General features: G+C 64.8%; 50 protein-coding genes and 1 tRNA gene (2 of these 51 only partly in view). 17 read left to right on the top strand and 34 right to left on the bottom strand.

Annotated features, from left to right (window positions below; genetic code table 11):
* Positions 1-842: the 5' portion of a tRNA (N6-isopentenyl adenosine(37)-C2)-methylthiotransferase MiaB gene (gene miaB / locus Q8J98_RS01380; RefSeq protein ID WP_305292773.1), read on the bottom strand. It extends 505 nt beyond the left edge of the window; the window shows 842 of its 1,347 coding nt (coding positions 1-842); the start codon lies at positions 840-842; the stop codon falls past the left edge of the window.
* Between the two features lie 128 nt (positions 843-970).
* On the opposite strand from miaB, the gene Q8J98_RS01375 reads away from it, so the two are divergent.
* Positions 971-1,837, top strand: a complete 867-nt coding sequence (locus tag Q8J98_RS01375; RefSeq protein ID WP_305292771.1) for a hypothetical protein — start codon at positions 971-973, stop codon at positions 1,835-1,837.
* A 72-nt stretch (positions 1,838-1,909) separates the two neighbouring features.
* On the opposite strand, the gene Q8J98_RS01370 is transcribed toward Q8J98_RS01375, so the two are convergent.
* Entirely contained in the window at positions 1,910-5,494 is a 3,585-nt protein-coding gene (locus tag Q8J98_RS01370) for a hydantoinase B/oxoprolinase family protein (RefSeq protein ID WP_305292769.1), read from the bottom strand.
* A 184-nt stretch (positions 5,495-5,678) separates the two neighbouring features.
* Here Q8J98_RS01370 and Q8J98_RS01365 point away from each other — a divergent pair, with 184 nt between their 5' ends.
* A complete protein-coding gene (locus Q8J98_RS01365; protein WP_305185621.1) occupies positions 5,679-5,813 on the top strand; it encodes a hypothetical protein in 135 nt (44 codons plus the stop codon).
* A gap of 212 nt (positions 5,814-6,025) precedes the next feature.
* Here the strand turns inward: Q8J98_RS01365 and Q8J98_RS01360 are convergent.
* From Q8J98_RS01360 to Q8J98_RS01350, 3 genes are all read right to left on the bottom strand, one after another.
* Positions 6,026-6,099, bottom strand: a tRNA-Gly gene (locus Q8J98_RS01360).
* Between the two features lie 72 nt (positions 6,100-6,171).
* Positions 6,172-6,852, bottom strand: a complete 681-nt coding sequence (locus tag Q8J98_RS01355) for an SOS response-associated peptidase (RefSeq protein WP_305292811.1) — start codon at positions 6,850-6,852, stop codon at positions 6,172-6,174.
* A gap of 97 nt (positions 6,853-6,949) precedes the next feature.
* The gene (locus Q8J98_RS01350) at positions 6,950-8,461 is read right to left on the bottom strand and encodes a bifunctional UDP-sugar hydrolase/5'-nucleotidase (protein WP_305292767.1); all 1,512 of its coding nucleotides are present in this window, start codon (positions 8,459-8,461) and stop codon (positions 6,950-6,952) included.
* A 152-nt stretch (positions 8,462-8,613) separates the two neighbouring features.
* Between Q8J98_RS01350 and Q8J98_RS01345 the strand changes: the two genes are divergently transcribed.
* A complete protein-coding gene (locus Q8J98_RS01345; RefSeq protein ID WP_305183624.1) occupies positions 8,614-8,952 on the top strand; it encodes a DUF952 domain-containing protein in 339 nt (112 codons plus the stop codon).
* A complete protein-coding gene (locus tag Q8J98_RS01340; RefSeq protein ID WP_305292764.1) occupies positions 8,949-10,007 on the top strand; it encodes a quinone-dependent dihydroorotate dehydrogenase in 1,059 nt (352 codons plus the stop codon). Before Q8J98_RS01345 ends, Q8J98_RS01340 begins: the two co-directional genes overlap by 4 nt.
* 61 nt (positions 10,008-10,068) lie before the next feature.
* Here Q8J98_RS01340 and Q8J98_RS01335 read toward each other — a convergent pair whose 3' ends face one another.
* From Q8J98_RS01335 to acs, 8 genes are all read right to left on the bottom strand, one after another.
* Complete coding sequence (locus Q8J98_RS01335) at positions 10,069-12,165, bottom strand: exonuclease domain-containing protein (RefSeq protein ID WP_305292762.1); 2,097 nt, start codon at positions 12,163-12,165, stop codon at positions 10,069-10,071.
* Positions 12,162-12,557, bottom strand: coding sequence for a response regulator transcription factor (locus Q8J98_RS01330; protein WP_305183484.1), 396 nt, complete (start codon positions 12,555-12,557; stop codon positions 12,162-12,164). The genes Q8J98_RS01335 and Q8J98_RS01330 overlap by 4 nt, the downstream gene beginning before the upstream one ends.
* 3 nt (positions 12,558-12,560) lie before the next feature.
* Positions 12,561-13,082 carry a hypothetical protein gene (locus tag Q8J98_RS01325; protein WP_305292760.1) on the bottom strand — a complete coding sequence of 174 codons (522 nt, stop codon included), beginning with the start codon at positions 13,080-13,082 and terminating at the stop codon, positions 12,561-12,563.
* A gap of 16 nt (positions 13,083-13,098) precedes the next feature.
* Positions 13,099-14,922: a putative nucleotidyltransferase substrate binding domain-containing protein gene (locus Q8J98_RS01320; RefSeq protein WP_305292758.1), complete on the bottom strand. Its 1,824-nt coding sequence runs from the start codon at positions 14,920-14,922 to the stop codon at positions 13,099-13,101.
* A gap of 98 nt (positions 14,923-15,020) precedes the next feature.
* Positions 15,021-16,832: a sodium:solute symporter family protein gene (locus Q8J98_RS01315; RefSeq protein ID WP_305292756.1), complete on the bottom strand. Its 1,812-nt coding sequence runs from the start codon at positions 16,830-16,832 to the stop codon at positions 15,021-15,023.
* Between the two features lie 15 nt (positions 16,833-16,847).
* Complete coding sequence (locus tag Q8J98_RS01310) at positions 16,848-17,105, bottom strand: DUF4212 domain-containing protein (RefSeq protein WP_305183488.1); 258 nt, start codon at positions 17,103-17,105, stop codon at positions 16,848-16,850.
* 61 nt (positions 17,106-17,166) lie between these two features.
* Complete coding sequence (locus Q8J98_RS01305; RefSeq protein WP_305292754.1) at positions 17,167-17,853, bottom strand: adenylate kinase; 687 nt, start codon at positions 17,851-17,853, stop codon at positions 17,167-17,169.
* A 4-nt stretch (positions 17,854-17,857) separates the two neighbouring features.
* Positions 17,858-19,792 (bottom strand): acetate--CoA ligase, encoded by a 1,935-nt coding sequence (acs, locus tag Q8J98_RS01300; protein ID WP_305292809.1) that lies wholly within the window; start codon positions 19,790-19,792, stop codon positions 17,858-17,860.
* A gap of 441 nt (positions 19,793-20,233) precedes the next feature.
* On the opposite strand from acs, the gene Q8J98_RS01295 reads away from it, so the two are divergent.
* A complete protein-coding gene (locus Q8J98_RS01295; protein WP_305292752.1) occupies positions 20,234-20,725 on the top strand; it encodes a pyridoxamine 5-phosphate oxidase in 492 nt (163 codons plus the stop codon).
* A 52-nt stretch (positions 20,726-20,777) separates the two neighbouring features.
* Here the strand turns inward: Q8J98_RS01295 and Q8J98_RS01290 are convergent, their stop codons facing one another.
* Positions 20,778-23,069 carry a glycosyl hydrolase family 28-related protein gene (locus tag Q8J98_RS01290; protein WP_305292750.1) on the bottom strand — a complete coding sequence of 764 codons (2,292 nt, stop codon included), beginning with the start codon at positions 23,067-23,069 and terminating at the stop codon, positions 20,778-20,780.
* 212 nt (positions 23,070-23,281) lie between these two features.
* Between Q8J98_RS01290 and Q8J98_RS01285 the strand changes: the two genes are divergently transcribed.
* Entirely contained in the window at positions 23,282-24,142 is an 861-nt protein-coding gene (locus Q8J98_RS01285; RefSeq protein WP_305292748.1) for a CHAD domain-containing protein, read from the top strand.
* Positions 24,143-24,151: 9 nt separating this feature from the next.
* Here Q8J98_RS01285 and Q8J98_RS01280 read toward each other — a convergent pair whose 3' ends face one another.
* A complete protein-coding gene (locus tag Q8J98_RS01280; protein WP_305292746.1) occupies positions 24,152-25,729 on the bottom strand; it encodes a lysine--tRNA ligase in 1,578 nt (525 codons plus the stop codon).
* A gap of 101 nt (positions 25,730-25,830) precedes the next feature.
* Here Q8J98_RS01280 and Q8J98_RS01275 point away from each other — a divergent pair, with 101 nt between their 5' ends.
* Positions 25,831-26,253 (top strand): tellurite resistance TerB family protein, encoded by a 423-nt coding sequence (locus Q8J98_RS01275; RefSeq protein WP_305292744.1) that lies wholly within the window; start codon positions 25,831-25,833, stop codon positions 26,251-26,253.
* A 34-nt stretch (positions 26,254-26,287) separates the two neighbouring features.
* On the opposite strand, the gene Q8J98_RS01270 is transcribed toward Q8J98_RS01275, so the two are convergent.
* Positions 26,288-28,816, bottom strand: coding sequence for an ABC transporter permease (locus Q8J98_RS01270; protein ID WP_305292743.1), 2,529 nt, complete (start codon positions 28,814-28,816; stop codon positions 26,288-26,290).
* Positions 28,813-29,481, bottom strand: a complete 669-nt coding sequence (locus Q8J98_RS01265; protein WP_305292741.1) for an ABC transporter ATP-binding protein — start codon at positions 29,479-29,481, stop codon at positions 28,813-28,815. The genes Q8J98_RS01270 and Q8J98_RS01265 overlap by 4 nt, the downstream gene beginning before the upstream one ends.
* A gap of 52 nt (positions 29,482-29,533) precedes the next feature.
* On the opposite strand from Q8J98_RS01265, the gene Q8J98_RS01260 reads away from it, so the two are divergent.
* Positions 29,534-30,169, top strand: a complete 636-nt coding sequence (locus Q8J98_RS01260) for an arylesterase (protein ID WP_305292739.1) — start codon at positions 29,534-29,536, stop codon at positions 30,167-30,169.
* Positions 30,170-30,264: 95 nt separating this feature from the next.
* A complete protein-coding gene (locus tag Q8J98_RS01255) occupies positions 30,265-30,702 on the top strand; it encodes a hypothetical protein (RefSeq protein ID WP_305292737.1) in 438 nt (145 codons plus the stop codon).
* Here Q8J98_RS01255 and Q8J98_RS01250 read toward each other — a convergent pair.
* On the bottom strand, positions 30,699-32,732 hold the full coding sequence (locus Q8J98_RS01250) for an NADH:flavin oxidoreductase (protein ID WP_305292735.1): 2,034 nt from the start codon (positions 32,730-32,732) through the stop codon (positions 30,699-30,701). The two genes, Q8J98_RS01255 and Q8J98_RS01250, sit on opposite strands and share 4 nt — an antisense overlap.
* Before the next feature lie 232 nt (positions 32,733-32,964).
* On the opposite strand from Q8J98_RS01250, the gene Q8J98_RS01245 reads away from it, so the two are divergent.
* Positions 32,965-34,368, top strand: a complete 1,404-nt coding sequence (locus Q8J98_RS01245) for an FAD-binding oxidoreductase (RefSeq protein ID WP_305292733.1) — start codon at positions 32,965-32,967, stop codon at positions 34,366-34,368.
* Between the two features lies 1 nt (position 34,369).
* Positions 34,370-35,569 (top strand): hypothetical protein, encoded by a 1,200-nt coding sequence (locus Q8J98_RS01240; RefSeq protein WP_305292731.1) that lies wholly within the window; start codon positions 34,370-34,372, stop codon positions 35,567-35,569.
* 40 nt (positions 35,570-35,609) lie between these two features.
* Here Q8J98_RS01240 and hemC read toward each other — a convergent pair whose 3' ends face one another.
* The gene (gene hemC, locus Q8J98_RS01235; RefSeq protein WP_305292729.1) at positions 35,610-36,542 is read right to left on the bottom strand and encodes a hydroxymethylbilane synthase; all 933 of its coding nucleotides are present in this window, start codon (positions 36,540-36,542) and stop codon (positions 35,610-35,612) included.
* A gap of 101 nt (positions 36,543-36,643) precedes the next feature.
* Between hemC and hemE the strand changes: the two genes are divergently transcribed.
* A complete protein-coding gene (gene hemE / locus Q8J98_RS01230; RefSeq protein WP_305292727.1) occupies positions 36,644-37,678 on the top strand; it encodes a uroporphyrinogen decarboxylase in 1,035 nt (344 codons plus the stop codon).
* A gap of 12 nt (positions 37,679-37,690) precedes the next feature.
* On the opposite strand, the gene Q8J98_RS01225 is transcribed toward hemE, so the two are convergent.
* On the bottom strand, positions 37,691-39,733 hold the full coding sequence (locus Q8J98_RS01225; protein ID WP_305292725.1) for a DEAD/DEAH box helicase: 2,043 nt from the start codon (positions 39,731-39,733) through the stop codon (positions 37,691-37,693).
* Between the two features lie 77 nt (positions 39,734-39,810).
* On the bottom strand, positions 39,811-40,413 hold the full coding sequence (locus tag Q8J98_RS01220) for a LysE family translocator (protein WP_305292724.1): 603 nt from the start codon (positions 40,411-40,413) through the stop codon (positions 39,811-39,813).
* Between the two features lie 72 nt (positions 40,414-40,485).
* Here Q8J98_RS01220 and Q8J98_RS01215 point away from each other — a divergent pair, with 72 nt between their 5' ends.
* A complete protein-coding gene (locus Q8J98_RS01215; protein WP_305292722.1) occupies positions 40,486-40,938 on the top strand; it encodes an Lrp/AsnC family transcriptional regulator in 453 nt (150 codons plus the stop codon).
* Between the two features lie 76 nt (positions 40,939-41,014).
* On the opposite strand, the gene hemF is transcribed toward Q8J98_RS01215, so the two are convergent.
* Positions 41,015-41,890, bottom strand: a complete 876-nt coding sequence (hemF, locus tag Q8J98_RS01210; protein ID WP_305292720.1) for an oxygen-dependent coproporphyrinogen oxidase — start codon at positions 41,888-41,890, stop codon at positions 41,015-41,017.
* 112 nt (positions 41,891-42,002) lie between these two features.
* Between hemF and Q8J98_RS01205 the strand changes: the two genes are divergently transcribed.
* Positions 42,003-42,419, top strand: a complete 417-nt coding sequence (locus Q8J98_RS01205; RefSeq protein WP_305292718.1) for a hypothetical protein — start codon at positions 42,003-42,005, stop codon at positions 42,417-42,419.
* A gap of 3 nt (positions 42,420-42,422) precedes the next feature.
* Here the strand turns inward: Q8J98_RS01205 and Q8J98_RS01200 are convergent, their stop codons facing one another.
* Genes Q8J98_RS01200 through clpS form a run of 3 tightly spaced genes read right to left on the bottom strand, consistent with a single transcriptional unit; the run spans position 42,423 to position 44,625 of the window.
* Complete coding sequence (locus Q8J98_RS01200) at positions 42,423-43,226, bottom strand: SDR family NAD(P)-dependent oxidoreductase (protein WP_305292716.1); 804 nt, start codon at positions 43,224-43,226, stop codon at positions 42,423-42,425.
* 43 nt (positions 43,227-43,269) lie between these two features.
* Positions 43,270-44,298 (bottom strand): class I SAM-dependent methyltransferase, encoded by a 1,029-nt coding sequence (locus tag Q8J98_RS01195; protein WP_305292714.1) that lies wholly within the window; start codon positions 44,296-44,298, stop codon positions 43,270-43,272.
* Positions 44,299-44,304: 6 nt separating this feature from the next.
* On the bottom strand, positions 44,305-44,625 hold the full coding sequence (gene clpS / locus Q8J98_RS01190) for an ATP-dependent Clp protease adapter ClpS (protein WP_305292807.1): 321 nt from the start codon (positions 44,623-44,625) through the stop codon (positions 44,305-44,307).
* Between the two features lie 414 nt (positions 44,626-45,039).
* Between clpS and Q8J98_RS01185 the strand changes: the two genes are divergently transcribed.
* Positions 45,040-47,058: a serine hydrolase gene (locus Q8J98_RS01185; RefSeq protein ID WP_370868040.1), complete on the top strand. Its 2,019-nt coding sequence runs from the start codon at positions 45,040-45,042 to the stop codon at positions 47,056-47,058.
* A gap of 10 nt (positions 47,059-47,068) precedes the next feature.
* Here Q8J98_RS01185 and ccoS read toward each other — a convergent pair whose 3' ends face one another.
* From ccoS to ccoN, 8 genes are all read right to left on the bottom strand, one after another.
* Positions 47,069-47,227 carry a cbb3-type cytochrome oxidase assembly protein CcoS gene (gene ccoS / locus Q8J98_RS01180; RefSeq protein WP_305183511.1) on the bottom strand — a complete coding sequence of 53 codons (159 nt, stop codon included), beginning with the start codon at positions 47,225-47,227 and terminating at the stop codon, positions 47,069-47,071.
* Between the two features lie 7 nt (positions 47,228-47,234).
* Positions 47,235-49,439 carry a heavy metal translocating P-type ATPase gene (locus Q8J98_RS01175; RefSeq protein ID WP_305292712.1) on the bottom strand — a complete coding sequence of 735 codons (2,205 nt, stop codon included), beginning with the start codon at positions 49,437-49,439 and terminating at the stop codon, positions 47,235-47,237.
* A gap of 4 nt (positions 49,440-49,443) precedes the next feature.
* Positions 49,444-49,899, bottom strand: coding sequence for a FixH family protein (locus Q8J98_RS01170; RefSeq protein WP_305292710.1), 456 nt, complete (start codon positions 49,897-49,899; stop codon positions 49,444-49,446).
* Positions 49,900-49,901: 2 nt separating this feature from the next.
* The gene (ccoG, locus tag Q8J98_RS01165) at positions 49,902-51,359 is read right to left on the bottom strand and encodes a cytochrome c oxidase accessory protein CcoG (RefSeq protein WP_305292709.1); all 1,458 of its coding nucleotides are present in this window, start codon (positions 51,357-51,359) and stop codon (positions 49,902-49,904) included.
* 259 nt (positions 51,360-51,618) lie between these two features.
* A complete protein-coding gene (gene ccoP / locus Q8J98_RS01160; protein WP_305292707.1) occupies positions 51,619-52,494 on the bottom strand; it encodes a cytochrome-c oxidase, cbb3-type subunit III in 876 nt (291 codons plus the stop codon).
* Positions 52,491-52,718, bottom strand: a complete 228-nt coding sequence (locus tag Q8J98_RS01155) for a cbb3-type cytochrome c oxidase subunit 3 (RefSeq protein ID WP_305183516.1) — start codon at positions 52,716-52,718, stop codon at positions 52,491-52,493. Before Q8J98_RS01155 ends, ccoP begins: the two co-directional genes overlap by 4 nt.
* An 11-nt stretch (positions 52,719-52,729) precedes the next feature.
* Positions 52,730-53,455: a cytochrome-c oxidase, cbb3-type subunit II gene (gene ccoO / locus Q8J98_RS01150; protein ID WP_305292705.1), complete on the bottom strand. Its 726-nt coding sequence runs from the start codon at positions 53,453-53,455 to the stop codon at positions 52,730-52,732.
* Positions 53,456-53,468: 13 nt separating this feature from the next.
* The gene (gene ccoN / locus Q8J98_RS01145; RefSeq protein WP_305292703.1) at positions 53,469-55,070 is read right to left on the bottom strand and encodes a cytochrome-c oxidase, cbb3-type subunit I; all 1,602 of its coding nucleotides are present in this window, start codon (positions 55,068-55,070) and stop codon (positions 53,469-53,471) included.
* A 251-nt stretch (positions 55,071-55,321) separates the two neighbouring features.
* Between ccoN and Q8J98_RS01140 the strand changes: the two genes are divergently transcribed.
* The gene (locus tag Q8J98_RS01140) at positions 55,322-56,161 is read left to right on the top strand and encodes a universal stress protein (protein WP_305183519.1); all 840 of its coding nucleotides are present in this window, start codon (positions 55,322-55,324) and stop codon (positions 56,159-56,161) included.
* Between the two features lie 77 nt (positions 56,162-56,238).
* Positions 56,239-56,631: a GFA family protein gene (locus tag Q8J98_RS01135; protein WP_305292701.1), complete on the top strand. Its 393-nt coding sequence runs from the start codon at positions 56,239-56,241 to the stop codon at positions 56,629-56,631.
* A 57-nt stretch (positions 56,632-56,688) separates the two neighbouring features.
* Here Q8J98_RS01135 and fnrL read toward each other — a convergent pair whose 3' ends face one another.
* Positions 56,689-56,734, bottom strand: partial view of a transcriptional regulator FnrL gene (gene fnrL, locus Q8J98_RS01130; RefSeq protein ID WP_305183521.1) — the 3' portion only. It continues 701 nt past the right edge of the window; 46 of the gene's 747 nt are visible here — the last part of the coding sequence; its start codon lies beyond the right edge, outside the window; the stop codon is at positions 56,689-56,691.

Genomic DNA, 56,734 nt, shown 5'->3' with positions numbered 1-56,734 from the left:
CGGTCAGACCCCGACTGCACCGGCAAATGCAGATAGGGCATCAGCTTCGGTTCATCGCGATGCAAGGCGATAAGGTCTGCCGTCATGTCGTTCGGGTGCGAGGTGGTGTAGCGGATGCGTTCCAGCCCGTCGATCATCGCCAAGGCCCGCACCAGCCGCGCCAAGCCCCAGTCGGCGCCGTCCTCGACCCCGTGATAGGCGTTGACGTTCTGTCCGAGCAGAGTGATCTCGCGCGCGCCGCGTGCTACCAGCCCCCGCGCCTCGGCCAATATCCGCGCTGCCGGGCGGCTGACTTCGCTGCCTCGCGTATAGGGCACCACGCAAAAGGCGCAGAACTTGTCGCACCCCTCCTGCACGGTCAGAAACGCCGCCGGGCGGCTTTGCAGGGGCCGCGCGGGCAGATGCTCGAACTTGTCCTCGGCAGGAAACTCGGTATCGAGACTGGCTTGCCCCGCATCAGCCGCGCGCACCATTGCGGGCAACCGGTGATAGGCCTGCGAACCCACGACGATATCGACTATCGGCATCCGGCGTTGAATCTCGGCACCCTCTGCCTGCGCCACGCACCCCGCCACGCCGATCTTCAGGCCCGGATTGGCCAGCTTCAGCGGCTTCAGCCGCCCAAGGTCGGAATAGAGCTTTTCGCTGGCTTTCTCGCGGATGTGGCAGGTGTTGAGCAGCACCATGTCGGCACCCTCGGCAGTATCGGTCAGCACATACCCTTCCGCACCCATCGCCTCGGCCATGCGCTCGCTGTCATAGACGTTCATCTGGCAGCCATAGGTCTTGAGATGGAGCTTTTTCGGCCCCGCCCCCGGCTTTGGCGTTTCGGTCTCGGACATCATGGCCCCTTTCACGTCGCGCCTGATACTGCGAAAGCGCGCGGCGGGGCAAGCCTTGGCACCCGCGCCCGCTTGCATTCCCGCCACGCTTGCCCGATCTTGGGGCGCGCATTCAACGGCGGAATGATATGGACCACGCTTCGCTTGAGGCATTCTTGCAAACCGCCGGGCCGGTTCTGGCGCGCGGCCCGATCGGCGTGGTGCTGATCGAGGATCTGGTCGAGGTCGAAGGCACCATCCGCCATCAGCTTGCGGCAGGCTTTCGCGCGGTTCTGGCCTTCTCTCCTCCGGTCTGGCAGGTGCCCGCGGAACTGGCCGGACAGGTCCACCGCATCCCCTTCGACATGCGCGCGCCCGAGGCACTGACGCGGGCGATGAACCCGCTGATCGCCGCCTGCCCGGAAACCACCTGGCTGCATTACTGCTACAACGCCGAATACCTGTTCCACCCCTTCAGCGAAACGCGCAATGTGCGCGAATTGCTCGCCTTTCACACCGAAGAACGGCGCGATGCGATGCTGACCTTCGTTGTCGATCTCTACGCGCCCGACCTTGGCCGCAACCCTGACGCGGTCAACCTTGCCGAGGCAATGCTCGACCGCGCGGGCTATTTCGCGCTGGCGCGCAAGAACGCTGCTGGGCAGGTGCTGGACCGGCAATACGATTTCTTCGGCGGTCTGCGCTGGCGGTTCGAGGAGCATGTGCCAGAAAATCGCCGCAAGATCGACCGCGTCGGACTGTTTCGCGCGCAAAAGGGGCTCATGCTGCGCCCCAACCACAGCTTCAACATCGAGGAATACAACACCTTCGCCTGCCCCTGGCACCACAACCTGACCGCCGCGATCGTATCGTTCCGGGCCGCCAAGGCGCTCAAGACAAATGCCGGTTCAACCTTCGATATCCCAAGCTTTCGGTGGTACAACTCGGTGCCGTTTGCATGGAACGCGCAACAACTCATGGAACTCGGGCTGATGGAACCGGGGCAGTGGTTCTGACCGGGTCCTGACTGCCTTGGCCAAACTCCGGGGGGAGCGGCCGCAAGGCCAGCGGGGGCAGCGTCCCCACCCTTATTCCTGCGTGCCCCAGCCGCCACCACCGGGCGTGCGCATCTCGAACACCGCCCCCGCTGGCAGATCGCGCTCGTCGTTGCCCGCAAGCCTCTCGCGCCGCCCGTCTGGCCAGATCACGGTGTTTTCGCCAACTGCCCCGGCACCGCCGCCGGCCACGCCGAAGGGTGGCACGCGGCGCGACGAGGAAAGCACGGTAACCGTGACCGCTTGCAGAAACCGCAAGCACCGCACCGCACCATTCCCGCCCCGCCAGCGCCCCGCGCCGCCGGAACCGTGGCGGATGGAAAGGCTTTCAAGCCGCACCGGAAAGCGGCGCTCCAGCACTTCTGGATCGGTCATTCGGGTATTGGTCATGTGGCTTTGAACGGCGTCACACCCTGAAAACCCCGGCCCGGCCCCTGCACCGCCCGCGATTGTCTCATAGTTCTGAAACGCCGCATTGCCCCAGGTGAAGTTGTTCATCGTGCCCTGGCTGGCGGCGAGCACGCCAAGCGCGCCATAAAGCGCATTGGTCGCCGCCTGGCTCACTTCGGTATTGCCTGCGATGACGGCGGCAGGCGGGCGCGGGTTCAGCATTGAGCCCACGGGCAGGATGATGTCGATCGGTCGCAGGCAGCCTTCGTTCAGCGGAATGTCCTTGCCTACCAGCGTGCGGAAGACATAAAGCACCACCGCCCGCGCAATTGCGGCAGGGGCGTTGTAGTTGCCGCTGTCCTGCGGCGAGGTTCCGGTGAAATCGACCGTGGCGCGGCCTGCGGCGCGGTTTACCCGCAGCGCCACCTTGATGGTTGCGCCACTGTCGAGCGGGTAGGCAAAGCTGCCATCGGTCAATGTGCCGATCACGTTTTTCACCAGCGCCTCGGCGTTGTCCTGCACATGGCCCGCATAGGCCCCCAGCACCTCCGCCCCCCAGACCTCGGCGGCGCGGACCAGTTCGCGCCGGCCGGTCTCGTTTGCGGCAAGCTGCGCCTTGAGGTCGGCGAGGTTCTGGTCGGGGGCGCGGGCCGGGTAGCGGCCCGAGGCGAGCAGCCTGCGCACCGCGGCCTCGTGCATGACGCCGCCGGAGACCAGCCGGAAAGTGTCGATCAGCACCCCTTCCTCGGAAATCTCGCGACTGTCTGGCGGGCAAGACCCCGGGGTGCGCCCACCGATATCGGCGTGGTGCCCACGCGAGCCAAGCCAAAAAAGCACCCGCCCGCCAATGAAAACCGGGCTGACCACGGTGACATCGGGCAAATGCGTGCCCCCGGCATAGGGCGAGTTCAGCATGTAGGCGTCGCCCTCGGCCACCCGCTCGCCCACCACCCGCATCACCGTTCGGATCGAATCCGACATCGAGCCAAGATGCACCGGCACATGCGGCGCGTTGGCAACAAGGTTGCCGCCCGGATCGAAAATCGCACAGGAAAAATCGAGCCGTTCCTTGATGTTGACCGACCAGGCGGTATTGGCAAGCGTGGCCCCCATCTGCTCGGCAATGGACATGAAAAGGTTCGACATCACCTCCAGCCGCACCGGATCGGCCTCGGTGCCTGCGGCGCGGCTGTGGGATGCCGCTTTCTCGCGCTCCAGAATGAGGTTGCCGGTGCCATCGACACGGGCAGACCAACCGGGTTCGAGCACGGTCGTGCCGGTTTCCTCGAGCAAGACCGCTGGCCCGGCAATCCGTGCCCCGGCACCAAGCTGGGCGCGGTCATGGAATGGCGTCTCGACCCAGGCACCGGCGAAATAGACGGGGTGACGTGCAACCGGCCCTGCCGACCCCGGCGGCCGGGCCTTTTCGGCCAGCGCTGCGGCACCGCCTGCCGCCTCAACCGCAAGCATCTCGAAGCGGATGGCGCGGGCGGGGTCGGTGTAACCAAACCGCGCGTGGTGCGCCGCCTCGAAAGCAGCCTGCATGGCGGAGGGTTCTGCAAAATCCACTTCCAGCGCCTGATGCGACCCTTCGTAGCGCAAATGCGCCCGCGCGGCGGTGGCGATGTCAGCATCGGCCACGCCCTGCGCCAGCAGATCGGCCCGGGCTTCGGCCAGCAAAGCCTCGATGCGCGCCCGCATCGCGGGCGCTGCATCCAACCCCGCATCGGCCTGCTCCTCGCGCAGGCTGCGCAATTCGGCCAGCCCCATGCCATAGGCAGAAAGCACCCCCGCGAAAGGGTGCAACAGCACCCGCCGCATGCCCAGTGCATCGGCCACGGCACAGGCATGCTGGCCGCCCGCGCCGCCAAAACACTGCAACGTGTAGGCGGTCACATCATGCCCGCGCTGCACCGATATCTTCTTGATCGCATTGGCCATATTGGCAACGGCTATGGCAAGAAAGCCCTCGGCCACCGCCTCGGCCGCAGGTACATCCCCGGTGGTCGCGCCAATTTCGGCGGCAAGCCGCGCGAAGCCGTTGCGCACCGCCTGCGCATCAAGCGGCGCATCGCCACCGGGGCCGAAGAGCGCGGGGAAATGGCCGGGGTTGAGCCGCCCGAGCATGACGTTGGCATCGGTCACGGTCAGCGGCCCGCCGCGCCGGTAAGCGCTTGGGCCGGGGTTTGCGCCCGCGCTTTCCGGCCCGACCTGATAGCGCCCGTCGGCGAAACGCAGGATCGAGCCGCCACCGGCCGCGACGGTGTGAATATCCATCATCGGCGCGCGCATCCGCACCCCGGCAACCTCGGTCTCGAAACTGCGTTCATAGCTGCCGGCATAATGGCTGACATCGGTCGAGGTGCCGCCCATATCAAAGCCGATAAGCCTGCCGAACCCCGCCGCGAGCCCGGTTTTCACCATGCCGACAATGCCCCCCGCAGGGCCTGACAGGATTGCATCGCGGCCCTGAAAGCGCGCCGCATCGGTCAAACCGCCCGACGACTGCATGAAGAAAAGCCGCCCGGTGCCGCGCCCCAGATCAAGCGCCGCAGCAAGCTGAACGACATAGCGCCGCAGGATCGGCGAAAGATAGGCATCGGCCACTGCGGTATCGCCGCGCCCCACAAGCCGGATCAACCGCGAGCATTCGTGGCTCAGCGATACCTGGGTGAACCCCGCCGCCTGCGCCAGCGCCCCCACCCGGACCTCGTGCGCGGGGTTGAGGTAGCTGTGCATCAAGACCACCGCCACCGCGCGAATACCCGCCGAATGGGCATCGGCCAGCGCCGCAACCACCGCGCCCTCGTTCAGCGGCGCAATTTCTTCCCCCTCGGCATCGAGCCGCCCCGGCACCTCAGCGACGCGTTCGTAGATCAGATCGGGGCGGCGGATGTCGAGATCGAAAAGTCGTGGCCGGGTCTGGTTGCCGATCCGCAGCAAATCCACAAATCCCTGCGTCACCAGCAAAAGCACCCGTTCGCCCTTGCGCTCGAGAAGGGCGTTGGTGGCCACGGTCGTGCCCATCTTGACCGCGCCAATCGCGCCCGCTGGGATTGGTGCGCCTGCCGTCAGGCCAAGCGCCGCGCGGATGCCCTCGACCGCCGCATCCTGGTAAAGCTCGGGGTTCTCCGAAAGCAGCTTGAGCACCCGCAAATTGCCGTCAAGGGCGCGCGCCACGATATCGGTAAAGGTACCGCCACGGTCGATCCAGAATTCCCAAGCCATGTTGCCCCCGGCACATCCCGGCCCCTTGTCGGGCCCGCAGGGCGGCAATGTCAACCAAAGGCCTCCGCGCGGCACCACGGTCGCGCCATCATTCAAAGCTCTTGCGGAGCAGGGGCGAATGGGAGCCAAATAGCATCGGCACGGGGGCGAGTCTCGCCCGCCGTCGGCACAATGGGAGCATGTCATGGCCAAAAGCCAATTGCGCAGCAACAAGGAAGCGAAGAAACCGAAGAAGGACAAGAAGGTAGCCCCAGCCGCCACCGCGACCTTTGAAAAAGGCCTTTCGCCAAACGCCGCCAAGCCGCCGAAAAAGGGCTGACCGCCGAGATCGTGACACCATGTGACAGGGCGCGCCGCAGGGTCCGCGCGCCCGGTCTGTCTGCGCCGCGCATTTTGCCCTGCGCCAGTCCTGCCAACGTTTGCCCAATGGGGATGACGCGCGCCAGAACCCCGCTGCGCTTGCCATCGCAAAGGCAGGAAAGGTGCTGCAACGCGGCGCACCAGAGCAGCCATTTGGCCAAAGGGAGAAGATGGAGCGGGTGATGGGAATCGAACCCACGTATTCAGCTTGGAAGGCAGCTGCTCTACCATTGAGCTACACCCGCGCCCGCCCCCTATAAGCCGAGGCCCCGGCGGCGCGCAAGTGCTGCGGCATCATTGGCGCGAAACCCGGGCCTTCACGCCCCCGGCGTGCCGGTTGCCAGCGGGGCGCAAAGCTCTGCTCCCGTCGCGCGGTTCGAGTTCACCCCGACCCCCACCCGCCAGGCACGAAGCGCCGCCTCCGGGTGCCCCCGCATCAGGCGCGCGGCACCATGGCCGCTTTCGCCCAGCCAGAGCGGCCAATCGGCGGGGTCCACCAGCACCGGCTCGCGGTGATGAATGGGTGCCATGTCCGGCCCCGCCGCGCAGGTGACGATGGCGCAACCTGTCAACCGCTGGCCCGCACGCTCCCAGTCTTGCCAGATGCCCGCCATCGCCATCGGCCTGCCATCGGCGCGGGTCACGAACCACGGCAGCCGCGCCCCGTTCCCGCCCACGTTCCATTCGTAAAACCCATCGGCAGCGATCAGGCACCGCCGCGCCCTGACCGCCGCGCGAAACGCGGGCTTTTCGGCTATGGTTTCGGCCCTTGCATTGATCAGCAAAGGCCCATCGGTCGGAGTTTCATACCACGCGGGCACAAAGCCCCAGCGCAGCCCGCGCAGGTGCCGCACCCCTTCAAGCGAGGTCACGGCGGCCACCATCTGGGTCGGGCAGACGTTGTAGCGGGCACCCTGTGGCACATCATTGCCCGGCACCGCATCGAACATCCGCACCATCGCTTCGGGCGGCAGGGTGATGGCAAAGCGTCCGCACATGCGCCCAAGCATAACGCCCTCGGGGGGCGGCGCGAAGGGGGCGCGAATGCAAAGGCGCGCCCGGTCCGGGCGCGCCTCACGCTGCATTGGTCGGGCGTTACTTGCCGAGGATCTTGATCCGGCCTTCGACCGTGTTGGTCACCTTGCCGTTCTTTTCGACAAAGGCCATCACGTCATTGGCAACCAGATTTCCGCCGCCGATGTTGGTCAGCACCCGACCACCGCTAAGCGCGGTGTAGCCGTCGCCACCATCAAGCAGGAAGTCATTGGTCGCCAGTCGATAGACCTTGTTGAGATCGAGCGGCGCGCCGCCGACCATAACTTCGGACACGCGCGACCCTGCCGGGGCGGCCGGGTCCAGCGTGAAGGTAAGCCCCGAAACCTGCGGGAAGCGGCCAGCGCCGTTTTCCACCTGACTGACACCGTTTTCCAGCGCCGCCAGAATCTGCGACCCCGGAAGCTCCGTCGCAACCGTCAGGTTGCCAAACGGCAGTTCGGTCAGCATGTCGCGCCGGGTGAGCACGGTGCCTGCGTCATAGGTGCGGTCGGCGCGGATGCCGCCGCCGTTCATGATCGCGATATCGGCATTCACCGCCGCACGCATGGCATCGGCGATCAGGTTGCCCATCGCCGATTCCTCCTTGCGCACCACATTGCGCCGCGAATCAAGCGGCCCTTCGGTGCTGCCGATCGCCGCGCTGAGCGTGTCGTCAAGCATCTGCTTGAAGCCATCCGCCAGCGCCTGGCTTTCCGGGTCGGGCGTTACGGTTGCGCTGTCGATGAAACGGAACACCGGCATCCATTTGATCGTGCGCTTGCCGTCTTTCTCGGTCACATCCACCATCAGATCGAGCGGCGCAATGTGGCGCCCGTCAACCGAGGTTTCGACATAGGCGGTGAAGCCGTCATAGGCGGTGGCATAGGAATGGTCGTCGCCCGACAGGATCACGTCGAAAGCGTGGCTTGCGATCAGCGCACGGTCGTTTTCCATGTTGGTCTGCACCACGCCGATCACGATTTCGGCACCATCGGCGCGCGCCGCCTTGGCGGCGGCGATGCCGGTTTCCACCGTGGGCAAAAACACCAGATCACCCGAACTCGACACTTCGGGTGTGGTGTCCTGCGCGATCGGAATCAGCGCAACCTTGATCCCGCCCACCTCTTTCACCATCACCCCGCCAAGCCCGGGTATCGCCGAGCCATCGGCGTTGGTAATGTTGATCGCGGCCCAAGGATAGTTGGAACCGGCCATCTTCTCGAAGAAATTCTCGGGCCCGAAGTCAAACTCGTGGTTCCCCGGCACCGCGATGTCGAAGGGAACGAGATTGGTCAGGTCGATGGTATTCTGCCCGAGGTCAAAGCCCGAAAGCAACGACGGCGAAAGCATGTCGCCGTCAAAGGCGTAGATCATGTTCGGGTTGGCGGCGCGTTCGGCCTTTACCACGGCATTGAGGCGCGCAAAACCGCCGCGCGTGCCGTCGCCGTCGTAGCTGTAGATATCGCCGATGCCGAGAATGGTCAGCTTGACCGTCTCCGCTAGTGCTGGCGCAGCCACGAGGCAGGACGCCCCGAGCAACGCCGCAACCAGATTGCGTGAAAAAGCAGACATGCGAGAACTCCCCTTGGTGATGATCGCCACACTGTGCGACCTTCGCGGCAATCTGTCAAAGCTCCACTGCGGTGCTGGTAGTCGCTCAGTGCAACGGCATCATGACCGCGGCAGGCATTGACCGCGCACCCGCCTTGGCGCATGTGGGGCACATGCTGATCTACAAGATATTCCGCCGCCCCGAATGGGATGCGTTCCGCGCCGCGGGGCAAACCTTCGGTGCCCCGGTCGATCTCGCGGATGGCTTCATCCACTTTTCCACCGCCGCGCAGGTGACCGAAACCGCCGCCCGACATTTCGCCGGCGAAAGCGATCTGGTGCTTGTCTCGCTCGACGCCACCCGCCTTGGCGCGGCGCTGAAATGGGAACCGGCGCGCGGCGGGGCGCTGTTCCCGCATCTCTACCGGCCGCTGCTGATAGCCGAAGTAGTGCGCGACACCTCTCTGCCGCTCGGTGCCAGCGGCCACATTTTTCCAGAGGGCATGCCGTGAACCTGATCGAACGCGCCGGGCTTGCGGTGCTTTTGCGGCTCGACCCGGAACTCTCGCATGGCCTCTCGATCCGCGCGCTCGCCGCGGGCCTGGTGCCGCTGTCGGGGGTGGTCTCGACGCCGCGCCTGCAAACCCGGCTCGCGGGGCTGGCGCTGCCCAACCCGATCGGCCTTGCCGCAGGCTTCGACAAGAACGCGGTGGCGGTCGCACCGCTGATGCGCGCGGGCTTCGGCTTTCTCGAACTCGGGGCCGCCACGCCGCGCGCGCAGCCCGGCAACCCGAAGCCGAGGCTGTTCAGGCTGACCGCAGACCGCGCCGCGATCAACCGCTTTGGCTTCAACAACGAAGGCGCGGAGGTCATCGCCAAGCGCCTCTCGCGCCGCCCTCCGGGGATTCCGGTGGGGCTGAACCTTGGTGCCAACAAGGACAGCCCCGACCGTGCCGCCGACTTTGCCGAGGTGCTGCGCATCGCCGGACCGCATATCGACTTTGCCACCATCAACGTCTCGTCGCCCAACACCGAGCGATTGCGCGACCTGCAAGGCCCGGCGGCACTTGCCGCCCTGCTCGAAGCCGTGCTCGCGGCACGCACCGAGCTCGCCCGGCCGTTGCCGCTGTTTCTCAAGATTGCGCCCGACCTGGCAGAAGCTGCGCTGGAGGATATCGCCGAGGTGGCGCTTGCCTCCGGCATCGACGGGATCATCGCCACCAACACCACGATTGCGCGCGACGGCCTGAAATCTGCTGATCGGAACGAGAAAGGCGGCCTCTCGGGCGCGCCGCTGTTCGAAATCTCCACGCGCCTGCTTGCCCGCCTCGCGCAACTGACCGCTGGCCGGTTGGTGCTGATCGGGGTTGGCGGGGTTGGCTCCGCCGATCAGGCCTACCAGAAAATTCGCGCCGGGGCCTCGGCGGTGCAGCTTTACACGGCGCTGGTGTTTGGCGGCCTCTCGCTTGGCGCAGAGATTGCGCGCGGCCTTGATCTGCTGCTTGCGCGTGACGGGTTTGCCACTGTCGCCGATGCTGTCGGCAGCGGCATCGGCGACTGGACCTGACCCCCCGCCGCTTCTTCATCGTCCAAATACCCCGGGGGTCCGGGGGCAGCGCCCCCGGCCTTCAGCCGTTCAGATCTTTCAGCAGCCGCCCGTGCTTGCGCACCTCGCGCAGCACATCGCCAAAGGTCTCAAGCCCGCGCGCCTTGAGCGAGGGCAGAAGCTTCAGGAAGGCCTCGGCGGTCGCCACGGTATCGCCAATCGCCGTATGGCGCGCCTCCTCGGGAATGGTGATCCCGAGCCGATGCGTCAGCGCATCGAGGCTGTGGCTCTCGCCCTGCCCGAACACCACCGCCGACAAGAGCACCGTATCCAGCGTGGGATGGTCGAACACCGCGCCGATCCGGGCCTGCTTGCGGCGCAGGAATTCGACATCGAAGGGCGCGTTATGCGCCACCAGCACCGCGCCCTTGGCGAAAGCGTGGAAACGGCGCCCGACATCGGCAATGTCGGGCGCATCGGCTACCATTGCATCGGTGATGCCATGCACCTCGGTCGATGCCGATGGGATCGGGCGACCCGGGTTCACCAGCGCATCGAACACTTCCTTTTCCAGCCGCCGCCCGTTGACGATCCGCACCCCGGCAATCTGCACGATCTCGTCGCCCTGCGCGGGCAGAAGACCTGTCGTCTCGGTGTCGAACACGACATAGGTCAGATCATCAAGGCGCGCCGCCATCAGGCTTGCCGGGCGGTCCTTGAGCAGCAGGTCAAAGTCATAGACCACGGCGCGCAGCACCGGTGCCGGTCGCTTGTGGGCGCGGCGCACTTCGCGCAGCGGCAGGCAGATGCGCGCTTCGCCTGCGGCCAGCGGTTCGGGCCAGATTTCGGTAGCATGCGTTGCCAGCACCCGCCGCCCGGTCAGGTCGGGCATGCCGACCTCAAGCGGCGCATCAAGCCAGCGGTCAAGCTCGCTGACCGAAACCGCGGGCCCCTGCCAGGCAAGCGCGATCAGCGCCCCCGGCCCATCCTCGCCGATCTCCACGCGCAGGCCTTGCCGACCGGATGCCAGCCGCGCCGCCAGCGACGCCATCAGCGCCGCAAGCTCGAACCCGTCGCAACGCAGGATCAGCTCTTGCGCCGCGACATCGAGCACCACGCCCTCTGCCCCTGCCCGCGCCCGGATCGCCTCGGTCAGATCGGAGGCGCGGACCAGGCTGAGCGGCCGCCATTCTGCCCGCGCCGCATCGTGGCGCGCGGCCAGCTCGGTGACCGCCTGCGCCAGAGCCGTTACCTCGGCCAACATCGCGCCGCCAAGTTTCTCCGGCAGCGCACCGCCCGCTTCGGTCACCACCCCAATCACCGAAAGCAGGTTTGCCGCCGGGCGCCGCACCCTGTCGAACATCTCGTCGATCAGTGCCTCGCGCTCGGCTTGCGACGCCAGATCGCTGCTCACATCGCGCAGCGTCAGCACATAGCCGGGTCTTGGCCGGGTGCCGTCGCTGCCAACCGGCTCTGCCAGAAGCCGCATCCGCGCCGCCAGCACCTTGCCCGAGCCGGTGGTTGCGCAGAGCAGATCCGAAGCGGCATCGTGATCGTCGGTTTCGCGCAGCCGTGCCCAGGCTTGCTCGATCGGCGCGTGGTGCAGGTATTCAAAGAGGCCGCGGTCAAGCCCCGGTCCCTGCGATGTGTCGGCACGACCCAGCAGATCAACTGCTTGCCCGTTGTAGAACACCAACTGATGGTCAGCTGTGCACAGGAGAACCCCGACCGGCACATCGGACAAGAGCGTTTCCAGCCGCCCCTTTTCGGTCTCCAGCCGCGCCGTCTCGCGTTCCACCGCCCCGGAAAGCGCGTCGCGCGTCTCGGCCAGATACTGGGTTACCGCAAGCGCGGCAGGTGCCAGATCGCCGAGATACTTGCCAGAGGTGTGGTCAAGCTCTGCCGAAACCTCGGCATGGGTGCGGGCGCGAATGCCGCCCGCCAATCGCTCGATCGGTCGCGCCACATTCTTGTCGAACAGGAACCAGACCCAGGTGATCAGACCCAGGATGGTGAAGCCGGTGATGATGCCGCCCTGAATGAAGGCGTTGAATACCGCAGGGTCTTCAATGCGATGGTAGCCAGCATAGATGCCCGCAATGATCGCGCCCAGATTGCCTGCTGCCAGCGCCACGAAGAACAGGAAAACCCGGATCCGCAGGCTGAGCCGTTCGATCATGACCCCGGCTCCGCAGCAAGCAGGCGCTGCACTTCGGCGCGCAGTTCCTTCAACTCGAATGGCTTGGCAATGAAGCCGTCGGCACCCAGCGCCAGCCCCTTGCGCCGCTCCATCGCTGAACCGCGCGCCGTCATCATCAGTATCTTCACGCCAATGAGCGCGGGGTCGGCGCGCACAGTCTGGCAGATCTCGTACCCCGATACCTCGGGCAGCATCACGTCAAGCAGCACAAGGTCGGGCAGCGTCGCGCGGATGCGCGCCATTGCCTCGGCCCCATTGGCGATGCGGTCGTGGTCATAGCCTTCGCGGGTCAGCAGATAATCGAGCGCGATGGCAATATTGTCCTCGTCCTCGACCACCAGAACCCGGTGTTTTCTTCCACCGTCGGCCATTGCTCATCCTCCGTTGCAGGCGGCCTTCAGCATCTCGTCATCCAACCCCACCGCCACCCAGGTGGCACCGCGCAGGGTTCCGTCGGGCACCAGTTCGGCACCTTCCACCAGATCGGCACGCGCGCCGGCCTTGCAATCGAAGGCGACCGGTACCCGCACCGTTTGGCCCCAGCGTGTCACCAGCAGAACGTCGGTAGCTACCAGATCGGGCGAGGCGGCAGAGCGCAGCACCGCCGCCCTGTCGAGCGCAATGAACCGCGAGGTCACCGGGAAGGCGTAAGACCAGGGCCGCCACGGCGCGCCGCCCTGCACCTCGGCCAAAATCACCACGCTGGCGGGAAGATCGGCGCGCACACGGTCGAACCAGGAATATTCGTTCCAGACCGAATAGGCGATCATCGAGCCGCCGATGGCGGCGGGCATCAGCCATTTCGGCAGCCGTCGCTTGCTCAGGTGGTTGGCCGCAAAGACAATGCAGAAGGCCAGAATGCCCACCGCCGCCATCGTGATCCAGTCGATTGCCATTGGCCGATTGTCCTTGTTAGCCCGGTGCGCCTTTGCCGTGTGCAAGCGCCGATTGCATTGTGCGCACCACCACGAACGCATCGCGAAGGTGGCTGCGCTCGAAATCCGAAAGGTCGGTCGGTGAAAGGAAATTGTCGGGCTTGCGCCCCGAGCGCACCAGAAGCGCCTGGTTTTCCAGCCGCATCGAGGCGATCAGGTCGTAGGCCTCGATCAGGTCGCGCGCGCCCGAGGTGGAGATGATCCCCGCCGCTTCCGCACCTTGCAGTCGGGCGCGGGTATTGGCTGCGGTGAGACGGCCTTGCAGCGCATAGACGCGCGCGAGGTCAGCCACCGGCACCACTCCGTTGTGCTTCATGTCGATGTGGTTGCGGTGTTCGCCCGAGCGGATCGTGGCGAAGCCACGAATGAGGCCCAGAGGCGGCGTGTGCTTGAGCGAGTTTGCGATCATATGCGCCACAAAGATCGAGTTCTTGGCGGCCATATCCAACGTTTCTTGCTGCAATTCCTGATAGAGGCTGACCGTTCCGCCGATCGGGCGCAGATCGAACATCACCGAGGCGAGCATCTGCGCCTCGTTCGATGGCACGGCGATCCAGCGCTGGAAATAGTCGCGCCAGAGCTTTTGGCGCACGCGCCAGCGGTCGGCGGTGGCCATCATGTCACCGGGGCAATAGACGTAGCCGCATTCATTCAGCCCGTCGCTGACGATCTTCGCCATCTTGGCAAAATAGACCATGTCATCCGGCGTGGCATTATTGTGGATGATCATGCAGTTGTCCTGATCGGAGATGCCGGTCTGTTCCTGCCGCCCCTGGCTGCCGCAGGCGAGCCAGAGATAGGGCACCGGTGCCGCGCCAAGCTCCGCCTCGGCCAGTGCCAGCAGGCGGCGGGTCACGGTATCGGCAATGTCGGTAATCAGCCGCGTCACCACCTCATGCGCGTGGTTGCCGCCCACAAGTTGCACCAGAAGCCTTGGAATGCGCGCGGTGACCGCGGCCATCTCTGCAACCTTTGTCGCCCCTGCCAGATCTCGTACCAGCACCGCCGAGCTGACCGCCTGAAACCGGGTGAGATCGGTCTGGGTGATCATGCCGACAAAGCGGCCATCTTCAACAATCGGCAAATGCCCGATCTTGCGTTCCAGCATGATGTGCAAAATGTCTGTCCCGAGCGCCGTAGGGGGCAGCGAGATCGGCTTGGCGGTCATCACCTTGGCAACCGGTGTGGTGGCGCTGCGACCTTCGGCCAGCACCTTGTTTGCCAGATCGCGCACCGTAAGAATGCCCACGAGCTTTTCGCCATCGGTGACGCCGAGGCTCGAGATTTGGGCATCGCGCATCATCCTTGCGGCTTCGGCAACAGGCGTGTCGGGCGCGCAGGACAGCGGTTTGCGGGCAATCAGGTCGGCCACCTTCAGCGTCGAAATGTCGCTGGTGTGATGGTCCTGACCGCGACCGCGATTGAAAAACCGCTCGAACGAGGGAAAGCGCGCGATCAGCTCGCGAAACTCGATCGCGGGCAGCATCAGAATTGTGCTGTCCTCGCGGGTGTGGGCGGTGGTGGCGGCCAGGCCATCACGCATCAGCCCGCGCTCGCCAAAGGTGTTGCGCGCAGCCAGCAATGAAACCAGCCCGCCATTGCGGTCAAGCACCTCGACCCCGCCGCGCTTGATCAGGAATATCCCGGCCAATGGCTCGCCGATCTGGTAAACCAGCGTATCGGCCGCAAACTCATTGCGCACGAAGCAACCGGCGACCCGCGCCAGTTCGTCCTTGGGCAAGGTATCGTAGGGGTGCACGGTTTCGAGAAACGCGATGGTCGCCTTGAGATCGTCGTTCATCGTTACCCCCCTTCCGGTTGGCAGGCGCGCCGGTTCTCGGCGCGCCGCCGGTCTTGCAGTCCGGGCGCTGGGGCAAGCCCTGCGCCCGGAAATCGCGTTTAGTGAGCGGTCGCCGCGCCTGCGCCTTTCGGCACGCGGATCGACTCGATCAACTCCTGCACTTCCTGCGGCGGCTCTTCGGTAGCGAGCGACACGATATAGGCCGCCGCGAAGTTTACCAGCGCGCCGACGGTACCGATCGAGAGCGGCGAGATGCCGAACACCCAGTTATCGACGTTGTCAGGCAGTTGGTTGGTGCCGGGGAAGAAGAACCAGCCCTTGTAGATGAAGATGTAGACGAGCGTGAAGATCAGGCCCGAAAGCATCCCCGCGACCGCGCCCTTGTTGTTGATGCGCTTCGAGAAGATGCCCATCATCAGTGCCGGGAAGATCGAGGCGGCGGCAATACCGAAGGCAAGCGCCACGGTCTGCGCCGCAAAGCCCGGCGGGTTGAGGCCAAGGTAGGTTGCCACAATAATCGCCGCACCCATGGCGATCCGCGCGGCCAGCAGTTCACCCTTTTCCGAGATGCTCGGGTTGATCGCACCCTTGATCACGTCATGGCTGATGGCCGAAGCAATTGCCAGAAGCAGGCCCGCAGCGGTCGAGAGCGCGGCGGCAAGACCACCGGCGGCGACCAGCGCGATAACCCAACCGGGCAGACGCGCGATTTCGGGATTGGCCAGCACGATGATGTCGTTGTTCACCGTGGTCAGTTCGTTCCCGGTCCAGCCTTTGGCTTCCGCCGCAGCTTTCACCGTCGGGTTCTTGTCGTTGTAGTACTGGATCTGGCCGTCACCATTCTTGTCTTCGAACTTCAACAGACCGGTTTTGACCCAGTTGTTGATCCAGTTCAGCTCTGGCTTCGAGGCGATGTCGGCAACCGAGACGGCGGGGCCGTCGAAGGCATTGCCGGTAATGGCGTTGGGCCAGAAGGTGGTGGTCAGGTTCAGCCGGGCCATCGCGCCAACGGCGGGGGCGACGGTGTAGAGAAGCGCGATGAACACCAGCGCCCAACCGGCCGAAGCGCGCGCATCAGCGACCTTCGGAACGGTGAAGAAGCGCACGATCACATGAGGAAGGCCGGCGGTGCCGATCATCAGCGACATGGTGAACAGCACCATGTTGAGCGTGTTCTTGGTGTGGCCGGTGTACTGGGTAAAGCCGAGTTCGGTAACCAGACTGTCAAGCTTGGCCAGCAGCGCCACACCCGAGGCGGAGTGGGTGCCAAAGAGGCCGGCTTGCGGCAGGAAGTTGCCGGTCAGGTTGAGCGAGATGAAGATCGCCGGAATGGTATAGGCGACGATCAGCACGCAGTACTGGGCAACCTGCGTATAGGTGATGCCCTTCATGCCGCCAAGCACGGCATAGGCGAACACGATCGTCGCGCCGATATAGAGACCGGTTGACGATTTCACTTCGAGGAAGCGCGCGAAGGCAACGCCGACGCCGGTCATCTGGCCGATAACGTAGGTGACCGAGGCGATGATCAGGCAGGCCACCGCCACCATCCGCGCCGACTTCGAATAGAAGCGGTCGCCGATGAATTCCGGCACGGTGAACTTGCCGAACTTGCGCAGGTAGGGCGCAAGCAGCAGCGCCAGCAGCACATAGCCGCCGGTCCAGCCCATCAGATAGGCCGACTGCTCATAGCCACCGGCACCCGCCATGGCGATGATACCGGCCATCGAAATGAACGATGCCGCCGACATCCAGTCAGCGCCGGTCGCCATGCCGTTCAGCACCGGGTGCACACCGCGACCCGCCGCATAGAACTCTGACGTCGAGGCCGCGCGGGCCCAGATCGCGATGCCGATGTAAAGCGCGAAGGTCGCGCCAATCACCAGCAAGTTGAGGGTAAATTGATCCATTGTCCCTGCTCTCCCTTATTCTTCGACGCCGAATTCCTTGTCGAGCCGGTTCATGCGCCAGGCATAAACGAAGATCAGGACAAGAAAGACCAAGATCGAGCCTTGCTGGGCAAACCAGAAGCCCAGATCGGTGCCGCCCACCGCGATGCCCATGAGCATCGGGCGCAGAATGATGCCAAAGCCGAAGGAAACGACGAACCAGATGATCAGAAAGAGCTGAATCATCCGGATGTTCGCTTTCCAGTAGGCGTTGGACGAAGATTTGTCCGCCATATGCGTAACTCCCTGTTGTTACCTCCGGCGGCACCCCCCTGCAGGGAACCGCCCTTCCCCGTCAAGGTGCTGAAACGCGCGCCACGATCTGGTCCAGGCCGGACGCGATTTCGTCGATGGAGCCCATCGCGTCGATCGTTTCCAGAACCCCTGCCTTCGCGTAATGCGCAATCAGCGGTGCCGTCTGGTCGTGGTAGGCCTTCAGCCGTTCCCTCGCCGTTTCGGCATTGTCGTCGGCCCGGCGCTTGAACTCCGTGCCGCCGCATTTGTCACAAACCCCCGCCGTGGCGGGCCGTTTGAATTCGTCATGGTAGCCTTCCCCACAACCCGCGCAGGTGGTGCGGCCCGAAACCCGCGCCACCATCGCCTCGTCGTCAACCTCAAGGCTGATTGCGGCGGTTACCTTTTGCCCTGACGCGGCCAGAAGACCGTCGAGCGCCGTAGCCTGCCCGTCGGTGCGCGGGAAGCCATCAAGTATGACCCCCGCCTTCACGTCAGGGGCGGCCATCCGCTCTTTCAGAATCGCCAGAACGATGTCGTCGCTGACCAGTTGCCCGGCCTCCATGACCGCCTTGGCGGCTTTCCCCGCAGGTGTGCCCGCAGCAACCGCGGCGCGCAAAAGATCGCCCGTGGAAAGCTGAATCAGCCCGTAACGCTCTTCAAGCATGCGCGCCTGTGTGCCCTTGCCCGCGCCGGGTGGCCCGAGCAGGATCAACACGGCGGGGGTGGTTTTTGCCCTGCCCTGCATCCGCTCAGGCCCGGTTCATGCGGTTTTCGATCAGCTCTTGCACCACCGAAGGGTCCGCGAGTGTCGAGATATCGCCCAGCGCGCCGTAATCGTTTTCGGCGATCTTGCGCAGGATGCGGCGCATGATCTTGCCAGAGCGGGTTTTCGGCAGGCCTGGTGCCCACTGGATAAGGTCGGGGCTGGCGATCGGGCCGATCTCGGTGCGCACCCACTTTACCAGTTCCTTGCGCAGATCGTCCGAAGGCGTCTCGCCGTTCATCAGCGTGACATAGGCATAGATGCCCTGCCCCTTGATCTCGTGCGGGTAGCCGACCACTGCGGCTTCGGCCACCTTGGCATGCGCAACCAGCGCCGATTCCACTTCCGCCGTGCCCATCCGGTGGCCCGAAACGTTGATCACATCGTCAACGCGGCCGGTGATCCAGTAGTAGCCATCGGCATCGCGGCGGCACCCGTCGCCGGTGAAGTAATAGCCGCGATACTGCGCGAAATACGCCTCCTGGAACCGCTCGTGGTCGCCCCAGAGCGTGCGCATCTGCCCCGGCCAGCTATCCGAGATGCAAAGCACCCCGTCACATTCGGTTTCGCCCTGCCGCACGCCGGTGTTGGCATCAAGCACCACCGGCTTCACCCCGAAGAACGGCGTGGTTGCCGAACCCGGTTTGGTCGGCGTGGCACCCGGCAAGGGGGTGATCATGTGGCCACCGGTTTCGGTCTGCCACCAGGTATCGACGATCGGGCAGCGGCCCTTGCCCACATGCTTGTCATACCAGACCCAGGCTTCCGGGTTGATCGGCTCGCCGACCGTGCCCAGCACCCGCAGGCTGGAGAGATCGTATTTCTCGACCCATTCCGGCCCTTGCCCCATCAGCGAGCGGATCGCGGTCGGCGCTGTGTAGAACTGCGTCACCTTGTGCTTTTCGCAAACCTGCCAGAAACGGCCCGCATCGGGGAAGCCCGGCACCCCTTCGAACATCACCGTGGTGCCGCCATTCGCCAGCGGGCCATAGATGATGTAGCTGTGTCCGGTCACCCAACCCACGTCGGCGGTGCACCAGAACACGTCGCCATCCTGATAGTCGAAAGTGTATTGATGGGTCATCGCCGCATAGACGAGATAGCCGCCTGCGGTATGCACAACCCCCTTCGGCTTGCCGGTTGAACCGGAGGTGTAGAGAATGAACAGCGGGTCTTCGGCACCCATCGGGCGGGGCGGGCAATCGGGGCTTGCGTGCGCCATCAGAAGCTTCACATCCACGTCGCGGCCCTGAATCCAGGTGGTTTGATCGCCGGTGTGCTTGACCACCAGACAGCGCACCTTGTCGGAGCAGTGCAAAAGCGCGGCATCGGTATTGGCCTTGAGCGGCGTGCGGCGGCCACCACGCGGCGCTGTATCTGCGGTGATGACAAGCTTCGCGCCGCAGTCGTTGATCCGGTTGGCAAGCGCGTCGGGCGAAAAGCCGGCGAATACCACCGAATGGATCGCGCCAATGCGGGCGCAGGCCAGCATCGCATAGGCGGCTTCAGGGATCATCGGCAGGTAGATCACCACCCTGTCGCCACGCATCACGCCCTGGCTGAGCAGAACGTTCGCCATGCGGTTCACGCGCTCTGAAAGCTGGCTGTAGCTGATGTGCTCGGCAGGGGTATTGGGATCGTCGGGTTCAAAAATGATCGCGGTCTGATCGCCGCGGGTCGCCAGATGCCGGTCGATGCAGTTGGCCGAAACGTTCAGGACACCGTCTTCGAACCACTTGATGCTGACATGGCCAAAGGTGAAATCGGTGTTCTTGACCTTGGTGTAGGGGGTGATCCAGTCGATCCGTTTGCCCTCGCGGCCCCAGAACTTGTCAGGATCAGCGACCGATTCGTTGTACATGGCACGATACTTTGCGAGATCGGCATGCGCGTTTTCAAACCCTGCTGGAACCGGGTGCATCGACGGTATTGAACCTGAAGTTTTGTCCTGAGCGGTCATTGCCCTATCCTCCCTATCCCCGAGATCACGCAGCGCGGTGACCTCGCACCCCCGAAAACATCGGGCTCTCCATCCCAAGGGGATTGTAAACCAATTGTGGCATTTGATGTAACCCCCTTTGTGAGTTGAATTATTTTGTAAATAAATTCACAGACTAGTCGGTAACTTTGTAAAAACAGCGATTTGCAGCACTTTTTTGGCATGTTATTTCAAGACATTGCCTGTTCACGCGACGGTGATGTTACCTGGCGTTCCGGGCGCGGGGGCATTGACGCGCGCCAGAGCGAATCAACCTGGGGCATCCTTGTGCCATGCGCCGCGGTAACGATTCGCACGCCTCGGTGCCTTGAAAGTTGCCCATATACGCCCTAGAGCAGGGCGGGTCCAAGCTGCGGAGACCCAATGCGGGAACCGATTTCGCCAATCCGCCCCACCGATGCAGCCGCCCGCGCGCTGGCATGCGCACTGATTTCGGGCGCTAGCTTTGGCGCACTCGGGGTGCTGCACCCTGGCACCGGCACCCCACATGTTGCGCGCATTGCACTTGCACCCGCAGCGGGCGGTGGATTGCTCGCGCTGATATCGGGGCTGGCGCTGCACAGCCGGGCGCTCACCCTGGCACCGCAGGCGGGGCTTCTGGTGGGCGAGCCCGGGCCAAAGGGCGACCCGCTTACCCATCCGCGCCTGAGCCTGAGCGTTACCGCCGCCTTTATCGCCCCCGCCGCCGCCAGCGAGCGCGGCTTGCGTGCGCTCTGGCTGGCGCGGCACCCGAAAGCGCTGGTCTATGCCGATCTGCCGGATTTCCGATTTGTGCATCTGCTGCCCACCGCCGCGCTGTTGAACGGCGGGTTTGGCAAGGCGTTCGAGCTTACCGCCGCAGACCTCGCGCAATGAAAAGGGCGGCACCCGCAGGCACCGCCCCTTTCCCGAACGCCTGCCTTCGGCGTCAGGCCAGCACGTCCATCCGCAGTTTCACCTGCGCCCGGCCCTTGGCGGCCTGCGACCAGTTGAGCGTGATCGACTTCTTGCCTGTTCCCTGCTCGGTCAGTACATAAGGCAACTCGCTAACCCGCGCGTTCGAGGCATTGGTGATCATGCCCTGGGTCACCACGCTTTCCACGTTGCGCGCCCAGCCACCGAAGGGAAGCGCAGCGCCGGGGCTGAGCGTCCAGGTGGTCTGTGCGGTAGCTTGGGTAAAGTCCATCGTCAGCGGGTTCGACACATACTGCAGCACGCCGTTGAAGATGTTGCCTTCCATCACGATGTTGCGCATCCGGCTGAAGTTGAGGTCGGCAAAGGTTGTATCGACCTGCTCGATACGGTCCACATCGCCACCGATCGCGCGGAACACGTTGCCCGAAACGTTCAGCCCATGGACAAAGTGCCCGGTGCCGTAGGGTTTCACCGAAATCCAGCGGAACCATGGTGCGACGTCAATCGAAACGAAAGTGTTGCCGCTGATCGTCAGCCCGCCGAACGAAAACTGGTCGGCATAATCCGGGCTGACCTCATATTCGTTGGTCCATTCGATCACCGAATTGTCGATGTAGTTGCCTGTCACCGAAGTCTGCACGTTGGGCCGGGTCAGCACCAGCCCGCCAAAGCGCACGCCGTTTGCCTCGTTGTCACCCTGGAACCAGTGGTTGCCGACGATCAGGTGACCGGTACCATAGGCGACCATGAAATGCGCAAACCGCACAAAGCGGCTGTCGCGCACCTTCACGTCATTGGCGTTGACGTTGAGCGCAATCGTGGTGCGATCCTGCGCGCGCAGGTCCATTTCGTTTGAAAGGAACTGGCAGCGGTCGATCATCATGCCCTGACAGGCGCGGCCGATCGAGGTGATGCCGCGGTCGCGCGGGCGGATCACCGAGCAATCGCGCAAATGAAAGGTCTCGCCCGCAGGGGCGAGCATGACAAGGCTCGCCACGCCGTTGCACAGAAACTCGATCTCGCTGATGTTGAAGCGGTCGAGTTTGTCCATGCCTGAAAAATCGAGCATGTATTTGTAGCGGGTGAAGGTCAGCGTGCGGGTGCCCGAGCCGCCATAGAAGGGCTGCGAAAGCGTAATCGTGCCCGCGCCGATATTTCGGGCGCGCACATAAACCTCGCGCCCGATCCCGGTTCCGGTAATCCGCGATCCCACCGCGATATTGGCAATGTTGGCCACTGCCGTCAGCGTCGTCGGCTGCGTCACGTCGTAGGTGGCCAGCGATGTCACCACATCAGGCGTCCAGGCAGGCCCGTCGATCGCGTTCAACTGGCCGTTCATCACCACCCGGCGGCTGGAAAAGGACACAAGCCCCGGTGCCACGTCACTGATCAGGATCGGCTCGGTCACCTCGACCCGGCGGCCCTTGAGATCGAGAATGTTGTGGTCGTTGAAATAGAAAAGCGCCTGCAACGCCTTCTTGAAGCCCAGATGCTCGTCGCCAAACGCTTCGGCATAGGTCGGGAAGTCGTAGTTTTTCAACAGGAGCAACCGCACCGCAGCGTCCATCGTCACCGTTCCGACAAAGCGCACTGTCGTGTTGATCGAAAGATTCGAGCCGATGCGGTAGACCCCGGCTGGAACCAGCATCTCGCGCCCTGCCGCTGCCGCGTCGGCCGCAACAAAGGCCGCGCGGTCGTCGGCGATGCCATCCCCCTTCGCGCCGAAATCGCGCACATCGACCCAGTCCATGAGATCGCGCAGGAAGGCCGAGGTAACATCTTCAATCGCGATGTCGTCGATGCGGACCACACCGTTGTTCGCCCCCGTCAGGTCAAGCCCGAAGTGGCCGTAAAGGGGCGTCGTGCCCCAGGCCATATCGACCCCGCCGCGCGACCCGGTGCCAATGATCGCCTGCACCGTGGCGACTTTGCCATAGGCAGACAGGGCAACCGCGCTGCCGACCTCGGTCAACCCGGTCGTGTGCACGTCGCCCGGCCCCATGGCGTAAGCTGCGATACGCACCGAGGGAAGGTTGCCGCTCATCGCCTTGACGTGTGCGGTGACGCGCAGGTAGCAGCCGGGCAGAATGGGTGTCTGCCCCATGTAGCGCAATTTCTGCGTCGATGCGGTTTTTACCAGCTCAAGGCAATTGCCAAAGTCCTGATCGGCCGTCACCAGCGCCGCGTTTGCTGCGCCTTGATAGGTGGCCGAGCCTGCGGTGCCATTTTCGCTCGACCAGACGCCAAGCCCCAGATCGAATGCGGGCGGCATCAGCAGCAGCCCGTCGGTAATAGCCTTGTTCATAGAGCATCCCCTTAGGTGTTCCGGTCCGCCCCAGCGGCGCAGGGTCCGCATCTGGGGCGCGGGCGCGCAGGGCGCGCTCCTTCGGTTGGCTCCTGACCGGAATGCTCAAGCTGGGAACAAGCCGGGTGCCTCATGCCCCGGCGCGACGAGAGCTAGCAGCGGTGGTTAAACAAAGATTGACCCCGGCGCGCGCTTCCGTGGCACACTGCGGCATGGCCTACGGTTTCGATCTTGCCGACAAAACCGCCGGCGATGCCGTCCGCCGCATCGCCGCAGCACTTTTGGCCGAGGCAATCAGCCTGGCACGGGGCGCGCCGGGGCCGGGCCAGTTGCATGCAATACGCAAGAACATCAAGATGCTACGCGGCCTTCTGGGTCTTGTACGCTCCAATTTTCCGGCGTTCCGGCTTGAAGACCGCGCGCTGCGCGACTCGGCCCGCCAGATCGCCCATCACCGCGAGGTTGAGGTGATGGGCGCGACGCTTGCGCTTATCGCCCAAACGGGCGACGAGCGCGCGGCATCACGGCTTGCCGAAGCGCTATCCCCCGCCGAAGCCGCGCCCACTGCCCTGCGCGCCGATCTGGACACGCTCGCGCAAGCGCTGGCAACAATTGCCGGGCGCTGCGGCCAATGGCAATTCGGCGGCAGTGATTTCGGCGCGCTTGAAGACGGTTTGCGCAGAACCTGGTCGCGCTGCCGCAGCGAGTTGCGGCACCTGCGCAAAGGCCATGATGACGCGGCACTTCATCGCTGGCGCGGGCATATCAAGGCCCACTGGTATCACGCCCGGCTGCTGCAGCCCATTTGGCCCGAGATGATGGCACCGCACATCGCAGCAGCCGATGCACTTGGCGAATTGCTTGGCAACCACCACGATCTGTCGGAGCTACATGCACGATTGGTGCAGAGCCAGAAGACCATGCCCGAGGCGCGGGCACTGGCCCGGCGTTGCGCCAAACGACAAGCGCAGGCCGAGCGCGAAATTTTCCGGCTCGCCGAGCGGCTTCTGGCAGAGCCTGCCAAATCGCTCGCGGCGCGCTGGCGGTCCTGGTGGCGGCTTTGGCGCGGCTGAAGGCGGGCCTCAGACCAGCCCGCCATCCAGTGCTTTTTCGATCAGCGCGATGGTTTCCTTCACCCCGTAAAGCGCGATGAAGCCGCCGAAACGCGGGCCTTGGGATGCGCCGAGCAGCACCTCGTAAAGCGCCGTGAACCAGTCGCGCAGCGGCTCGAACCCGTGCTCGGTGCCGACGGCAAAGACCATCGTCTGCAATGCCTCGGCATCGAGCCCGCTGTGCCAGTCGCCGAGCCGCACCACCAGATCAGCCAATGCCGCGCGTTCCTTTTCTGACGGAAGGCGGAAGGCGCGGGTCGGTGCCACGAAATCGTGGAAATAGCGCACCGCAAACTCGGCAGCGCGGTCAAGATCGGGGTTTGCCTCGGGGCTGGCCTCGGGCGCATAGCGCCGGATAAAACCCCAAAGCGCCGCCTTGTCGACCGCCCCCGAAACGCTGGCAAGGTTCAGCAGCATTGCAAACGGAACGACCATCCGGCTCTCGGGCACCTTGCCACCGTGGATGTGCCAAACCGGGTTGTTGAGCTGCGCCACCGCATCCTGCGTGGGATAGGCGCGCAGTTGCTGATGGTATTCGTCCACCGCTTTCGGGATCACGTCGAAATACATCCGCTTGGCGGTTTTCGGCTTGAGATACATGAAGTAGCTGAGGCTCTCGGTCGCCGCATAGGTCAGCCATTCGTCGATCGACAGCCCGTTGCCCTTTGACTTGGATATCTTCTCGCCGTTCTGATCGAGGAACAACTCGTAGGTCATGTGCTCGGGTGCGCGTCCGCCGAGCACTTCGCAAATGCCATCGTAGATCGGCGTATTGGTGGAATGGTCTTTGCCATACATTTCGAAATCGACACCCAGCGCCGCCCAGCGCGCGCCAAAATCGGGCTTCCATTGCAGCTTCACCCGGCCCCCGGTCACCGAAACGGTTACCTCGTCGCCGTCCTCATCGACGTAGCTGATGGTGCCGCCCTTGGCATCGACATTGGTCAGCGGTACATAAAGCACCTTGCCGGTTTTCGGGCTGATCGGCAGAAAGCAGCTGTAGGTCTGCTGCCGCTCCTCGCGCAACGACGCCAGCATGATCTCCATGATGGCGTCATAGCGTTCAGCCGCACGCAGCAGGATCTCGTCCAGCTTTCCGGACCTGTAATATTCGGTCGCGCTGGCGAATTCATACTCGAACCCGAAAGTATCAAGGAACCGGCGCAGCATCGCATTGTTGTGGTCGCCAAAGCTCGCGTAGTGCCCGAACGGGTCAGGCACGGCGGTCAAGGGCTTTTGCATATGCTCTTTCAACATCTCGCGGTTCGGCACGTTTTCGGGAACCTTGCGCATTCCGTCCATGTCATCGGAAAAGCAGAGCAGCTTGGTCGGGATATCCGAAATGATCTCGAAAGCACGGCGCACCATGGTGGTACGGGCCACCTCGCCAAAGGTGCCGATATGGGGCAGGCCGCTCGGCCCGTAGCCGGTCTCGAACAGCACATAACCCTTCTGCGGCGGCGCTTTTTCATAGCGTTTGAGCACGCGGCGCGCTTCCTCGAAAGGCCAGGCTTTGGAGTTCATCGCAGCGTCGCGCAAGCTTGTCATGGCACACCTCATAGCAGCCCAATTCGTGCCGCGAGCTTTCCCTATTGAACGGGGCGGCAATCGTCAATAATTTGCGGGGTGTAACGCAAAGGAACACCGCCGTGCCTCAGGTTCTCGCTTCGCTTTCCGCCCAAGACGCCCTGGTGGCGGTAATGGTGGCGGTCTCGGTCTCGGATGAACGCATCCGCACCGCCGAACTGGTAGCGATCGAGCGGATCGTGAACCACATGCCGGTATTTGCCGCCTATGACATCGACCGCATTCCGCGCGTTGCAAAAACCGTCTATGCGCTTTTTGAAGAGGAAGACGGGCTTGATGCCCTGTTCGGTCTGGTGCGCGACGCCCTGTCCGAAAGGCTTCACGAATCCGCCTATGCGCTCGCCTGCGACGTGGCCGCTGCTGACGGAACCATCCGCGACGGCGAATTGCGGCTGCTCGAAGAAATCCGGCACGAATTGAACATCGACCGCTTGCATGCTGCCGCCATTGAATGGGGCGCGCGGGTGCGGCACCTGTCGCTCTGACCCGGCGTCACCCCGGGGTGACCCTGTTTTCGCCTCAGTCGCGGGCGCGCAGCACCTCGGCGGGGCGCACCGCCAAGGGGCGCAGCGCGAACACAAGGCCCGCCGCAAGCGTCGCCAACAGCCCCCCGAGCACAATGGCCAGTGCCGGTATCGGCGCAAAATGGTATTCGGCATCCATAACCAGAGTCAGCACTGCCCAACCCGCAGCCGCACCAAAGCCGATTGCAAGCAACCCTGCCGCCGCCCCCATAAGCGCCGCACGAAGCGCAAATGACGCAAGAATGCGCCCGCGTGACGCGCCCAGCACCTTCAGCACCGCCGCCTCCCATGCCCGCGCCCTCTCGCCCGCCGCTGCCGCGCCGATCAGCACCACAAAGCCGGTGGCGAGTGTCACGCTTGCCGCCAGCGCCGTAGCCCGCGCAATCGCGTCAAGCGCGCGCGTCACCTGTGCAATCGCGTCACGGATGCGGATTGCGGTGATGTTGGGAAAGGCCGCCCCAACATCTCGCAGGATCGCCGCTTCAACCTCGGGCGGCGCGTAGATGGTGGCAATGTTGCTGTGCGGTGCCCCCGCCAGCGCCGCCGGGTTCAGTGTCACGACAAAGCCGATGCCCGCAGTCGAAAAGTCAACCTCGCGGAACGAGGTGATTTCTGCCTCGATGTCCCGCCCCAGCACGTTGACAGTGATCTTGTCACCAAGCTTCAGCCCAAGCTCGGCGGCTTCCTGAGCGGCGAAACTCGCCTGCGGCGGCCCGTCATATCCCGGCCCCCACCAGGTGCCCGCCACCACCCGCGTCGTGCTCGGAATCTCGTCCGCATAGGTTATGCCCCGGTCGCCGCGCAAAACCCAGTGGTCGCCCGCCACCTCGCGCGCGGGCTGCCCGTTGATCCGGGTGACGACCCCACGCAGCATCGGCGCGGTATCAAGCCGCGTCACTTCGGCAAAAGCGGTGACCCGCGCCTTGAACGCGTCGATCTGGTCGGACTGAATATCGACCATGAAATAGGCTGGCGCACGCTCGGGCAAATCATTCTGGATCGCCGCGCGCAGGCCCGCATCGACCTGCCCCACGGCGGCCAGCACTGAAAGCCCAAGGCCCAGCGACATCACCACCGCCACCGCTTCGCTGCGCGGTCCACCAATGGCGGCCAGCGCCGCCCTGACACCGGGCCGGCCCCGCACCATCGGTGCCCTCGCCGCAAACCGCGCCAACCGGCGCAAGATGAGCGCAGCCGCCGCAAGCAGCACCAGCGCCCCCGCGATGCCGCCCAAAGTGCCAAGCGCTAGCGACGGCACGCCCGAAAACCAGACCGACGCCGCCACCAGGGCTGCCAGCAACGCCGCGCTTGCCGCCAAAAGCCCGCGCGAGGGTATTCCCCGACGCCCCGGCCCAAGATCGCGAAACAGCGCCGCCGCGCGCACCGCGCGCATCTGACCCAGGGGCCAGAGCGTGAAAAGCGCGGCAACCAGCACACCATAAGTGGTGGCTTCTGCCAGCGCCCAAGGTGCCAGTCCGAACTCCACCGGAATGGGCATCACCCGCGCAATCAGGGGTGCCGCAAGCAATGGCCCACCCGCGCCCAGCACCAACCCGATACCAACACCAATCACCGTCAGCACCGCAAGTTGCAAAGCAAAAACCGATAGAATCAGCCCCCCGCTTGCTCCCAGCGCCTTCAGGGTTGCAATCGTTTCGGTCTTGCGCTCCATCCAGGCGCGCACGGCGGCGGATATGCCCACGCCGCCCACCGCGAGGCCCGCAAGCCCCACCAGCACCAGAAACGAGCCGATCCGCTCGACAAAAACCTCGGCCCCCGGCGAGGCGCGGCGGCTATCTTGCCAGCGCATCCCGGCACCATCGAAATGCGCGCGCGCCTCGCTGCGCAACGCCGCAAGATCGGTACCTGTGGGCAAGACCAGCCTGTAGGCGGTCGAGAAAATCGAACCCGGCTCCAGCAGCCCCGACCCATCCAGCGCCGCCGCCGCCACGATGGTGCGCGGCGCAAAGCCAAAACCGCCCGATGCGCCGTCTGGTTCATGCACCAGCCGCGCGGTCATCACGAAGCTCTTGACCCCCAGCCGAACTGCATCGCCGACTTGCAGACCCATCCGGTCGGCAAGCACCCCGTCCACGACCACACCGGGCTTGCCGCCTGCCCCCGCCATTGCCTCGGCAAAGGGCATCGGCGGGTCCAGCCCCACCGCGCCAAGCAGCGGATAGGCACCATCGACCGCCTTCACCATCGTCAGCCCGCGTTCAGCGGTATCGCCCTCGCCCATCACCAGCATCGATCGAAAATCGATGATCTCCGACATCTCCACCGCCCGCGCGGCCATCCAGGCGCGCTCGTCCTCGGTCGCCGCGCGATAGGAAAACTCCAGCTGCGCGTCACCGCCAAGCAACTCGGCCCCCTGCGCGTCAAGCCCTGCCTGAATGGCAGCCCGCACCGTGCCAACTGCGGCAATCGCCGCCACACCAAGGATCAGGCAGAGCAGAAACACCCGAAACCCGGCGATGCCGCCGCGCAGTTCACGCCGCGCGATCCGCAGCGCCAGCCTCATGGTGTCACCCGCCCATCGGCCAGATGCACGATCCGGTCGCAACGCGCGGCAAGCTCCGGCGCATGCGTGACCAGCACCAGCGTTGCGCCATGCCTGTCGCGCAGCCCGAAAAGCAGGTCCATGATCGCGGCACCATTGGCCGCATCAAGGTTGCCGGTCGGCTCATCTGCAAGAAACAGCTTCGGCCGCGGTGCCGCAGCCCGTGCCAGCGCAACCCGTTGCTGCTCGCCGCCCGACAGTTCTGCCGGGTAGTGCCCGCCGCGCGCCGCAAGCCCGACCGCTTCCAGTTCCTCGGCCGCGCGCCCGAATGCGTCTGCCACCCCCGCAAGTTCCAGCGGCAGCGCCACGTTTTCCAGCGCCGTCATCGTCGCAATGAGGTGGAAGCTTTGAAAAACAATCCCCATATTGCCACGGCGGAAGCGGGCCAGCGCATCTTCGTTCATCGCGCCCAGATCCTGGCCCAACGCCGTGACTGTGCCGGAGCTTGCCCGCTCCAACCCGCCCATCAACATGAGGAGCGACGACTTGCCAGACCCCGATGGCCCGACCAGCCCCACGCTCTCGCCCCGCGCAATATCAAGCGTGATGCCGCGCAAAATCTCGACCGGTCCCGCGTTGCCTGCCAAAGTCAGCCGCGCATCGCGCAGACCCAGAACCGTATCCATAAATGCTGCCCTCGCCTCAATCTCTGCATTTGCATATGGCACGGGTCGCGCCTTGCGCAACCTCGCCGCGGTCACATTTCTGCTGGCAACACCGGCATTCGCGGCGTCGCTGCAATTGGTGGCCCTCGGTGACAGCCTGACCGCCGGCTATGGCCTGCCGCCGCAAGAGGGGCTGGTGCCGCAACTGCAAGCATGGCTCGCCGCCGCCGGTGCCGATGTGGTGGTGCTGAACGCAGGCGTTTCGGGCGATACGACCGCTGGCGGACTCGCGCGGCTCGACTGGTCACTGGCGGGCGGGGCCGACGCGCTGATGGTCGCGCTTGGCGGCAACGACCTTCTTCGCGGCCTGCCACCCGCGCAATCACGCGCAAATCTTGATGCGATCCTGACCGACGCAGGCAAACGCGGCCTGCCGGTATTGCTCGTCGGCCTGCCCGCGCCATCGAACTACGGCCCCGAGTTCAAGACCGAGTTCGACGCCATCTTTCCCGACCTTGCCGCAGCTTATGGCACCGTCATGCTGCCCAACCTGCTCGCGCCGATCATGGATTTGCCGCTGCAAACCCGCAGCGCGCGCGCGCTGATGCAAGCCGATGGCCTCCACCCCTCGGCCGAAGGGGTAAAACTGGTGATCGCGGAACTCGGCCCGAAGGTGCTTGAACTGCTCGCGCGCGTGCCGCCCCGCTGACACCACGGCGGGGGGGGGGGGAGCCGCGGCTGAAACCATTGACACGGTGCGGGCCAGCGGCGAAGGCTTGCCGGGCTATCCGTGCCGGAGTTGTCATGCGCCACCTCAGCCAGCCCGCGCTTGCCGCGCTTTTTGCCGCCTCCCTCCTTGGCAGTTTCTTTCTTCCCGTCATTTCCATCCCGTTGCTGATCCAGATAACGCCGATCGCTACGCTGGATGAAGTGGGCATCGAGGGGCTGAAGCGCATGGACCTCACCGGCCAGTTGTTCTTCCTGGCGTTTCCCCTGGCCGCCCTGGTATTGGTGCTGGCGCTATTGCGCCGCTGCCCCGGCATTCTGGCGCTGGTCGCCGGGTCGGTGCCGGTTGGCGTGGTGATCTATGCGGCATTCAACTTCAATGACCAGTTGCGCAAGCTCGGCCTGCCGCTGCAAGCCACAGATTTCAGTGACTTGCTCGGCATCGGTGCCTATCTGTATATCGGCGGCGCGATCGGGCTAGTGGTTCTCGGCCTGACCGATCGCGGGCGCGGCTAAATGCGGATGCCGTAGCGCAGCGCGTCGTAGATACCGGCATGGATGTTGCGCGCCGCCACCGCGTCGCCGATACGGTAGAGCGTGAACGCGGCACCCGGATTGCGCGCGGGGAAAACCTCGCCCGACCCGATCAGCGCCGCATGATCGACCGCACCAAGATTGCGGCTGAGCGGTTTGAGCGCGTGATAAAGTTCGTCATTGGCCAAGGTGCCGTGGTCTGCCACCAAGAGATCGACCTGACGTGCATCGCTCCAGCCCGGTGCGAAATCCGAGCCGAACCGCACCAGTACCCCGTTGCCCGCCCGTGCTACCCCGGCCAGACGGGTGTTGATGGTAATGCGCACGCCCATCTCGTGAAAAGCGCGCATGTAAGGTACATGATTCATGCCACCCACATCAGGCGCTAGCGTGCGCTCAGGCGTCACCAGTTCCACCTCTGCCCCGGCCCGCGCCGCCATTTCGGCCGCCATCAGCCCGGCATGGCCCGCCCCGTCTTCATAGACCAGCACCCGCCCCTGCGGCACCACGTCGCCCGAAATCACATCCCAACTGGTTCGCGCCAGCCCCTCCGCCGCCTCTGGCAGGTGTGGCAGGCCACCGGTGGCAATCACCACCACCTCCGGCACCAGAGCCAGCACGTCGGACGGCTCGGCAAAGACATTGCAGCGCAACTCCACCCCCAACCGCTCCAGTTCCGCCAAACGCCAATCGATGATCCCCGCCATCTCGCGCCGCCTCGGGTGCTGCACGATCAGCCCCACCTGCCCGCCCGCTCGCGTCGCCGCCTCGAGCACGGTTACCCGGTGCCCGCGCTCACCCGCCACCCGCGCCGCCTCAAGGCCTGCCGGGCCCGCGCCAACCACAACCACCCGCCGCGCGGTCTCGGCGCGCGGGATGAGATGCGGCATCGTCGCTTCGCGCCCGGTTGCGGCGTTGTGCACACAAAGCGCGCCACCCCCCTCGTAGATGCGGTCAAGGCAGTAGGTAGCACCCACACAGGGGCGAATGCGCGCCTCCTGCCCGGCCGCCACCTTGGCGGTGATGTGTGGATCGGCAATATGCGCCCGGGTCATTCCCACCATGTCAAGCTTGCCGCTTTCGATCGCGTGCCGCGCGGTTGCCACATCGGGAATACGCGCGGCGTGAAACATCGGCATGCCCGTGGCTTGCCGCACTTCACCGGCAAAATCGAGATGCGGCGCATAGGCCATGCCCTGAATTGGAATGACCCCGGTCAGCGCCGCGTCGGTATCGATATGCCCACGGATCAGGTTGAGAAAATCGACCTTGCCCGAGGCCGCCAGCCGCTGCGCGATTTCCACCCCCTCGGCACGGCTCAGCCCCTGCTCCGTCGCCTCGTCGGCAACCATGCGAAGGCCGACAATGAACTCCGCCCCGACCGCGCCGCGCACCGCGTCCAGAACCGACCAGGTGAAACGCAGGCGGTTCTCAAGGCTGCCGCCCCATTGGTCAGCGCGCCGGTTTGTGGCGGGCGACCAGAAGCTGTCCATCAGATGGCCGTAGGCCTCGAATTCGATGCCATCGAGCCCGGCTGCCTGCATTCGCGCGGCAGCGGCGGCGTAATCGGCAATGATCCGCTCCAGATCCCAGCCTTCCGCCTCTTTCGGCATCGCCCGATGCGCCGCCTCGCGCACCGGACTGGCGCTGAGTACCGGCAGCCAGTGCGCCTTGTTCCAACCGGTGCGGCGGCCAAGGTGGGTCAACTGGATCATCACCCTGCAATCATGTTCATGGCAGTCGTCGGCAAGCGCCTTCAGCCAGGGCACGATTGCATCATCATAGGCGTGCAGGTTGCCGAAGGCTTGCGGGCTGTCGGCGCTGACCACCGCCGACCCCGCCGTCATGGTCAGCGCCATCCCGCCCCGCGCCTTTTCGCGGTGGTAAAGGCGGTAGCGGTCTTTTGGCATTCCGTCTTCGGAATAGGCCGGTTCATGCGCGGTCGACATGATGCGGTTCTTGAGCCGCAGGTGCTTGAGCTGAAACGGGGTAAGAAGCGGATCTTGAGCCATCGGAGCCTCCCATTTCGGCCGATCTTGCCCCAGCCGCCTGCGCGCCGCCAGCCCCGGCAGGCAGCATCGGCCGGGCTGCGCTCCGCGGGGGATATTTGGCCTGAAGCATTGCTCTGCTTCAGAAGGAAATATCCCCGCCGGAGGCCGCCGCCGTCGCCAGGAGCGCACCGATTGACTCTGGCGCAGGGTGGGCCGCGTGTGAAATATTCGGGCACAACCGACGAGGGCAGGCATGGACATTCTGGCCGAACTTACCGCCACGCTGGGGGCAGCACATGTGCTGACCGGCACCGATGCCGCCAGCTATGGCCGCGAATGGACCGGCAAGTATCACTGGCAGCCGCTCGCCGTGGCGCGGCCCGCCAGCACTGCCGAGGTGGCCGAGGTGGTGCGGCTGGCGGCGGCAGCGGGGGTGGCGGTGGTGCCGGTAGGCGGCAATACTGGGCTGAATGGCGGAACCTCTGCCGAGGGCGGTCTGATGCTCTCGCTTTCGCGGATGAACCGCATCCGCGAGGTCAACCCCGACGCACGCACATTGGTGGTCGAGGCCGGGGTGGTGCTCGAGTACGTGCAGGCGGCGGCGGCGGAACATGGGCTGGTGTTCGGTCTGAGCTTCGGGGCCAAGGGCTCGGCGCAGGTGGGCGGTTTCCTTTCGACCAACGCCGGCGGCTCCAACGTGCTGCGCTACGGCAGTGCGCGCGCGCTTTGCCTTGGGCTTGAAGTGGTGTTGGCCGACGGACGGGTGCTGAACGCGATGAGCGCGCTTCACAAGGATAACACCGGCTACGACCTGCGCGACCTCTTTATCGGAGCCGAGGGAACGCTCGGCATCATCACCGCCGCTGTGCTGCGGCTGGCACCCGCGCCGCGCGTGCAGGTGACAGCGCTGCTGGGGATGGACAGCCTTTCCGAGGCGCTCGCGCTGCTGCACCGGTTGCAAGCTGCCACCGGCGGCGCGGTCGAGGCTTTTGAATACATGCCCGCAGGCTACATGGCCCGGCTTGGCAGCATCCGCCCCGACCTCGCCTGCCCCTTCAGGCCTTGCCCGGTAAACATCCTTGTCGAAGTCGCCAGCACCCGGTTTGACGATGCAGCCTGCAATGCAGAGGGAGAATCGGCGCTCGCTGTGGCGTTCGAGGCACTTCTGGCCGAGGCCATCAGTTCGGGTGCGCTGCGCGAGACGGCGCTGGCGGCAAGTGGCGCGCAGCGCCGCAGGCTTTGGGCGATGCGAGAAGCTGCCGCCGAGATCACGCTCAACCGCGCGCCGCTGGTCGATACCGACATCGCCCTGCCGCTCGACCGGGTGGCGGAGTTCCTGCCGCGCATGGCGGTGCGGCTCGCGGCGCTTGATGCCGGGGCCGAAGAGATGGTGGTGGCGCATCTGGGCGATGGCAACATTCACTATACCGCCTATCCCTCGCGCGACGATGCCATGTTGAGCGCTGCCATTCGCGGTGCGGTGGCCGAAGAGGCGGTGGGGATGGGCGGCAGTTTTTCCGCCGAGCATGGCATCGGGCTATCGAAAATTGCCAGCATGGCGAAGCACAAGGACCCGGTTGCACTGGCCGCCATGCGCGCCATCAAGGCAGCGCTCGACCCGCAGGGCATTCTCAACCCCGGAAAGGTTCTGCCCTGAAATGCACGCGATCGGGCTATTCCGCCCCTTTCTGACCGACCCGGCACTGCGCCTCGCGGCGCTGTTGATGATGCTTTACGGCGCTTTCAGCGCATCGGTCACGCCCTATGTCTCGACGCTCGCGGTCAATGCCTTCGGTCTTGGCGATTCAGGCTTTGCGCTGGTGCTGGTCGCGGCGTCGCTGGTGTCGGTGGCAAGCGCCGTTGGCCTCGGAATACTGGCCGATCAACGCTCAAACCGCAGGTTGGTGGCGATGGTCGCGGTTTCGGCGATGCTGCTTGGCGTGCTCGCGGTGCCTGCCACCGGCGCAGCCTCGGCCTTCGTGCTGGCACATGCGCTGGCGCTGCCGCTCTCGACGGTGATCTTTGGCCATATCTTCGCCTTTGCGCGGCTGGCGGCAAGCGCGCATCCGCCGGATGCGCGCAATGCCATATTGGCTACGCTGCGCGCGCTCTTCGCGCTGCCATTCATCGTGGTGCTGCCGCTCTGGTCGCTGGCGTTTTCGCATGGCACAGGGTTAATGACGATATATCCGGTGGCGGCGGTGCTGGCGGCCTTCATGCTTGCGTTGACCTATGCGCGCTGGCCGCGCGAAGGCACCACGCGCTGGCAGGATCCGCGCTCGGGGCTGAGTTTCGCCGGATCTCTGCGCGAACTTGCGGTGCCGCGTGTGCTGGCGCGGGTGGCGCTTTTGGGCACGGTCAATGGCGCAATCACGCTTTACATCGTTCTGATCGCGCTTGTCATGTCAGAAACCCCGGGGCGCGGCCCTGCCGACGTGGCGCTTTATGTGGGCTTTGTGGCCGGGCTGGAGGTGCCGTTCATGATGGCATCGCCGCTCATTGCCCGGCATCTGCCGCGCAATACGCTGATCCTGATCGGCACCGTGCTATACATGGTGCATCTGGTGGCAATGCCGATGTTGGTTGCCACGCCCTATCTGTGGCTACTGCCATTGCCCGCCGCAGCCGGGGGCGCGCTGGTCATGACGCTGCCCATTGCCTATCTGCAAGACCTTCTCGGCGCGCGCCCCGGTGCCGGTGTGAGCCTGTTGGCGGTGCAACGCCTGGCGGGCGACATTTTCGCCGCTGCCGCCTTCGCGCTTGGAACCTGGATTGCTGGCTACGCTTTCGTGGCGGTGCTGGGTGCGGGGCTGGCGATCGCGGGCATCACCACACTATGGCTGCTGGACCGCAACTGAAGCCTCTCGCAGCGGATGCTTGCGCCAGGGCAAGACCGGATCAGCGCCAGTCGAAAAAGCCCTTTGGTGCCTGCGCGAGCAACTGGCGCGCAAGGCCATCACCGAGTGCCGCGGCATCGGAAACCGCAGCGCGGGCTTCGGCTGCAATCGCCTCCGATCCGTCAGGCCGAAGGATTTCGCCCCTGAGCCAGAGCGTCGTGCCCTCTAGCACCGCCAGCCCGGCAATCGGCGTTTCGCACGATCCGTCGAGCGTTGCGAGATAGGCGCGCTCGGCGGCAAGCCGGTGGCCGGTGCCGGTGTCGTGGATGCCAGCCAGCAACGCCTCGGCGCGGGCGTCTGCCAGCCGCCGCTCGATACCGATACACCCTTGCGCCACCGCGGGAAGCATTTCGGCCACCTCAATCGCACCCCGCGCCACCTCGGGCCGACCTAGACGGTTCAACCCCGCCATCGCCAGCAAGGTCGCCTCGGCAACGCCATCTGCCAGCTTCTTCAGCCGCGTTTGCACATTGCCGCGAAACTCCACAAGCTTCAGGTCGGAGCGGCGATTGGCAAGCTGCGCGCGGCGGCGCAAGCTGGATGTGCCAACAACGGCACCCTGCGGCAGATCGGACAACCGCATGTGCCGGGGCGAAACAAATGCGTCGCGCACATCTTCGCGCGGCAGGTAGCAATCGAGCACCAGGCCCGCAGGTTGCAGCACCGGCATGTCTTTCATCGAGTGCACCGCAATGTCGATGCCGCCCTCGCCCAGTGCCTCCTCGATCTCGCGGGTAAACAGCCCCTTGCCGCCAATCTCCTTCAGCGGCCGGTCGAGCACCTTGTCGCCCGTGGTCTTGATCACCACGACCTCGAAAGCGGCCTCGGGCAGTCCATGGGCAGCCATCAGGCGCGCGCGCGTCTCGTAGGCCTGAGCCAGCGCAAGCGGGCTGCCGCGGGTGCCGATCTTCAGCGGGTTCTGGGGCGTGGGCATGTTCATGCCCACGCAATAGCCGCGCCAAAAGACCCGCGCAAGAAGCTCCGCGCTTGACATCGCGCCCGCGCCCGCGATGAAGGGGCAAACGGAGTGCACGAATGACCAAAAAGCTGCTTTTGCGCGCCCTCGCGGGTGAAACCCTGCCAACGCCGCCAATCTGGATGATGCGGCAGGCGGGTCGCTATCTGCCCGAATATCGCGCCACCCGGGCAAAGGCCGGTGATTTTCTCTCGCTTTGCTACAACTCCGATCTTGCCGCCGAGGTGACACTTCAGCCAATCCGCCGTTTCGGCTTTGATGCAGCAATCCTGTTTGCAGACATTCTCTTGCTGCCGCAGGCACTTGGCGCAGAACTCTGGTTCGAGACCGGTGAAGGGCCGCGGCTTTCAACCATTACCGGCGCTGCCGACCTCGGCGCGCTCAAGGGCAAGGACGACATTCACGACAGTCTTGCCCCGGTCTATGAAACCATGCGCATTCTTGCCCGTGAGCTGCCGCGCGAAACCGCGCTTATAGGTTTCGCCGGGGCACCATGGACGGTGGCGAGCTATATGGTCGCAGGTCGCGGCACGCCCGACCAGGGCCCCGCACATGCGCTCAAGGCTGCCGACCGCAAGACCTTCTCGGCGCTGATCGAGCTTTTGACCGAGGCGACCATCGAATACCTCTCCGCCCAGGTCGTGGCCGGTGCCGAAGTGGTGAAACTGTTCGATTCATGGGCAGGTAGCCTGAAGGGGCAGGACTTCACCGATTTCGCGCTTGCCCCTGCCGCGCGGATCATCGCCGCGCTGAAGGCGCGCCACCCCGGCCTGCCGGTCATCGCCTTCCCGCGCGAGGCGGGGCCGCGCTATGTGGGTTTTGCCCGCGCCACCGGGGCCGATTGCGTGGCGCTCGACAATTCCGTGTCGGCGGAATGGGCCGCGGCAAACGTGCAAAAGGATGGCTGCGTGCAGGGCAACCTCGACCCGCGCCACATGGTCACCGGCGGGCAGGGGCTGGTGGACGAGACGCGGCGGATCGTGCGGGCATTCGCCAAGGGCCCGCACATATTCAACCTTGGCCACGGCATCACCCCCGACGGCAACCCCGACAACGTTGCGCTGATGGTCGAAACGGTGCGCGAAGCGCGCTGAGGCGGTGCCGCCTCAGCCCTTGGGCCGCGGTCCGCTGAACTTTGCGCCCGGTTTGCCTGCGGGCTTTGGCTTCGGCTTGGGTTTGGCCCAGCCTGCGCCGCGCTCCTTGGCAGGGGCCGCGCCTTCTGCCGTATCGCGGGCATGCAGCTTGACCGGCCGCGCCGGGGTGTTGAGCGGATCATAGGCCTCGGCACCCTTGCGGTGCGGCTTCTTCGCGGGCGCGCTGGCGGTGCCATGTGGCGCGAGATCCGCCACTGGGCGCAGCGCGGCGCTAACCGGGCGCGGTGCGTCGGCGCGCTCGGCCGCGGGGGCGGACTTGCCACCATAGGGTTTCTTGTCCGGCGGCGGCGTTTCGTATGCCACTTTTTCGTAAGCCTTTTTCGCGCCATAAACACGCGGTGCGGCGGTGGCTGCCCGCCGCGTTTCGGCCAGACGCGGGGCGGAATGCGCTTCGGTGCCAATCGGGGCCGTGTCGAGCACGCTTACCGAAATTCCGTCTTCAAGCTGCATCGCCGGACCCAGAGCCGCAAGAAAACGGGCACCCGCGTCGGCATGGATCTGCACCAGCGTGCGCGCCTCCTGCACCCGGATCGCACCAATGTCGCGGCGCGACAGATCGCCTGCACGGCAGAGCATCGGCAAAAGCCAGCGCGGATCGGCGCGGCCCTCCTGCCCGATCGAAAGGCTCGCCCAGAGGCTCTGCTCGAACTCGACGCGGGCACGGGGTTTGGGCCCGTCGGGGCTGACCACCGCCAGATCCTCGGGGGCCGAGCGCTGCGCCATGTATTGGCGAACCACCGCCACCGCCAGCGCCTCGGCATCATAGGTCTGCATCAAGCGCGCTACCAACGGCGCTTCGTCAACGGTCGCGGGCGTGGTCAGTACCGGCTCGCTGAGCAGCCGCTCGACATCACGCGCGTTGACCTCTTCGGCACCCGGGGCCGAAGCCCAGATCGGCGCAATATTGGCGAATGAGAAAAGCCGCTCGGCCTTTTTGCGCGCCGAAAAGGGCACGATCACCGCGGCAACGCCCTTGCGCCCGGCACGGCCGGTGCGGCCCGAGCGGTGCAACAGCGCTTCCTTGTTCACCGGTAAATCAGCATGCACCACCAGTTCCAGCCCCGGCAGATCGATGCCCCGCGCCGCGACGTCGGTTGCCACGCAGACCCGCGCCCGCCCGTCGCGCATTGATTGCAGCGCGTGGCTGCGCTCGGCCTGGCTCAACTCGCCCGACAAGGCCACGACCTGAAAGCCGCGATTGAGGAACCGCCCGGTCAGATGCGTGACCATCGCCCGCGTCGAGCAGAAAACCAGCGCGGTGCGCGCCTCGTAATAGCGCAGCACGTTCACGATGGCATTCTCGCGATCCGCCTGATCGACCAGCAGCGCGCGGTATTCGATGTCGTGGTGCTGTTCGCGCTCGGCCACGGTCGAGATCCGATGTGCATCGCGCTGGTAGGCTTTGGCAAGCGCCGCAATCTCGCGCGAGACGGTGGCCGAAAACATCAGTGTGCGGCGCTCGGCCGGGGCGGCTTTCAGAATGAATTCCAGATCCTCGCGAAAACCGAGGTCAAGCATCTCGTCGGCCTCATCCAGCACCGCCACCGCAAGCGCCGAAAGATCGAGCGCGCCGCGCCGCATATGGTCGCAAATCCGCCCCGGCGTTCCCACCACGATATGCGCGCCCCGCTCCAGCGCACGCCGCTCGGCGCGCGCATCCATGCCCCCCACGCAGGCCGCGATCACCGCCCCGGTGGCGGCGTAAAGCCACTCCAGCTCGCGCTTCACCTGCATGGCAAGTTCGCGCGTCGGCGCAATGATCAGCGCACGGGGAATGTCGGCAGGCCCCGTCCGCGCGCTATCCCCAAGAAGTTGCGAAGCGATGGTCAGGCCAAAGGCCACCGTCTTGCCCGACCCCGTCTGTGCCGAAACCAGCAAATCGGCACTCGCCGCGCCCGGCTCCAGCACCGCGCGCTGCACCGGGGTCAGTTCGGCATAGCCCTTGGTCTCAAGGCTTCGCGCCAAAACTGCATGCACGCCGTCAAACTGGGTCATCGAAACACTTTCGGGTTGGGGGGGCGCGATGCTCGCGGACCGCGCCCCTTAACGGGAAACGCGGCCCCTGTATAGCCTCAATGCGCGCCCGTCGCCAGCACCGGCCAGAGCGAGGCCAAAAGCAGCGCCGCCATGATGCCGTTAAAGGCGCGCATCCGGGCGCGGCTGTGCAGCACCCCCTGCATCGCGGTGCCCAGGCCCGCCCAGAGCGAGATCGAACCGAGGTTGATCGGCGTGAAAACTGCCGCCACCATGCCCACCCCTGCCATCCCCCCGACCGGTGCATAGACGGCAAGCGCGGTCAGCGCCATCGCCCAGGCCTTCGGGTTGACCCACTGGAACGCCACCGCCTGCAAGAAGCTGAAAGGCCGCCCGCCCGCTACCCGCTCGGCAGGCGGTGCCGCAGTAGCGATCTTCCACGCCAGCCAGATCATGTAGGCCACGCTCACCGCCTTCAACACGGTCCATGCCTGCGGCTCCACCGCAAACACCCCGACAACACCCGCACCCAGGCTCAGCAGCATGATCGCAAACCCCACTGCCACGCCCAGCATATGCGGCAACGTGCGGCGCAGACCGAAATTGGCACCCGATGCCAACAGCATCAGGTTGTTTGGCCCCGGCGTGACCGAGGTGACAAAGGCGAAAGAGGCAAGGGCAAGGAACAATGTCTGGTCCATCGCGCAACTATATTCGAACCCTCCGGAAACAATGTTGCTATTTGCCGCGCCAATTGCCATCTTGCGCAACAAATGAGCACACAAAACCAAATCACCGAAAGGATATTGCAGACCCTCCTGCGCGAGGGGCGAATCTCCAACCTCGACCTCGCCGCGCGCGTCGGCCTTTCGCCTTCCGCCTGCCTGCGCCGGGTGCAGGAACTGGAGCGCAGCGGCGTGATCGCCGGCTACCGCGCCCGGCTCAACCCCGACGCCCGCGGTCTCGGCTTTGCCGCCTATGTCGCGGTCGGCCTCTCGCAGCACACCAAGGCCGCGCAAGAAGCTTTCGAGCGCGCCATCGCCCACGCGCGCGAGGTGCGCGAATGCCACAACGTCACCGGCGCGATCGAGTACCTGTTGCGCGTCGAGGTGGCCGACCTCGCCGCCTACAAGCACTTCCATACCGAGGTGCTGGGCACCCTGCCGCAGGTCACCTCGATCTCGTCTTATGTGGTGATGGGCTCGCCCAAGGACGAACGCGCCTGAGCCCCGCGGCCTTCTTCTTTGCCCAAATACCCCGGGGGGAAGGGCCGCAGGCCCTCGGGGGGCGGCACCCCCCGGATCAGACCCATTTCGCCAGCGGTGGCAGGCTCATCAGCACCGCATTCGCGTCATGGCCGCTTTCCAGCCCGAACTTGGTGCCGCGGTCGTAGATGAGGTTGTATTCGGCATAAAGCCCGCGGTGGATCAGTTGGGTGTCTTTCTCGGCCTCGCCCCAGCCCATTTCGCGCCGCCGAGCCACCAGCGGCAGATATGCAGGGAGGAAAGCCTCGCCCACGGCGCGGGTGAAAGCGAAGTCGGCAGCCCAGTCACCGCTGTTCAGATCATCATAGAAGATCCCGCCTACACCCCGCGCCCGGCCACGATGGGGTACAAAGAAATAGGCGTCGGCCCAGGCTTTGAACCGGGAATAATAGTCGGGCGAATGGGCGTCGCACGCATCCTGAAGCGTGGCGTGAAAATGCGCCGTATCTTCGGGGTATTCGATGCAGGGGTTCAGATCCGACCCGCCGCCAAACCACGAGGCACCCGGGGTCCAGAACATCCGCGTGTTCATGTGCACGGCGGGCACATGCGGGTTTTGCATGTGCGCGACAAGGCTGATGCCCGAGGCCCAGAAGCGCGGATCGTCGGCCATTCCCGGCACCCCTCGCGCCGCCATTGCCGCTTGTGCGCGCGCGCCAAGGCTGCCCCAGACGGTCGAGATGTTCACCCCCACCTTTTCGAACACCCGCCCGCCACGCATGACGCTCATCAGCCCGCCGCCCGCTTCCTCCCCGCCGGGGGCTTCGCGCCGCGTCTGCGTAACCTCAAAGCGGCCCGGCGCGGCACCGGTGCCGACATTTTCCACCGCCTCGAATGCCGCCACGATACGGTCACGCAAGGTGCCAAACCACGCCGCCGCCGCTGCCTTCTCGCTCTCGTAATCGCCCGCCATCTGACCCTCCGCCGTGCCTCGGAGCCGCGTATTAGCAAAACTTGCGCCGGTCGGGAATTGCCAAAAGCCCGGCGCGGCGCGAAGCTGGCGCGAGAACCTGCCGGAGATCGCCATGCGCCGTGCCTTCCGACTGCTGCCTTTTGCCCTTGTCCTCACACTTCTCGCCTGCGGCACGCCGCAAGAGCGCTGCATCTGGCGCGCGACGCAAGAACTCGGGTCGGTCGAGGAACTTCTGGCCGAGGTCGAAGGCAACCTCGCGCGCGGATACGCCTGGGAGGAATACCAGCAAACCAACATGCAGTGGGTGCGCTGCACGAAACCGGCACCGCCGCCACCGCCCGGCAGCCCGCCGCAGCCACCGCAACAAAGCATGTGCTTCGAGCCGGTCACCGTAACGCTGCAGCGCCGCGTGGCAATCGACCCGAGCGCCGAAATGCGCAAGCGCGACGGTCTGGCCGCAAAGGTCGCCGAGCTTCGGCGCAATGCAGCCGCCGAAATCGCCCAGTGCCGCGCGATCTACCCGCAGTAGCGATCAGAACGCGGGCACCGGCACCGCGTCACGCAGGCTGCGACCGCCATCGACGGTCAGCACCTGCCCGGTGATGAAGCCCGCGCCGTCCGACGCGAGAAACTGCACCGCTTCGGCCAGCTCTGCCGCGCCCGCTATCCGCCGCATCGGTGTGCCTTGGGTGATCTCGTCCCGCCAGCCGCTGTGTTCACTTAGCGCGCCATGCAGGCTTGCGCTCATCAGCGATCCGAAGGCCACGCAGTTCACCCGAATGCCGCGCGGTGCAAGCGCCACCGCAAGCGACCGTGTTGCCTGTTCCACCGCTGCGCAAGAGACGGAATAGGCCAGAAGTTCCGGCTGCGCGCACCGCGCCGCAAGCGTCGAAATGTTGATGATGCTGCCCACAGGCTCGGCCTGACGCCCCTCTTTTTCCGCCTGTGCCAGCATCCGCTTCGCCGTCAACTGGCTTAGCCGCAGCCCGGCCATAAGGTTCTGATGCAACATCGATTCAAGCAGCGCCTCGTCGGCGCAAAGCGGGTCGCCGGTGCCGATCACCCGCGCCGCGTTCACCAGGATGTCGATCCGTTCAAAGGCATCGACGGTCGCCGAGAGCAGGTTGGCCAGCGTCAGCTTCTGGCACAGGTCACCGGCAAAATAGCGCGCCGAGCCTTCATTCTGGTCGCCCACCTCGGCCGCCAGACGCTGTTCGTCAATATCGGCAAACATTACGTTCGCGCCGCTTTCGACAAAGTGCCGCGCGATGGCAAGGCCAACGCCGTTGGCAGCACCAGTGACAATCGCGGTCTTGCCGGAAATGGAAATCGACATCTGAGCCCTTGCGCTGATTCTCGCACGGTGACGTTAGCCGATCTCAGCGTCCGGCGCGAGACGGCGGCGTGACCCGCGGTTTGGGTTCCGCCTGCGGCCTTTGCGCCCGGATCAGGCGGTAACCCGGGTCGTCGCCCAACTCGTCAACAACGCGGAAAAGCGACTTGAGGTGCTTCACATAGGGCAGATGCCGATTGGCCACCATGTAAAGGGTGCCCGAAAGCGACAACATCGCCTGCGCCGCCGCGATGAAGGCAAGACAAAGCGCCGGGTCGGCGTTGCGGCTGGAGTGAAACGGCGGGTTCATCACCACCGCGCCAAACCGCGCCTCGGGGCGGAAATTGCGGGCATCGGCCCAGTGAAACCGGGCGCGCGGATCGGTGATATTGGCGCGCGCGCAGGCAAGTGCCGCATGTTCCGCCTCGATCAGATGGCATTCCTCCACCCCTTCGCGCGCCAGCACCTGCGCCGAAAGCCAGCCCCAGCCCGCGCCAAGGTCAGCCACGCGGGCGGGCAGCCGGGCGGGCAGCGCGGCCCCCAGAAGCGCTGACCCGCGATCCAGCGCCTCGGCGGAAAAGACGCCCGGCACCGTGGTAAAACCGGGTGCCGGGTTGAAACGCTGCCCGCGCCAATCGGCCAGCGCCTCGGGCCGCGGCGCGGCAAAGCGGAAGATCTTGCCATGCGCCTTCGAAATCGGCTCGTCCACCGCAAGCCGCGCGCGAACCGCGCGCAGGATGCCGTCGATGCCATCGGTCTTGGCACCGTCCACCCAGATCGGCCCGCCAGGAACCACCCGCGCCGCCGCCTCGGCAAGCAGCGCCTCGGCCTCGGACCGGGCGCGCGGAACAAAGACGAAAGCCGCAGCATAGCGCCCTTCCGGCTCGGGCGAAACCGTATGGCCCTGCGCCGTGAGCGCCTCGAAATCGGGCCGGAAACCCTGCACCAGATGCAGCCGCGCCTGCGGCAAGGCGCTCAGGTCATGCTCGGCGCGCGGCCGCAACAGCAAGATCCGCCCGGCAGGCGGCAAGACATCCGGCACCGCCAGTGCCAGCGAAATGCGCGGATCAGCCATGCAGGCCTATTCCTTTTCCATCGTGCATTGCAGCGGGTGCTGGTGGCGGCGGGCAAAATCCATCACCTGCGCGACCTTGGTCTCGGCAATCTCGAAGCTGAACACCCCGACCACCGCCAGGCCCTTCTTGTGCACCGTCAGCATGATCTCGAAAGCGGCCGCGTGCCCCAGCCCGAAGAACCGCTCCAGAATGTGCACCACGAACTCCATCGGCGTGTAATCATCGTTCAGAAGCAATACCTTGTAAAGCGGCGGGCGCTCGGTTTTCGTGCGTGTCCTGGTCGCGACGCCGGTGCGGCCATCTGGGTCGTCCTCGCGGTCGGCCATGATGTCGGGGCGACGGGTCACGCAGTCTCCTTGCGGGAATCGGATTCAATCGGGTTATCGCAATATAGGCGGATTGGCAGCGCTGAAAACCCCTGCCATTCGCGCGCCTCTGGCGGATCATGCGATATCCCCGGTCCGGGCCTTGAACCTGGCGCGTTGCCCGGTGGTTGCCAGCCCCGCCGAGTGGGCAGGCGCGCGCATGGCCGCCGTGCTGGCGCAGAGCGGTTGCCGGAATATCTGGTAGCTGACCGCCCACGCACCACCAAGCCTTGATCCATGCGCATGATGCACCTGAACAACAGCCCGAAAGTCATTGAATTATGGGTGTTTTCAGAAGCGGAGTGGCGTGCTAACCTTGCCGCGAGCAATGATGCCCCGGAAAACAAGGGGCGCGAGGCAGTGAAGGGCAGACTGGTGACCAGGCTTTCGCACTGGGTCCGTTACGGGCTTATGTCGATGTTTCTGATTCTGGTGCCGTTCATGGCATCGACAGCGCCTTATGCGGCGCTGGTGATGGACGCACGCACCGGTGAAGTGCTTTATTCGACCAACGCCGATACCCGCCTGCACCCCGCATCATTGACCAAGATGATGACGCTTTACGTCACCTTCGAGGCCATCGAACGCGGCGAGATCAGCCTTGATACAATGGTTACGGTTTCCGCGCGCGCGGCCGCCGAACAGCCCTCGCGGCTCGGTCTGCGCGCTGGCCAGAAGATTGCCCTGCGCTACCTGATCCGCGCTGCCGCAATCAAATCGGCCAATGACGCGGCCACGGCGATTGCCGAGGCGGTAGGTGGCTCGGTCCCGGCTTTTGCCGCGCGGATGAACCGCACCGCCAACGCGATCGGGATGAAGAACTCAACCTTCAAGAATGCCAATGGCCTGACCGAAACCGGGCATCTTTCGACCGCCCGCGACCTCACGCTGCTGGGGCGGCGGCTGTTTTACGACTATCCCGAATACTACAACCTGTTTTCGCGCCGCTCTGCCGATGCAGGCATGGCCTCGGTCAGCAACACCAATGCGCGCTTTCTTGACAGTTATGAGGGCGCTGACGGCATCAAGACCGGCTTCACGCAAGCTGCGGGCTTCAATTTGACCGCTTCCGCCGAACGCAGCGGCAAGCGCATCATCGCGACGGTCATGGGTGGAACATCCACGCCGCAGCGTAATGCCAAAATGGCGGAACTGCTGGATCTCGGGTTTTCCAAGGCACCAAGCCGGGTGCGCGAGGTGCGTCCCGCGCCGCCGGTTTACCCGGCCACGCCGCCGCCGCCCGTAGCGCAAGGCAGCACCGGGGCCAAGACCGTTCGCGTCTCTGGCCTGGTCACGAGCAGCCCACGACCGACCCGGCGTCCCGCAGCAGAGCCTGACGCAGAAGCCGCTCTCGTCGCAGCGGTCGAGCCGCCGCCCGGTCCGGTTTTTGCCGCCAGCGAAGCACCACAACCCGAAACGCTGAGCCTCGCTGAGGTACCCTTGCCGATACCGCGCCCCGAGGCCGAGGTGGTCGAACCCGCAGAACCGGTTGAGCCACAATTCGCGCAAAGCGCGCCGCCGCAACCCGAAACTCTGGCGCTGCTGGCGGCCCCAACGGGATCGCCCCTGGTGGCAGTCGCGGCGGCCCCAGCCGCCGAGGTTTCGGCAGCGCTGGCCGAGACCGTCGCCGTGGCAGAAACGCCCGGTTCGGCACAACCGGAACCGGCTCTAGCCGACGCAGCACCGGCACCTGAGCTTGTCGCAGTAGCCGCCATTGCGGCTCCCTCACCACTCGCACTGTCCGCCTCGCCCCGTCCGCTTCGCGCCCCACGCCCGGCGCTTGTGGCAGAGCCCGCCAACGCGACAATTGCCGGTAACGCGGTCTTGCCTGCGCAAACCTCGCCTCTTGCGCCCGCCGCCGCGGCAACCGAAGCCGCACCCGTGCTCGCCGAAGCTGCGCCAGGTTCGGCCGCTGCGCCTGCGCCCCTCGCCGCCGAAACCGACACGTCGCCGGTGCGGCCGATGTTTGCCGCCAGCGAGCCCGCGCAGCCCGAAACCATGCTGCTCGCCGCCGCCGGTCCTGGCCCCGCCGCGCCTTCACCCGCCGCCGAAGCGAGCCCGGTGCCGCGACCAGAGGGGCTTATCCTCACCGCGCTGACCCCCCCGGCACCGGTGCCGCAAGCCATTCCCGAGGTTATCACGCGCCTTTCCACCTCGGGCGGTCAGGGTTGGGGTGTGTCGCTTGGAAAATTCACGACAAGCTATCAGGCAGAGCGTGTCTTGCTGCAAACAGCGTTGATGGAGGCCGAAACACTTGGCGACGCGCTGCGCAAGGTCGCAAACCGCCGGGGCGGGTTCGATGCAACTTTCGTCGGAATGCCGCAGGAACTTGCCGAGATGGCCTGCCGCCGCCTTGTCGCCCGGCAGCTTGAATGCTCGGTAATCGGTCCCTGAACCGGGCAGCTCAGGGTTTGGGGTGGTCGTCCCATTCGGCGTTCAGTATGCGCTCGGCATCGCCCTTGGGGTCTTCATACTGCCGGTGCCGCAAGCTCCAGACAAACGCCAGAAGGCCGATACCGCCCAGCGCCAGCGAGGTCGGGATCAGATAGACCAGCGCATCCATCGGTATCTCACTTCAGCCTGAGCGAATTCAACGACACCGTAACGGATGAAAGAGACATCGCCAAGGCCGCAGCAAGCGGCGTGGCAAAACCGAGAATCGCAATTGGCACTGCGACCACGTTATAGATAAGTGAAATGGCGAAGTTCTGCTTGATCCGCCGCCGCGCCTGCACCGCCACCCGGACCGCATCTGCGACCGGCCCAAGGTCAGCACCCAAGAGCACAATGTCAGACGCCGTGCGCGCCGCATCAAGCGCCGAGGCGGGCGAGATCGAAACATGGGCCCCGGCAAGCGCCGCCGTATCATTCAACCCGTCGCCGACCATCAGCACCCTTGCGCCACTGGCCGAAAGCGCCGCCACCAGCGCTGCTTTTTCGGCAGGCAGACAACCGGCGTGCCAATGCGCGATGCCAAGCCGCGCCGCCAGCGCCGAAACCGCCCCGGAGGTGTCGCCCGAGACCAGATGCACGGTCTTGCCCGCCGCCAGAAACGCCCGCACAGCTTCCTCGGCACCGGGGCGCAGGCGGTCTGCAAAGGCGATGGAAATCGGCGCGCGCGTCCCAACCTGCAAATGTGTGGCGGTCATCTCGCCGGGTGCGGCACCAACCCAGTCGGCGCGCCCCAGCCGCACCCGCTCGCCCTGCCAGAGCCCTTCGATGCCATAACCCGGAACCTCGCGCAGATCGCTCACCGCTGCCGGCACCACCGCCAGCCCACGCGCGGCCTCGGCCAGCGCCAATGCAAGCGGATGCCCAGAAGCCTCGGCCAGCGCCGCCGCCACCGCCAGATCGCCCTCGGCCAGGTCGGCAATGTTTTGTGGTTCAGGCGCGCCCATGGTCAGGGTGCCGGTTTTGTCAAACAGCACCGTATCGACCTCGGCAAGCCGTTCGAGCGCGGTGCCATCCTTGATCAGCATGCCCTTGCGAAAAAGCTTGCCCGAGGCGGAGGTGACAACCGCAGGCACCGCAAGCCCAAGGGCGCAGGGGCAGGTGATGATCAAGACCGCCGCCGCAATGTTGATCGCCAGCCGCACATCGCCACCCGAAACCTGCAACCAGCCCAGAAATGCGGCAAAGGCGGTAAGGTGCACGAACGGCGAGTAGAACGAGGCCATGCGCTCGGCAAGCGAGGTATAGCGGTTCTTGGCGCTTTCCGCAGCCGCCACCAGATCGGCCATGCGGTGCAGCGAGCTTGCCCGCCCCGCCGCCGTGACCCGCAGCACAAGCGGCCCGGTCAGGTTCACCTCGCCGGTGCTGAGCGCCGATCCCGGCCCCGCCCAGACCGGCAGGCTTTCGCCGGTCAACAGCGCGCGGTCCATCTCGGATGTGCCCTCGGTCACTTCGCCATCGGCGGGCACCCGCGCGCCGGGGCGGATGCGGATGAGATCGCCCGGAACAAGCTCGCCCACCGGCACCGTCAGCTCCTGCCCGTCGCGCAGAAGTTGCGCGCGCGGCACCTCGAGCGCTGCCAGTTCCTCTGCCGCCGAGCGCGCCACAGCGCGGGTTCGATAGTCGAGGTAGCGGCCGATCAGGAGGAAAAAGGTCAGCATCACCGCCGCATCGAAATAGGCGTGATGGCCGGAATGTGCCGTTTCATAAACCGAGATCGACGAGGCAAGAATGATCGCCAGCGAGATCGGCACATCCATTCCCAGTCGCCCGCCCTTCAAGCTGGCCCAGGCGCTGGAGAAGAACGGCTGCCCGGCGAAAACCACCGTAGGCAGCGCGATTGCTGCGGAAATCCAGTGAAAGAGATCGCGGGTTGCAGCCTCGGCACCCGACCAGACCGCCACCGACAGCAGCATGATGTTCATCATTGCAAAGCCGGAAACACCGATCCGCATGAGAATGTCGCGTCCGCGTTTATCGGCTTGGGTGGCGCTCAGCACATCGGGGTCCAGCTCGTGCGCCTCGTAGCCGATGCGGGTCAGCCGCGCCACCAGATCGGCGGCCTCAACCCCCGGCTCGGCGTCAACGCTGACCCGCCTAAGCGTCAGGTTGACCCGTGCCGAACGCACCTGCGGGTGCCGTTCCAGCTCGTGCTCAACATCAACAATGCAGGTGGCACAATGCGCGGTAGGCAGCGACAGCATCAGCCGCGCGTCTTTCGGTGCCGCCGCAGCCGCCAGCCGTTCGGCTGAGGGGGCCGCGACACAGGCCGGGCAGGCCGAAGCCTGCATGCGCATGTCTTCCTGCTCGAAGATCGCGCTCATCGCGCTAACCCTTCACCACAAAGTCGAGCCTCTGGCGGAACAGGGTGCCGTCGGTGGCGTGCGCTTCCAGGTGCAAGAGCCAGTTACCCGGCGCGAGTTCGACCGCCGCAGAATAGGCCCCCGCGACTTCGACCAGGCTCAGCACCTTGTCATCGCGCACGCTGGTCGGGCGCCCGACCAATACGCTGATATCGCGGACCTCGGCCGGCAGGCCTGCTGCATCGCGGATATTGAGGCGAAGCAGACCATCGGCATAGACCGGATCGACCACCCAGCCGAGCGCTTCCTGGGCTATGCGCTCGGAGTCGAAGTTTTGCGAGGCTACATAGGAATTGGCAACCTCCAGCCCGGGAAAGGTGCTGATCGCCTTGAACGCCATAAGCAGGTTCACCCCGATGATCACGCCGAAAGCGCTAACCGTGATGAGCAGAACCTTGCGGCCGGTCAGTGGGGCGGTCATGCTTAGTGGTCCTTTCCATTGAACACGCTGTCAGCACTTATCCGCTCGGTCCCTTCGACATCGCGCAACCAGAACCGTATGTTGGTGCGGCTTTCGTCTGCCAGATCGGAACCGCGCGGCGCGGTCACATAGACGCGTTGCAGAAGCGTTTCATCCGGGGCCACAGTTACCACATTCGCCGTGCGCCCTTCCAGTGTCAGTTGCACGGCACCTTCGTCTTCATCGAAATCGTGATCGCCTTCTGGATCGACCAGGCTGATTTCAAGCGTCGCTTCACGCGGCTGCTTGTTGCGCAGGCGCACTTCGTAGGTGTTGCGGATGGATCCATCGGCAAGCAGCACATACTGCGGGTTGCGCACCGGGCTGACGTTGAATTCAAACGGCGGTCGCATGAACAATGCCACCACCAGCGCTATTCCGATACCCGCCCAAAGCGTGAAATACATCAGCGTGCGCGGCCGGAACATGTGCTTCCAGATTTGTTTCGGATGCGCACCGGCACGTTCTGCCGCCTCGTCTTTCAGCGCCATATAGGCGACCAGACCGCGCGGTTTGCCGACCTTGTCCATCATCTCGTCACAAGCATCGATGCAAAGGCCGCAAGTGATGCATTCCAGTTGCTGACCGTCGCGGATGTCGATCCCCATCGGACAGACGTTGGCGCAGGCCATGCAGTCGATGCAATCGCCCAGCGCCTCGGCACCCTCGGCCTTGCGATGCTTGCCGCGCGGTTCGCCGCGCCATTCGCGGTAGGCGATGGTGATCGTATCCTCATCCATCATCGCCGCCTGAATGCGCGGCCATGGGCAGGCGTAAATACACATCTGCTCGCGCATGAACCCGCCAAACAGGAAGGTCGTCGCGGTCAAGACGGCAATCGTGCTGTAGGCCACCGGGTGCGCAGTGCCGTGGATCAGGTTCGATGCCAGTGCCGGGGCATCGGTGAAGTAGAACACCCAGGCACCGCCGGTGGCGAGCGCAATCAACAGCCACAGGGTCCATTTCACCAGCCGAAGCCGGAGCTTGTGCAGATCCCATTTCTGGCGCAGCAGCCGTAACTGGTTGTTGCGATCGCCATCAACCCAGCGCTCGATCAACAGGAACAGGTCGGTCCAGACCGTCTGCGGGCAGGCATAGCCGCACCAGACCCGGCCAAGTGCCGAGGTGAAAAGAAACAGGCCAAGCCCCGCCATGATCAGCAAGCCAGCGACGAAATAGAATTCATGCGGCCAGATTTCGATCATGAAAAAGAAAAACCGGCGGTTGCCAAGGTCAAGCAACACCGCCTGGTCGGGAAGCATCGGGCCGCGGTCCCAGCGGAGCCAGGGGATGAGGTAGTAGATGCCCAGCATGAAACCCAGCAGCCACCACTTCAGGGTACGGAAATTGCCCGAAACGCGGCGCGGGAACACCGGCTCGCGGGCGGCATAAAGCGGGGTATCGGGTTCAGTCTGGCTCACGGGTTCGTCTCCGGTATCGGCGGGATCAAGCACCAGATAGGGCTGCGGTCCTGGGAGCGACCATGACCTGCATCAAGAAATTCGCATTTGTGAAATACCAATCAGTGGCAAATGCGTCACGCGTCTATCAGCCAGCGCATGTGCCCCGCAACCCAGCGTGCGGGTAGAAAGGCAGGCAGCACCCCACCGACGGAAACGCGCGAACAGATCGCGGTGCCGGTGCCGCCTGAAGCGAGGCCCGAACGGGCCTCCGCATTGTTTACTCGCCGCCGCCGAGGCCGTGGACATACGAAGCCACGGCCCGCACTTCGGCCTCGCTCAGGCGCGTGGTCCAGGCGGGCATGACGCCAAAGCGGGCGTTGGTCACGGTTTGCGTGAGCGCTGCGACACTGCCGCCATATAGCCAGATCGCGTCGGTAAGGTTCGGCGCGCCAAGATCGCGGTTGCCGGTGCCGTCTTCGGCGTGGCAAGCAGCGCAGTTGTCGGCAAAGACCACTGCCCCCGCTTCGGCTTTGGCTGCATCATGTGCCTGGCCCGAAAGCTTCAGCACATATTGCACCACTTCGCCGATCTGCGCGGTTTCAAGCAACCCGTCGGCACCGAACTTCGGCATTTCCGAGTAGCGTGCATCGGCATCTTCGGTGTTGCGCACACCATGCGTGATGGTGGTGTGGATCGCCTCGATATCGCCGCCCCAGAGCCAGTCGTTATCCAGCAGGTTGGGGTAGCCTACAGCACCGTTGGCACCCGAACCGTGGCACTGCGAGCACCAGGTCGCAAACACCGCCTTGCCGGCATTGGCAGCATAAGACGCGAGTTCAGGGTCGGCCGAGATCGCGGTCAGGTCGGCCGCAACAAGTTTTGCTTCGATCGGCCCGTTCGCCGCGGCGAAACGCTTGATCTCGGCTGCCACGTCGGCGCGCGTCGAGGCACCGAGCAGGCCGGGCGTCGCGCCTTTCAGCAGCGGCCAGGCCGGGTAGGCGATCGAGTAGCCGAGCGCCCAGATGATGGTGACGTAGAAGGTCCAGAGCCACCAACGCGGAAGCGGGTTGTTGAATTCCTGGATCCCGTCCCATTCATGGCCGGTGGTGGCGACTTCGCCGGGTTTGGTCATCTTTGCAGGTGCCTTACTCATTGCTGAGCCTCCTTGATCTTGGCACCGCTATTGTGGCCGTTGCCGTTGCGGCCGACCACATCAGCGGGTTTGTCATCATGACGGAAGGGGATGTTCGCGGTGTCTTCGTGCATTTTGCGGCTTCCGGGCCGCCAGGCCCAGAAGACCACCGCCACGAAGAACAGCGTCAGTGCCAGAAGCACCCAGCTGTCGGCGAATTCCCGCAAGAGGGAGTAGCTATCCATGCCCCCGCTCCTCAGCGACTTGCCACGGGCTGGAAGGTCGAGAAATCGACCATCGTGCCCAGGACTTGCAGATAGGCCACCAGCGCGTCCATTTCGGTCAACGCTGCCTGGCCGTCGAAGTTGCGCACCTGCGCCTTGGGGTAGCGCGCCAGCAGGCCGGACGTGTCGGCGTTCGGATCAGCCTGCGCTACAAAGTCCGCCTGTGCGGCGGCGATCATTTCCGACGTGTAGGGAACGCCGACCAGCGCATGCGTCTCGACCATATCGACGATATGGGTCGGGGCGATTTCGGCGTTCATCAGGAAGCTGTACTTCGGCATCACCGATTCCGGCACCACCGACTGCGGGTTGATCAGGTGACCGACCTGCCATTCATCCGAATAGCGGCCGCCGACCCGGGCAAGGTCTGGCCCCGTCCGTTTCGACCCCCACTGGAACGGATGGTCGAACATCGATTCAGCGGCAAGGCTGTAGTGGCCATACCGCTGAACCTCGTCGCGCATCGGCCGGATCATCTGGCTGTGGCAGTTGTAGCAGCCTTCGCGGATGTAGATTTGCCGCCCCGTCAGTTCCAGCGGCGAGTAGGGCCGCATGCCTTCCACCTTTTCGATCGTGCTTTCGAGGTAGAAAAGCGGTGCGATTTCCACAATGCCGCCGACGGTCACCACCAGAAGCGAGGTTACCAGCAGAAGTGAAGCATTACGCTCGAGAGCGCCGTGTTTTTCAAGAATACCCATGTCTGCTCTCCCCTCACTCGGCCGGAACGGCGTGCACGGAAGCAGCGGCCTTGCGGGGCTGCTTGGCGACCGTCGCCCACAGGTTGTAGCACATGATCAGTGCACCGGTCAGGAACAGCGTCCCGCCCGTCGCCCGCACCACATACATCGGGAACTTGGCCGCAACGGTGTCAGCGAACGCGTTCACCAGGAAGCCGTTGGCGTCAACTTCACGCCACATCAGGCCTTCCATGATGCCCGTGACCCACATTGACGAAGCGTAAAGCACGATGCCGATGGTGGCGAGCCAGAAGTGCCAGCTGACCAGCGAGAGCGAATAGAGCCGCTCACGCGCCCAAAGCTTCGGCGTCAGGAAGTAGAGCGCGCCGAAGGTGATCATGCCATTCCAGCCCAGAGCGCCGGAGTGGACGTGACCGATGGTCCAGTCGGTGTAGTGCGACAGCGAGTTCACCGCCTTGATCGACATCATCGGACCTTCGAAGGTCGACATGCCGTAGAAACCCACCGAAACCACCATCATGCGAATGACCGGATCGGTGCGCAGCTTGTCCCAGGCACCCGAGAGCGTCATCAGGCCGTTGATCATGCCACCCCATGAAGGCATCCAGAGCATGATCGAGAACACCATGCCCAGCGTCGAAGCCCAATCAGGCAGCGCGGTGTAGTGCAAATGGTGCGGACCAGCCCAGATATAGAGGAAGATCAGTGCCCAGAAGTGCACGATCGAAAGCTTGTAGCTGTAGATCGGGCGCTCGGCCTGCTTCGGCACGAAATAGTACATCATGCCCAGGAAGCCTGCGGTCAGGAAGAAGCCCACCGCATTGTGGCCATACCACCACTGGGTCATCGCATCCTGCACGCCGCCCATCAGCTGCACCGAGACAGAGCCGAAGAACGAGACCGGCACCGCGAGGTTGTTGACGATATGCAGCATGGCGATGGTCACGATCATCGACAGGATGAACCAGTTCGCCACGTAGATGTGGGGTTCCTTGCGCTTGAACAGCGTGCCCATGTACACCAGCAGATAGGCGACCCAGACCACGGCGATCCAGATGTCGATATACCAGACGGTCTCGGCGTATTCCTTGCCTTGGGTGCCGCCCAGAACATAGGACGACGCCGCGAGCAGGATCATTACCTGCCAGCCCCAGAACACGAACCAGCCAAGCCCGCCGCCCCAGAGCCGGGTCGCGCAGGTGCGCTGCACGATGTAGAACGAGCTCATGATCAGCGCGTTGCCGCCAAAGGCGAAAATCACCGCCGAGGTATGCAGCGGCCGCAACCGGCCAAAATTCATCGTGCCATAGGCCCAATCGGGGTTGAGCCAGGGGAAGGCAAGCTGGAAGGCGATGGTGGCACCGACCAGAAAACCCACAATGCCCCATACGGCGGTTGCAATGACCCCGGCGCGAACCACGCCGTCCATGTATTCATTGGCAGGCGCGGGTTTGCGCTTGCCCATCGTGAACATGATCCAGACAAACGCCCCCGCCGCCACCAGCGCGACCTCGATTGCGTTCACCAGATAGGGCAGGTCGCGCGCGAGCGTGGCGGCATAAGCCGCCAGCACCGCGACTGCGCCAAGCGCGATCAGTTTAAGATAATCCCACATGTGAAGTGTCCCTTCGTCCCGTCATTCCCCCGAGTCTCAGGCCCGGAAAGGTTTCTCGACTGGCTTCCTTGTGATCGTCGACAGTCATTAGTTCTTTGATCTATATCAAGTCTAAGGCTCAGGTTGTGCCGTTTTGTCGCACCCCCCTGCCCCTTGCCGGGCGAAAGTTGATCCGGGTCAAGGCGAGCGTTCACAAAAATGCCTAAAGACACAACGCAAGGCCAGACCGGCCCCAGACGGAAGGAACGCCCATGAGCTACAAATCGATCTTCACCATCGTGACCGATCCGGTGGTCGCGGCATCGCAACTCGATACCGCAGTGGCCGTGGCACGGCGCGAGGATGCGCATCTTGAGGTGCTTTGCCTGGGCGTGGACCGCACCCAGACCGGTTATTATTACGCCGGCGCAACTGCCTTCATCCATCAGGAAACCATCGAGCGTGCCGAAGAAGAGGCAAAGGCAGCCGAGGCCTGGGTTCGCGGGCGGCTCGGCTCCGAAGACATCCGCTGGTCGGTCGAAAGCGCGGTGGCGCAACTTGGCGCAATCGGCTCGCTGATCGGTGCCCGGGCGCGCTTTGCCGACCTTGTCGTGCTGGCCAAACCCTACGGCCCGGGCAGAGGGCAGGATGCCGAAAGCATCGTTGAGGCCGCTCTCTTCGACGGTCAGGTGCCGGTGCTGGTGGTGCCCGACGGCGTGCGTGAACTCGCTTCGACGCGCCGCATCGTGGTTGCCTGGAACCAGAGCACCGAGGCGCTGACGGCCATCCGCCGGGCGCTGCCGATCCTGCGCGCCGCCGATCTGGTGGACATCACCATCATCGATCCGCCAACACACGGGCCCGAACGCTCGGACCCCGGTGGCCAACTCAGCCAGATGCTGGCGCGGCATGGCATCAAGGCCGAGGTCTCGGTGCTGGCGCGAACGATGCCGCGGGTCTCCGACGTGATCAACCGCCACGCGCGCGAAACCAGCGCCGACATGGTGGTGATGGGGGCTTACGGCCATTCCCGTTTCCGCGAGGCGATTCTGGGCGGTGCCACGCGGCACATGCTCGAAATGGCCGAAGTGTCGGTATTCATGGCGCATTAAGGCGCGCCGCGGCGAAGCGAGGGCGGCACCCTGACGGGGCGGGTCACCTGCGGGCTGCCGCGCGCGAGGGGTGGCAGATGGAGCGTTTCACCGGCGGTTGTCTCTGCGGCAAGGTCCGGGTTGTGGCGATAGGCCAGCCCTATCGGGTTGGCCTGTGCCACTGCCTCGACTGCCGCAAGCATCACGGGGCACTTTTCCACGCTTCCGCCGTCTTTCCGCAGGAAGCGGTGACGATCGAGGGCGAACCCCGCAGCTACGCCGGGCGGTTCTTCTGCCCCAATTGCGGCTCGCCGGTCTTCTCGCGCTCTGGCGACGAGATCGAAGTGAACCTTGGGTCGCTCGACGCCACCGATCAGTTGCAGCCGACCTACGAGCTTTGGGCGGTCCGCCGCGAAAGCTGGCTGCCGCCGTTCCCGCTCGCGCGCCACTACCCGAGGGATCGAGACAATGCGGGGCGAACCGAACCCTGACCCCGAAAGCCCGGGCCTCGCTGCCACCGCCAATACGCAGCGCCAACTGCACTGCAATCAGGCCAGAATTCCGCCGTCGGAATCATCACCCGCTTCGTTCAGC

The organism is Phaeovulum sp., from assembly GCF_030684035.1.
Taxonomy (GTDB): Bacteria; Pseudomonadota; Alphaproteobacteria; order Rhodobacterales; family Rhodobacteraceae; genus UBA6213.
This window is presented reverse-complemented; position numbering and strand designations above follow the sequence as displayed.

Excerpts from the sequence above, each read along its gene's own strand:
- Q8J98_RS01375 (WP_305292771.1), top strand. The coding sequence starts at position 971 with ATGGACCACGCTTCGCTTGAGGCATTCTTGCAAACCGCCGGGCCGGTT.
- Q8J98_RS01370 (WP_305292769.1), bottom strand. The coding sequence starts at position 5,494 with ATGGCTTGGGAATTCTGGATCGACCGTGGCGGTACCTTTACCGATATC.
- Q8J98_RS01365 (WP_305185621.1), top strand. The coding sequence starts at position 5,679 with ATGGCCAAAAGCCAATTGCGCAGCAACAAGGAAGCGAAGAAACCGAAG.
- Q8J98_RS01355 (WP_305292811.1), bottom strand. The coding sequence starts at position 6,852 with ATGTGCGGACGCTTTGCCATCACCCTGCCGCCCGAAGCGATGGTGCGG.
- Q8J98_RS01350 (WP_305292767.1), bottom strand. The coding sequence starts at position 8,461 with ATGTCTGCTTTTTCACGCAATCTGGTTGCGGCGTTGCTCGGGGCGTCC.
- Q8J98_RS01345 (WP_305183624.1), top strand. The coding sequence starts at position 8,614 with ATGCTGATCTACAAGATATTCCGCCGCCCCGAATGGGATGCGTTCCGC.
- Q8J98_RS01335 (WP_305292762.1), bottom strand. The coding sequence starts at position 12,165 with ATGATCGAACGGCTCAGCCTGCGGATCCGGGTTTTCCTGTTCTTCGTG.
- Q8J98_RS01330 (WP_305183484.1), bottom strand. The coding sequence starts at position 12,557 with ATGGCCGACGGTGGAAGAAAACACCGGGTTCTGGTGGTCGAGGACGAG.
- Q8J98_RS01325 (WP_305292760.1), bottom strand. The coding sequence starts at position 13,082 with ATGGCAATCGACTGGATCACGATGGCGGCGGTGGGCATTCTGGCCTTC.
- Q8J98_RS01320 (WP_305292758.1), bottom strand. The coding sequence starts at position 14,922 with ATGAACGACGATCTCAAGGCGACCATCGCGTTTCTCGAAACCGTGCAC.
- Q8J98_RS01315 (WP_305292756.1), bottom strand. The coding sequence starts at position 16,832 with ATGGATCAATTTACCCTCAACTTGCTGGTGATTGGCGCGACCTTCGCG.
- Q8J98_RS01310 (WP_305183488.1), bottom strand. The coding sequence starts at position 17,105 with ATGGCGGACAAATCTTCGTCCAACGCCTACTGGAAAGCGAACATCCGG.
- Q8J98_RS01305 (WP_305292754.1), bottom strand. The coding sequence starts at position 17,853 with ATGCAGGGCAGGGCAAAAACCACCCCCGCCGTGTTGATCCTGCTCGGG.
- acs (WP_305292809.1), bottom strand. The coding sequence starts at position 19,792 with ATGCACCCGGTTCCAGCAGGGTTTGAAAACGCGCATGCCGATCTCGCA.
- Q8J98_RS01295 (WP_305292752.1), top strand. The coding sequence starts at position 20,234 with ATGCGGGAACCGATTTCGCCAATCCGCCCCACCGATGCAGCCGCCCGC.
- Q8J98_RS01290 (WP_305292750.1), bottom strand. The coding sequence starts at position 23,069 with ATGAACAAGGCTATTACCGACGGGCTGCTGCTGATGCCGCCCGCATTC.
- Q8J98_RS01285 (WP_305292748.1), top strand. The coding sequence starts at position 23,282 with ATGGCCTACGGTTTCGATCTTGCCGACAAAACCGCCGGCGATGCCGTC.
- Q8J98_RS01280 (WP_305292746.1), bottom strand. The coding sequence starts at position 25,729 with ATGACAAGCTTGCGCGACGCTGCGATGAACTCCAAAGCCTGGCCTTTC.
- Q8J98_RS01270 (WP_305292743.1), bottom strand. The coding sequence starts at position 28,816 with ATGAGGCTGGCGCTGCGGATCGCGCGGCGTGAACTGCGCGGCGGCATC.
- Q8J98_RS01265 (WP_305292741.1), bottom strand. The coding sequence starts at position 29,481 with ATGGATACGGTTCTGGGTCTGCGCGATGCGCGGCTGACTTTGGCAGGC.
- Q8J98_RS01255 (WP_305292737.1), top strand. The coding sequence starts at position 30,265 with ATGCGCCACCTCAGCCAGCCCGCGCTTGCCGCGCTTTTTGCCGCCTCC.
- Q8J98_RS01250 (WP_305292735.1), bottom strand. The coding sequence starts at position 32,732 with ATGGCTCAAGATCCGCTTCTTACCCCGTTTCAGCTCAAGCACCTGCGG.
- Q8J98_RS01245 (WP_305292733.1), top strand. The coding sequence starts at position 32,965 with ATGGACATTCTGGCCGAACTTACCGCCACGCTGGGGGCAGCACATGTG.
- Q8J98_RS01240 (WP_305292731.1), top strand. The coding sequence starts at position 34,370 with ATGCACGCGATCGGGCTATTCCGCCCCTTTCTGACCGACCCGGCACTG.
- hemC (WP_305292729.1), bottom strand. The coding sequence starts at position 36,542 with ATGCCCACGCCCCAGAACCCGCTGAAGATCGGCACCCGCGGCAGCCCG.
- hemE (WP_305292727.1), top strand. The coding sequence starts at position 36,644 with ATGACCAAAAAGCTGCTTTTGCGCGCCCTCGCGGGTGAAACCCTGCCA.
- Q8J98_RS01225 (WP_305292725.1), bottom strand. The coding sequence starts at position 39,733 with ATGACCCAGTTTGACGGCGTGCATGCAGTTTTGGCGCGAAGCCTTGAG.
- Q8J98_RS01220 (WP_305292724.1), bottom strand. The coding sequence starts at position 40,413 with ATGGACCAGACATTGTTCCTTGCCCTTGCCTCTTTCGCCTTTGTCACC.
- Q8J98_RS01215 (WP_305292722.1), top strand. The coding sequence starts at position 40,486 with ATGAGCACACAAAACCAAATCACCGAAAGGATATTGCAGACCCTCCTG.
- hemF (WP_305292720.1), bottom strand. The coding sequence starts at position 41,890 with ATGGCGGGCGATTACGAGAGCGAGAAGGCAGCGGCGGCGGCGTGGTTT.
- Q8J98_RS01205 (WP_305292718.1), top strand. The coding sequence starts at position 42,003 with ATGCGCCGTGCCTTCCGACTGCTGCCTTTTGCCCTTGTCCTCACACTT.
- Q8J98_RS01200 (WP_305292716.1), bottom strand. The coding sequence starts at position 43,226 with ATGTCGATTTCCATTTCCGGCAAGACCGCGATTGTCACTGGTGCTGCC.
- Q8J98_RS01195 (WP_305292714.1), bottom strand. The coding sequence starts at position 44,298 with ATGGCTGATCCGCGCATTTCGCTGGCACTGGCGGTGCCGGATGTCTTG.
- clpS (WP_305292807.1), bottom strand. The coding sequence starts at position 44,625 with ATGGCCGACCGCGAGGACGACCCAGATGGCCGCACCGGCGTCGCGACC.
- ccoS (WP_305183511.1), bottom strand. The coding sequence starts at position 47,227 with ATGGATGCGCTGGTCTATCTGATCCCGACCTCGCTGGCGCTGGGCGGT.
- Q8J98_RS01175 (WP_305292712.1), bottom strand. The coding sequence starts at position 49,439 with ATGAGCGCGATCTTCGAGCAGGAAGACATGCGCATGCAGGCTTCGGCC.
- Q8J98_RS01170 (WP_305292710.1), bottom strand. The coding sequence starts at position 49,899 with ATGACCGCCCCACTGACCGGCCGCAAGGTTCTGCTCATCACGGTTAGC.
- ccoP (WP_305292707.1), bottom strand. The coding sequence starts at position 52,494 with ATGAGTAAGGCACCTGCAAAGATGACCAAACCCGGCGAAGTCGCCACC.
- Q8J98_RS01155 (WP_305183516.1), bottom strand. The coding sequence starts at position 52,718 with ATGGATAGCTACTCCCTCTTGCGGGAATTCGCCGACAGCTGGGTGCTT.
- ccoO (WP_305292705.1), bottom strand. The coding sequence starts at position 53,455 with ATGGGTATTCTTGAAAAACACGGCGCTCTCGAGCGTAATGCTTCACTT.
- ccoN (WP_305292703.1), bottom strand. The coding sequence starts at position 55,070 with ATGTGGGATTATCTTAAACTGATCGCGCTTGGCGCAGTCGCGGTGCTG.
- Q8J98_RS01140 (WP_305183519.1), top strand. The coding sequence starts at position 55,322 with ATGAGCTACAAATCGATCTTCACCATCGTGACCGATCCGGTGGTCGCG.
- Q8J98_RS01135 (WP_305292701.1), top strand. The coding sequence starts at position 56,239 with ATGGAGCGTTTCACCGGCGGTTGTCTCTGCGGCAAGGTCCGGGTTGTG.